General features: G+C 54.2%; 50 protein-coding genes (2 of these 50 cut by a window edge). 24 read left to right on the forward strand and 26 right to left on the reverse strand.

The genetic code is table 11. The annotated features are described in order from the left end of the window. The 9 genes from fabI to sapA all read right to left on the reverse strand — a co-directional run. Nucleotides 1-324: the beginning of an enoyl-ACP reductase FabI gene (fabI, locus tag F3J40_RS10195; protein WP_017346238.1), read on the reverse strand. 465 nt of this gene lie to the left of the window's left edge; the window shows 324 of its 789 coding nt (coding positions 1-324); its start codon is at nucleotides 322-324; the stop codon falls past the left edge of the window. A 140-nt stretch (nucleotides 325-464) separates the two neighbouring features. Then, nucleotides 465-1,268, reverse strand: a complete 804-nt coding sequence (gene sapF, locus F3J40_RS10200; protein WP_167014256.1) for a putrescine export ABC transporter ATP-binding protein SapF — start codon at nucleotides 1,266-1,268, stop codon at nucleotides 465-467. A gap of 2 nt (nucleotides 1,269-1,270) precedes the next feature. Beyond that, complete coding sequence (sapD, locus tag F3J40_RS10205) at nucleotides 1,271-2,266, reverse strand: putrescine export ABC transporter ATP-binding protein SapD (protein WP_017346236.1); 996 nt, start codon at nucleotides 2,264-2,266, stop codon at nucleotides 1,271-1,273. Beyond that, the gene (gene sapC / locus F3J40_RS10210; protein ID WP_167014258.1) at nucleotides 2,266-3,156 is read right to left on the reverse strand and encodes a putrescine export ABC transporter permease SapC; all 891 of its coding nucleotides are present in this window, start codon (nucleotides 3,154-3,156) and stop codon (nucleotides 2,266-2,268) included. Before sapC ends, sapD begins: the two co-directional genes overlap by 1 nt. A gap of 239 nt (nucleotides 3,157-3,395) precedes the next feature. Continuing rightward, the gene (gene glgX, locus F3J40_RS10215; protein ID WP_167014260.1) at nucleotides 3,396-5,471 is read right to left on the reverse strand and encodes a glycogen debranching protein GlgX; all 2,076 of its coding nucleotides are present in this window, start codon (nucleotides 5,469-5,471) and stop codon (nucleotides 3,396-3,398) included. A gap of 38 nt (nucleotides 5,472-5,509) precedes the next feature. Then, nucleotides 5,510-7,996 carry a malto-oligosyltrehalose synthase gene (gene treY / locus F3J40_RS10220; protein ID WP_167014262.1) on the reverse strand — a complete coding sequence of 829 codons (2,487 nt, stop codon included), beginning with the start codon at nucleotides 7,994-7,996 and terminating at the stop codon, nucleotides 5,510-5,512. Then, nucleotides 7,993-9,777, reverse strand: coding sequence for a malto-oligosyltrehalose trehalohydrolase (gene treZ, locus F3J40_RS10225; RefSeq protein WP_167014264.1), 1,785 nt, complete (start codon nucleotides 9,775-9,777; stop codon nucleotides 7,993-7,995). The genes treY and treZ overlap by 4 nt, the downstream gene beginning before the upstream one ends. A gap of 291 nt (nucleotides 9,778-10,068) precedes the next feature. After that, entirely contained in the window at nucleotides 10,069-11,034 is a 966-nt protein-coding gene (gene sapB / locus F3J40_RS10230; protein ID WP_017346231.1) for a putrescine export ABC transporter permease SapB, read from the reverse strand. Beyond that, on the reverse strand, nucleotides 11,031-12,653 hold the full coding sequence (gene sapA / locus F3J40_RS10235; RefSeq protein ID WP_167014266.1) for an ABC transporter substrate-binding protein SapA: 1,623 nt from the start codon (nucleotides 12,651-12,653) through the stop codon (nucleotides 11,031-11,033). The genes sapB and sapA overlap by 4 nt, the downstream gene beginning before the upstream one ends. A gap of 170 nt (nucleotides 12,654-12,823) precedes the next feature. Between sapA and F3J40_RS10240 the strand changes: the two genes are divergently transcribed. Further along, on the forward strand, nucleotides 12,824-13,015 hold the full coding sequence (locus F3J40_RS10240; protein ID WP_167013860.1) for a hypothetical protein: 192 nt from the start codon (nucleotides 12,824-12,826) through the stop codon (nucleotides 13,013-13,015). A 456-nt stretch (nucleotides 13,016-13,471) separates the two neighbouring features. Continuing rightward, entirely contained in the window at nucleotides 13,472-14,368 is an 897-nt protein-coding gene (locus F3J40_RS10245) for a LysR family transcriptional regulator (RefSeq protein ID WP_167014268.1), read from the forward strand. Nucleotides 14,369-14,384: 16 nt separating this feature from the next. Here F3J40_RS10245 and F3J40_RS10250 read toward each other — a convergent pair whose 3' ends face one another. From F3J40_RS10250 to F3J40_RS10270, 5 genes are all read right to left on the reverse strand, one after another. Next, entirely contained in the window at nucleotides 14,385-15,581 is a 1,197-nt protein-coding gene (locus F3J40_RS10250) for an MFS transporter (RefSeq protein WP_167014270.1), read from the reverse strand. A gap of 135 nt (nucleotides 15,582-15,716) precedes the next feature. Continuing rightward, on the reverse strand, nucleotides 15,717-16,682 hold the full coding sequence (locus F3J40_RS10255; protein ID WP_167014272.1) for an NAD-dependent epimerase/dehydratase family protein: 966 nt from the start codon (nucleotides 16,680-16,682) through the stop codon (nucleotides 15,717-15,719). A 389-nt stretch (nucleotides 16,683-17,071) separates the two neighbouring features. Next, entirely contained in the window at nucleotides 17,072-17,914 is an 843-nt protein-coding gene (locus F3J40_RS10260) for a nitroreductase family protein (RefSeq protein ID WP_167014274.1), read from the reverse strand. Nucleotides 17,915-17,986: 72 nt separating this feature from the next. Then, entirely contained in the window at nucleotides 17,987-18,568 is a 582-nt protein-coding gene (locus F3J40_RS10265; RefSeq protein ID WP_167014276.1) for a TetR/AcrR family transcriptional regulator, read from the reverse strand. Between the two features lie 187 nt (nucleotides 18,569-18,755). Beyond that, nucleotides 18,756-19,136: an ArsR/SmtB family transcription factor gene (locus F3J40_RS10270; RefSeq protein ID WP_167014278.1), complete on the reverse strand. Its 381-nt coding sequence runs from the start codon at nucleotides 19,134-19,136 to the stop codon at nucleotides 18,756-18,758. A gap of 130 nt (nucleotides 19,137-19,266) precedes the next feature. On the opposite strand from F3J40_RS10270, the gene F3J40_RS10275 reads away from it, so the two are divergent. Together F3J40_RS10275 and F3J40_RS10280 are read left to right on the forward strand one after the other, a co-directional pair. After that, complete coding sequence (locus F3J40_RS10275; RefSeq protein ID WP_167014280.1) at nucleotides 19,267-20,700, forward strand: MFS transporter; 1,434 nt, start codon at nucleotides 19,267-19,269, stop codon at nucleotides 20,698-20,700. 345 nt (nucleotides 20,701-21,045) lie between these two features. Next, complete coding sequence (locus F3J40_RS10280; protein WP_167014282.1) at nucleotides 21,046-21,630, forward strand: ATP-dependent Clp protease proteolytic subunit; 585 nt, start codon at nucleotides 21,046-21,048, stop codon at nucleotides 21,628-21,630. A 6-nt stretch (nucleotides 21,631-21,636) separates the two neighbouring features. On the opposite strand, the gene pspF is transcribed toward F3J40_RS10280, so the two are convergent. Further along, entirely contained in the window at nucleotides 21,637-22,626 is a 990-nt protein-coding gene (gene pspF / locus F3J40_RS10285) for a phage shock protein operon transcriptional activator (RefSeq protein ID WP_167014284.1), read from the reverse strand. A gap of 159 nt (nucleotides 22,627-22,785) precedes the next feature. On the opposite strand from pspF, the gene pspA reads away from it, so the two are divergent. The 7 genes from pspA to tyrR all read left to right on the forward strand — a co-directional run bounded on the left by pspA (nucleotide 22,786) and on the right by tyrR (nucleotide 28,441). Next, nucleotides 22,786-23,451, forward strand: a complete 666-nt coding sequence (gene pspA, locus F3J40_RS10290) for a phage shock protein PspA (protein ID WP_017346220.1) — start codon at nucleotides 22,786-22,788, stop codon at nucleotides 23,449-23,451. 34 nt (nucleotides 23,452-23,485) lie between these two features. Next, entirely contained in the window at nucleotides 23,486-23,710 is a 225-nt protein-coding gene (pspB, locus tag F3J40_RS10295) for an envelope stress response membrane protein PspB (RefSeq protein ID WP_017346219.1), read from the forward strand. Then, complete coding sequence (gene pspC, locus F3J40_RS10300) at nucleotides 23,707-24,060, forward strand: envelope stress response membrane protein PspC (protein ID WP_167014476.1); 354 nt, start codon at nucleotides 23,707-23,709, stop codon at nucleotides 24,058-24,060. The genes pspB and pspC overlap by 4 nt, the downstream gene beginning before the upstream one ends. A gap of 44 nt (nucleotides 24,061-24,104) precedes the next feature. Then, on the forward strand, nucleotides 24,105-24,374 hold the full coding sequence (gene pspD, locus F3J40_RS10305; RefSeq protein WP_017346217.1) for a phage shock protein PspD: 270 nt from the start codon (nucleotides 24,105-24,107) through the stop codon (nucleotides 24,372-24,374). Further along, nucleotides 24,325-25,722, forward strand: coding sequence for a YcjX family GTP-binding protein (locus tag F3J40_RS10310; RefSeq protein WP_167014286.1), 1,398 nt, complete (start codon nucleotides 24,325-24,327; stop codon nucleotides 25,720-25,722). Before pspD ends, F3J40_RS10310 begins: the two co-directional genes overlap by 50 nt. Beyond that, a complete protein-coding gene (locus tag F3J40_RS10315) occupies nucleotides 25,719-26,774 on the forward strand; it encodes a YcjF family protein (RefSeq protein WP_167014288.1) in 1,056 nt (351 codons plus the stop codon). The genes F3J40_RS10310 and F3J40_RS10315 overlap by 4 nt, the downstream gene beginning before the upstream one ends. A 95-nt stretch (nucleotides 26,775-26,869) precedes the next feature. Then, nucleotides 26,870-28,441 (forward strand): transcriptional regulator TyrR, encoded by a 1,572-nt coding sequence (gene tyrR / locus F3J40_RS10320; protein WP_167014290.1) that lies wholly within the window; start codon nucleotides 26,870-26,872, stop codon nucleotides 28,439-28,441. 39 nt (nucleotides 28,442-28,480) lie between these two features. Here the strand turns inward: tyrR and tpx are convergent, their stop codons facing one another. Next, nucleotides 28,481-28,984: a thiol peroxidase gene (gene tpx, locus F3J40_RS10325; protein WP_167014292.1), complete on the reverse strand. Its 504-nt coding sequence runs from the start codon at nucleotides 28,982-28,984 to the stop codon at nucleotides 28,481-28,483. A gap of 154 nt (nucleotides 28,985-29,138) precedes the next feature. Between tpx and ycjG the strand changes: the two genes are divergently transcribed. From ycjG to F3J40_RS10355, 6 genes are all read left to right on the forward strand, one after another. Continuing rightward, nucleotides 29,139-30,083: an L-Ala-D/L-Glu epimerase gene (gene ycjG, locus F3J40_RS10330; RefSeq protein WP_167014294.1), complete on the forward strand. Its 945-nt coding sequence runs from the start codon at nucleotides 29,139-29,141 to the stop codon at nucleotides 30,081-30,083. A gap of 13 nt (nucleotides 30,084-30,096) precedes the next feature. Then, nucleotides 30,097-31,701, forward strand: coding sequence for a peptide ABC transporter substrate-binding protein (locus tag F3J40_RS10335; protein ID WP_167014296.1), 1,605 nt, complete (start codon nucleotides 30,097-30,099; stop codon nucleotides 31,699-31,701). Between the two features lie 165 nt (nucleotides 31,702-31,866). Continuing rightward, nucleotides 31,867-32,850: a zinc transporter ZntB gene (zntB, locus tag F3J40_RS10340; RefSeq protein WP_167014298.1), complete on the forward strand. Its 984-nt coding sequence runs from the start codon at nucleotides 31,867-31,869 to the stop codon at nucleotides 32,848-32,850. 259 nt (nucleotides 32,851-33,109) lie between these two features. Beyond that, nucleotides 33,110-33,253 (forward strand): proline-rich small protein YnaL, encoded by a 144-nt coding sequence (gene ynaL / locus F3J40_RS10345; RefSeq protein ID WP_167014300.1) that lies wholly within the window; start codon nucleotides 33,110-33,112, stop codon nucleotides 33,251-33,253. Nucleotides 33,254-33,389: 136 nt separating this feature from the next. Then, nucleotides 33,390-34,283 (forward strand): tRNA 2-thiocytidine(32) synthetase TtcA, encoded by an 894-nt coding sequence (gene ttcA / locus F3J40_RS10350; RefSeq protein ID WP_017346208.1) that lies wholly within the window; start codon nucleotides 33,390-33,392, stop codon nucleotides 34,281-34,283. Nucleotides 34,284-34,539: 256 nt separating this feature from the next. Then, a complete protein-coding gene (locus F3J40_RS10355; RefSeq protein WP_017346205.1) occupies nucleotides 34,540-34,800 on the forward strand; it encodes a putative hemolysin in 261 nt (86 codons plus the stop codon). Nucleotides 34,801-34,835: 35 nt separating this feature from the next. Here the strand turns inward: F3J40_RS10355 and F3J40_RS10360 are convergent, their stop codons facing one another. Beyond that, nucleotides 34,836-35,828, reverse strand: coding sequence for a 2-hydroxyacid dehydrogenase (locus F3J40_RS10360; RefSeq protein WP_167014478.1), 993 nt, complete (start codon nucleotides 35,826-35,828; stop codon nucleotides 34,836-34,838). Nucleotides 35,829-35,960: 132 nt separating this feature from the next. On the opposite strand from F3J40_RS10360, the gene F3J40_RS10365 reads away from it, so the two are divergent. Continuing rightward, nucleotides 35,961-38,588: a YdbH family protein gene (locus F3J40_RS10365; protein WP_167014480.1), complete on the forward strand. Its 2,628-nt coding sequence runs from the start codon at nucleotides 35,961-35,963 to the stop codon at nucleotides 38,586-38,588. Further along, on the forward strand, nucleotides 38,585-38,776 hold the full coding sequence (locus F3J40_RS10370) for a YnbE family lipoprotein (protein ID WP_167014302.1): 192 nt from the start codon (nucleotides 38,585-38,587) through the stop codon (nucleotides 38,774-38,776). Before F3J40_RS10365 ends, F3J40_RS10370 begins: the two co-directional genes overlap by 4 nt. Before the next feature lie 49 nt (nucleotides 38,777-38,825). Here the strand turns inward: F3J40_RS10370 and F3J40_RS10375 are convergent, their stop codons facing one another. After that, the gene (locus F3J40_RS10375; protein WP_167014304.1) at nucleotides 38,826-39,425 is read right to left on the reverse strand and encodes an FMN-dependent NADH-azoreductase; all 600 of its coding nucleotides are present in this window, start codon (nucleotides 39,423-39,425) and stop codon (nucleotides 38,826-38,828) included. Nucleotides 39,426-39,656: 231 nt separating this feature from the next. On the opposite strand from F3J40_RS10375, the gene hrpA reads away from it, so the two are divergent. Continuing rightward, complete coding sequence (hrpA, locus tag F3J40_RS10380) at nucleotides 39,657-43,556, forward strand: ATP-dependent RNA helicase HrpA (protein ID WP_167014306.1); 3,900 nt, start codon at nucleotides 39,657-39,659, stop codon at nucleotides 43,554-43,556. A gap of 51 nt (nucleotides 43,557-43,607) precedes the next feature. Here hrpA and F3J40_RS10385 read toward each other — a convergent pair whose 3' ends face one another. From F3J40_RS10385 to F3J40_RS10420, 8 genes are all read right to left on the reverse strand, one after another. Further along, complete coding sequence (locus F3J40_RS10385; protein ID WP_167014308.1) at nucleotides 43,608-44,657, reverse strand: hypothetical protein; 1,050 nt, start codon at nucleotides 44,655-44,657, stop codon at nucleotides 43,608-43,610. Nucleotide 44,658: 1 nt separating this feature from the next. Next, on the reverse strand, nucleotides 44,659-46,371 hold the full coding sequence (locus tag F3J40_RS10390; RefSeq protein ID WP_167014309.1) for an ATP-binding protein: 1,713 nt from the start codon (nucleotides 46,369-46,371) through the stop codon (nucleotides 44,659-44,661). Between the two features lie 261 nt (nucleotides 46,372-46,632). Beyond that, nucleotides 46,633-47,997 (reverse strand): cytochrome c, encoded by a 1,365-nt coding sequence (locus tag F3J40_RS10395; protein WP_167014311.1) that lies wholly within the window; start codon nucleotides 47,995-47,997, stop codon nucleotides 46,633-46,635. Then, a complete protein-coding gene (locus F3J40_RS10400; RefSeq protein ID WP_167014313.1) occupies nucleotides 47,990-49,594 on the reverse strand; it encodes a GMC family oxidoreductase in 1,605 nt (534 codons plus the stop codon). The genes F3J40_RS10395 and F3J40_RS10400 overlap by 8 nt, the downstream gene beginning before the upstream one ends. Before the next feature lie 23 nt (nucleotides 49,595-49,617). Next, nucleotides 49,618-50,121 carry a sugar dehydrogenase complex small subunit gene (locus tag F3J40_RS10405; RefSeq protein WP_167014315.1) on the reverse strand — a complete coding sequence of 168 codons (504 nt, stop codon included), beginning with the start codon at nucleotides 50,119-50,121 and terminating at the stop codon, nucleotides 49,618-49,620. A gap of 55 nt (nucleotides 50,122-50,176) precedes the next feature. After that, a complete protein-coding gene (locus F3J40_RS10410; RefSeq protein WP_205297299.1) occupies nucleotides 50,177-51,556 on the reverse strand; it encodes a cytochrome c in 1,380 nt (459 codons plus the stop codon). Nucleotides 51,557-51,558: 2 nt separating this feature from the next. Then, nucleotides 51,559-53,187, reverse strand: coding sequence for a GMC family oxidoreductase (locus F3J40_RS10415; RefSeq protein ID WP_167014319.1), 1,629 nt, complete (start codon nucleotides 53,185-53,187; stop codon nucleotides 51,559-51,561). Between the two features lie 21 nt (nucleotides 53,188-53,208). After that, entirely contained in the window at nucleotides 53,209-53,748 is a 540-nt protein-coding gene (locus F3J40_RS10420; RefSeq protein ID WP_167014321.1) for a sugar dehydrogenase complex small subunit, read from the reverse strand. A 765-nt stretch (nucleotides 53,749-54,513) separates the two neighbouring features. Here F3J40_RS10420 and F3J40_RS10425 point away from each other — a divergent pair. The 4 genes in view from F3J40_RS10425 to F3J40_RS10440 are tightly spaced (at most 15 nt apart) and all read left to right on the forward strand, a layout consistent with a single transcriptional unit that may run on beyond the window. After that, on the forward strand, nucleotides 54,514-55,335 hold the full coding sequence (locus F3J40_RS10425) for an ABC transporter ATP-binding protein (RefSeq protein WP_167014322.1): 822 nt from the start codon (nucleotides 54,514-54,516) through the stop codon (nucleotides 55,333-55,335). Then, entirely contained in the window at nucleotides 55,335-56,342 is a 1,008-nt protein-coding gene (locus F3J40_RS10430) for a FecCD family ABC transporter permease (protein WP_167014324.1), read from the forward strand. Before F3J40_RS10425 ends, F3J40_RS10430 begins: the two co-directional genes overlap by 1 nt. Next, a complete protein-coding gene (locus F3J40_RS10435; RefSeq protein WP_167014326.1) occupies nucleotides 56,339-57,391 on the forward strand; it encodes a FecCD family ABC transporter permease in 1,053 nt (350 codons plus the stop codon). The genes F3J40_RS10430 and F3J40_RS10435 overlap by 4 nt, the downstream gene beginning before the upstream one ends. Nucleotides 57,392-57,406: 15 nt before the next feature. After that, nucleotides 57,407-57,671, forward strand: the beginning of a protein-coding gene (locus F3J40_RS10440) for an ABC transporter substrate-binding protein (RefSeq protein ID WP_167014328.1). Its footprint extends 680 nt past the window's final position; the window shows 265 of its 945 coding nt (coding positions 1-265); its start codon is at nucleotides 57,407-57,409; its stop codon lies beyond the right edge, outside the window.

Here is a 57,671-nt window from a genome sequence, read left to right on the forward strand (position 1 = left end):
AACGGCATTCACATAGTCGCCATCGAGCTGGTCGCCCGGTGCGAAACCGATAGAGTGAACGAAACCGTCAAACTTAGGCCAGGTTTTAGCCAGCTCAGTGAACAGGGCAGTAATGCTCTCGTCTTCTGCTACATCACATGGCAGAACAATGTCTGAACCCAGTTCTTTAGCGAACTCTTCCACGCGACCTTTTAACTTGTCGTTTTGGTAGGTGAAAGCCAGTTCTGCGCCCTGTTTGTGCATCGCCTGCGCAATACCGTAGGCAATGGAAAGTTTACTGGCAACGCCAGTAATCAGAATGCGCTTACCGGAAAGAAAACCCATAGCTGTAATCCTTATGGTCATTGTAGTTGGCGGACGCTGTGCTTCTTTTTTCAGCGCCCGACGTTAATCGACGTGCGATTCTAGCACGTCTCTCCCAAATCAGGTAAATCAGGGCGCGATTTCCCACAGCCCGCACTCTGTCAGACATCGCGCCGCCAGGCTTCGGCGGTTAAAGCATCGCCAAAGTGGCTGGAGATCAGACGTTTCGTCAGATCGTGCAGAGGAGCAGCCAGCACGTCGGCAGTGCCGCCGCGCTCGACCACTTCTCCCTGATGCATTACCAGCACCTGGTCACTGATATGTTTCATCATTCCCAGGTGCTGTGTCACGTAAATATAAGTCAGACCATGCTTTTCTTGCAGTTCCAGCATCAGGTTGACCTGCTGTGAGCGCATGGTCATATCCAGTGATGCCAGCGCTTCATCAGCGATGATCACCTTAGGTTGCAAAATCAGTGCGCGTGCCAGCGCCAGACGCTGTTTTTGGCCTGGCGCCAGCATATGCGGATAATAGCCCGCATGGTCGCGGAGTAATCCTACCTGACGTAATGTTGCAATAATGCGTTTCTCGCGCGCTTCATCGTCCAGATCCGTGTTCAACCGCAGCGGTAGATCGAGCATCTGACTGACGCGCTGGCGGGGATTCATGGAGGTTGACGGGTCCTGGAAGATCATGCGGATGACCTGGCTACGGTAGCCGTAATCGCCAAATTCCAACGGATGATTGCCAATCAAAATTTCGCCTTCGGTCGGGTCAACCACGCCACTCAGCATTTTGGCGAGCGTCGACTTGCCAGAACCGTTTTCGCCGATGATCGCCAGCGTCTGCTTTTCCCGCAGGGTAAAACTGACGTTCCTGACCGCCTCGACGTGTTGACGGCGAAACAGGCCCGTGCGGTAACGGTAGGTTTTACTCAGGTTGCGCACTTCCAGCAGCGTTTCCATGTTTAGGGGCGCTCCATGTTAAGCGGGAAATGGCAGGCAAAAAGGTGGCTTTTATTGCCGCTCAGACGCGGTGCCTCAATGCACTGACGCTGAGCGTAAGGGCAGCGCGGGCCGAGACGGCAGCCAATCGGCAGGCTTTCCAGTGAAGGTATGGCCCCTTGTAAGGTGTTCAGCCGACTTTTCGGCGGCAGTGCGCGCCCGAAGTCTGGCATAGCGCGGATCAGCGCCTGTGTATAAGGATGATGGGGCGACGTCATTAACTCTTCACTTTGTGCCGTCTCCACCGTCTGGCCGCAATACATCACGTTGATCCGGTCAGCCCAGTAGCTCATGGTACGCAGGTCATGGCTGATCAACAAAATGGTGGTGTTGTTGTTCTGATTCAAACGGCTTAGCAGGCGGAAAATCTGTGCCTGCGTGGTGGGTTCCATGGCATTGGTCGGTTCATCGGCAATCAACAGACGCGGCTGGTTTGCCAGTGCAATGGCGATCATCACTTTTTGGCATTCGCCTTCGGTGAGCTCATACGGAAAACTGCGCATGATATCTTTATGATCTTTAATGCCCACACGGTGCAGTAACTCAATAGCACGCTGTTTACGCCAGAACCACAGGCGCTGATACCAGTTGCCCTTGAAGGTCCAGGCCGGAATCGCCTGCATCAACTGACGGCCAATGCGCTCTGAAGGGTCCAGACAGGACTGCGGTTCCTGGAAAATCATCGAGACGTTATGGCCAATGATTTTACGCCGTTCCCGCGGGGTTAAACGCAGCAGGTCAATATCGTCAAAGCGCATGCGGTCCGCGCTGACGCGCCAGTTATCTTTGGTGACGCCACAGATAGCCTTCGCCACGAGGCTTTTCCCCGAGCCAGATTCCCCAAGCAGCCCGCGAATTTCCCCTTCATTCAGGGTCAGGTTGATGCGATCAACCGCTTTCACCGGGCCATCGGCGGTCATAAACTCAATGGTCAGATTACGAATGTCCAGTAACGGCATTACTCCACCCCCGCTTCAACCGCGCGGCGTAATCCTTCGCCCAGTAAGTTAATCATTAAAACACTGAACATCAGCGCAGCACCGGGCAACATAACGGTCCAGGGTGCGACATAAATCAACTCCAGCGAGTCACCCAGCATCGCGCCCCATTCTGGTGAGGGCAACTGTGCCCCAAGGTCGAGAAAACCGAGTGCTGCAATATCAAGGATAGCCAGCGACAAGGAGCGGGTCACTTCGGTGATCAGCAGCGGCAAGACGTTGGGCAGAATGGCGTGCCACAGCAGATCGAGATTGCTGGCTCCGTCCAGACGGGCAGCAACCACATACTCTTTTTCCAGCTCATCATGCACCGCGAAATAGATTTCACGCACCATACGCGGCAACAGCGCCAGCCACACCGCGAGCATCGCGTGTTCCAGCCGGGGACCGAGAAAGGCCACCACAATAATCGCCAACAGCAGTGAAGGGATCGACAGCAGGGTATCGAGAATATGGTTAAGGATGGCCGAACGTAATCCACGGGTGATCCCGGCGAGCACGCCCAACAGCAGGGCAAATAGCGTGGCCCACAGTGTGACCAGAATCGCCGAGCCTACCGTAGGCGCGGCACCGCTCAGCAGGCGGCTGAGCAGATCGCGGCCCAGATCGTCGGTGCCAAGGAAAAAGGAGACATCGCCATAGTGTGACCATGAAGGCGGCAGCAGCTGATAGCCAAGAAACTGCTGATCGATGCCGTAAGGGGCCAGCACACCGCCAAACACGCACAGCAACAGCAGCGCAGCAAAGCCGTATAATCCGACCATGGCGCTGGTATTACGGTAGAACAACCGCCAGGTGTTGCGCAGGGCGCTGGGCAACTGCTTCTCAGCATAAATTTTATCTGTCGGCATTAAGCGTTAACTTTGTTGGTGTTAGTCAGGACGGGTCGGTTTTTACTACTCATATCAACATTTTGGCGCATGTATTTGCTTTAGTGTAGGGGATTGCGGGTGACGTTGTATAGCGGCAACTGCCCGCTCAGGGTGCCATCTGCATAATTATCGTTCCATAACCCGTTGTCAGGCAAGGTGCGGTGCGGGCAAATTTTACCCGGCAGAGGCAGGCTGCAACAATCAGCCTGCCTCTGGCATCAAGGGCGGCGGAACAGCGCCAGACTGCGGCCTTCCAGGGGAAATTCGGTTTCCTGATCGAAGATCTTACCGGGGGTTACGTTGTCGGAGGTGGAGAGTTCCAGTATCCAGCCACCGCGTTCGGTAGTGGGGATAACAAAGGGAACGGCACCTTTATAGGGGTTGAACAAGATCAGGACATCCTGCCACAGCCCCGGTTCCTCGGGCAGCGCCGGCTGGCTGAGGTATAAGCCCAGCGTGGTGCCTTGATGCCACTGTTCGGGTAACTGATAGCCGCCGCCGGGGTTGTACCACTTAACGATCAGGCCATCACGCCAGCTTTCACGGCGCAGCAGAGGTTGCTGCGCGCGCAGGGCAATCACCTGGCGCGTGAACTGACGCAACGCCTCGGCGGACTCAGGCAGGTTTTCCCAGTGGAACCATGAAATATCACTGTCCTGGCAGTAGCCGTTATTGTTCCCGCCCTGGCTGCGACCAAATTCATCCCCGGCTAACAGCATTGGCGTACCGTGGGAGAACAGCAGCGTCGCCAGAAAATTACGTTTTTGCCGTTCGCGTACGCTAATGATCTCTGGCCGCTCGGTGGGGCCTTCCACACCATAATTGTAGGAGCGGTTATGGTTATGTCCGTCACGATTCTTCTCGCCGTTGGCATTGTTGTGTTTGTGGTTATAGGACACCAGGTCATTCAGGGTAAAGCCGTCGTGGGCGGTAATGAAGTTGACGCCGGCCCAGGGTCTTCTGCGGCGTTGATCGTAGAGATCGCCTGAACCGAGTAGACGTGCGGCAAAATCCGTCGAAACATGGTCGCCTTTCCAGTATTCACGCACGGTGTCGCGGTACTGATCGTTCCATTCGGCCCAGCCTGGTGGAAAACCGCCAACCTGATAGCCGCCAGGCCCAATGTCCCAGGGTTCGCCGATCAGCTTCACGCGGGACAACAGCGGGTCCTGACTGATGGCATCGAAAAAGCCGCCGCGCTGGTCAAAGCCCTCAGGTTCCCGGCCCAGAATCGTGCCGAGGTCGAAGCGGAAGCCGTCGACATGCATAAACTCCACCCAGTAGCGCAGTGAGTCCATGATCAGTTGCAGTACGCGGGGATGGGAGGTGTTAACGGTATTACCGGTGCCGGTGTCATTAATGTAATAGCGGTGGTTATCGGACAACGTACGGTAATAGGAGAAGTTGTCGATGCCCTTAAAGGAGAGCGTCGGGCCGAGTTCATTCCCTTCCGCCGTGTGGTTATAGACCACGTCAAGAATCACTTCGATACCGGCATCGTGGAAGGCGCGCACCATATCGCGGAAGCCCTGAATACCACGCGGCCCGAAATAGCGGTGTGCTGGCGCGAAAAACGCGAGCGAGTTGTAGCCCCAGTAGTTTCTTAATCCCTTATCCAGCAGGTGCTGATCGTCCGGGAACCAATGTACCGGCATCAGCTCAACGGAAGTAATGCCTAAGCTTTTGATGTAATCCACTGACGCCTTGTGTGCCATGCCCTCAAAGGTACCGCGCAGAGGGGCAGGGATCGCCGGATTTAACTGGGTAAAGCCTTTAACGTGCGTTTCATAGAGTACGGCAGAAGACCAGTTGATGCTGGGGCGATTCTCATCGTGCCAGTGAAACTCATAGGGATCGATCACGCGGCATTTCGGCATAAAGGGCGCGCTGTCTTGCGTATCAAAGCTCAGGTCTTTCTCGTCATTGTCGAGGTCATAGGCAAAATGCGCGGCATTCCACTGAATATCGCCGGCGATTTCGCGCGCATAGGGGTCCACCAGCAACTTGTTGGCATTGAAGCGATGGCCATTTTCCGGATCGAAAGGACCATGCACGCGATAGCCATACAGTGCGCCTGGCTCCAGCCCTGGAATGTAGCCGTGCCACACTTCATGAGTATTTTCCGGCAGATCCATCCGGGCGATCTCATGCTTGCCGCTGGGGTCATACAGGCATAACTCCACCCGTTCTGCGTGTGCCGAGAACAGGGCAAAGTTAACGCCGTCGCCATCATAGGTGGCACCCAGGACATGACTCATTCCTGCCGTGATCTCGAAACGTTTACCGTCTGACATCTCTTCTTCTCCCTCAGCCAATTGTGCAAATTGTTGTTTTAATTCTGCCGCACCAGCACCAGCGGCACTTTAGGGTTAAAACTGTCGAGCGGGAATCGGTCATGGGCGTGATAGCTGACGCCAGAGATCCATTCGCGGTAGTGATGAAATGCCAGCGCGGCAGGCAGATTGACGGCGGTGGCTTCCCAACGAGTCGCGTGCAGAGGCAGACGCGGCACAATCACAATCACACTGTCGTTGCCCTGACTACGAGCGTAAGCCACCAGCAGATGTTGCGCAGGGCCGGACAGAGCCAACGGTTGATAGTCACCGTCGCGAAAGAGTTCAGGTTTGCTCTGACGAAGCTGCAATAAGCGTGCCGTGAACTGTTGTTTAAATGCGCCGTTGCGCCAGCCCTCTTGTACGCGCGCATCGGGCTGCGTCAGCCAGTGTTGCAGCAGGGGGAAATCCGGTTCCCGGCGATTATCGGGATCAACCAGACTGAGATCGCTGACTTCGCTCCCCTGATAAATATCCGGCACGCCGGGGGCGGTGAGTTTGATGGCGCTCTGCGCCAGGCTATTAACCCGCCCGGCTTCAATGAAGGGTTGTAAGGTGGTGTGAAAGTCCTGCAAAAAGGCGTGATTGAGCGGTGAAAGGAGCTGGCGCGCATAGTTGAGTACGGCGGTTTCGTACTCTGCATTTTGCTCGCTCCAGTCGGTACGCAGTTTCGCTTCGCGCAGTGCCTTTTCAACGAAGGGCAGGAAGCGTGCTTCCAGCGTCTGAAGGATCTGGGGATCCTCCGGGTGCGGTGTATTAGGCCAGATACCCGCCAGCGCCTGGTAGAGCATCCACTCCACTTCGGGTTCAGGGGCTGGGCCATCAGAGAGCGGGATGACATGCAGCTGATGCTGTTGCCGCCAGCGGTTGACACTTTCTGCCCACTGTTCCGGTGCCTCGCTAAGACTATACAACCTCGCACGGGCATCTTCTCCGCGCTTGGTATCGTGCGTGGCGGTGGTAGAAATGCCCTGCGGCTGTGCTGTCAGGCGTTCCTGCATGCGTTGGTGAAAATTAGCGACGGAGAAGCGCTGCGGCAAAGGTTCGGCTCCCACTTCATTCAGCGCCAGCAGGGCGGACTGGCGGAAAAACAGCGTATCTTCAACGGATTTTGCCATTAGCGGGCCGGTCAGCTGCTGGAAACGAAGGCGAAACTGGGTGGCGATGGACTCGGCGGAAGGTGAGACTGCGCCGCTGAGCACGGTGACAATAAAGTCCAGCGCCGCGCGGTCATGGAGCTGAATACCTGCAACCACCTGACTCAGCAGTCGGGCGCTGGCAGACGGTAAGCCTTGCGCGGTACCGTAGGTGCGATAGACCGGAAAGGCAATCAACAATTCACGCAGTGCATCACGCAGCGCACCCTCACTCACGCGGGCGTGCTCATGGTGAGCCAATCCCAGCACCATCGCCACCAGCGTGGTGAATTCCCCCTCAAAATTACGCGTGACCATCAGCTGTTTCGCGGCCCGCAGATCCTCAGCCAGCGAAGTTTTTCGCTGTGAAATCTGCTGCCAACTGGCCTGCAGTTTGGCAACCTGGCTGTTATCCACCAGTGCCTGCGCCAGCGTGGCGATAAATTCATAGCCGGTAGTCCCGGCAACGGGCCAGTCCTCCGGTAACTGTTCGCCTTCAGCGGTAATTTTCTCTACGGTGATGTAGCAATCAGCACCACACGCCTGACGCAAGCGGGTAACATAGCCTTGTGGATCGGCCAATCCGTCAATGTGATCGATCCGCAGTCCGGCCACTGCGCCGCTGTGTACCAGTTCAAGAATTAACTGATGCGTCGCGTCAAACACCTTGTCGTCTTCAACCCGAACCCCAACCAATCCGGTGATTTCAAAGAAACGTCGATAGGAGAGCTCGCGCCGCGCGTCACGCCAGCTCATCAACTGCCAGGGTTGCTGCGCATGGAGAGCCGCCAGCGCCGGGATATCGGTCAGGGCTAACACTTCCTGCTCACGACCTTGCCAACTGCCTGGGGTTAGCGGGTAGTAGTTATCAAAATAGGCCATCACGGGCTTACCCGTGTTTGGATCGGGCAGAATGCGGATCTCACCCGCGGCCAGCACAGCTTCGAAGCTGTCGCCGAGAAACGGCAACGTCAGGCGGCGCGACCAGTCAATATCGAAGTAATGTGCATAGCGGCTCTGCTCCCCGTACTCGATCACATCCCGCCACCAGGGGTTTTCGAGTGAGGCGGCCATATGGTTGGGCACGATATCCAGAATCAGCGCCAGTCCAGCCTGGTGTAATGCGGCCACCAGCCGGTCAAAGCCTGCGCGGCCACCTATACTGGGATCGATTTCATTGGCATCACTGACGTCATAGCCGTGTGTGGAACCCTCGGGTGCAGTGAACACAGGGGAAAGGTAAAGGTGACTGATCCCCAGAGACTGCCAGTAGGGGATCAGCGCGGTTGCCCGGTCAAAAGTCATGCCGTTACGTAACTGCAAACGGTAAGTCGAACAAGGGATCGTCATGCAACCTCCCGAGGGGCAAAGCGCACGATCACGCCATTGGGGGCAAGCGTATCCGTCACCGCAGGTAAGGCAAACAGGGTGTCACCCCGCATTTCGCCGATGGGCTGTGAGTGAGGGCCAAGATTCAACGCCAGGCTAAGTTGGCCTTTGGCAAACTGCCAGCTGACCGCCAGAAATCCATCCTCTGCCGCGAGGATAGTGCCGCTGTTGCCGCGCACGCCTGCCAAATGCGGAATAATGTGTTGTCGCCGCAGTGCCAGCAACTGTTGAGTGAATGCCAGCCAGGCCGTGCCTTCCGCGCTGGCACGTCGCTGCCAGTCCAGTCTGGAATCGGTAAAGGTGGAGACAGCATTAGGATCGGGAACATCTTCACCTTCATGCCCGCTGTGCCCGGCAAACTCGCGTGCCCGTCCTTCCCGCACCGCCTGAGCTAATTCGCCGGTAAAGTCGGTAAAGAACAGAAACGGTCGGGTTTCTCCGTACTCTTCACCCATAAACAGCAACGGAATATGCGGCGAGAGCAGCAGGGTTGCCAGCAGTGCCTGAGTGCGCTCCACGCCTGCGAGGCTCAGGAGCCTTTCACCGTGTGCGCGGTTACCGGTCTGATCGTGATTCTGGATGAAATTAACAAAGGTGGTGGGCGGCTGGCCGCTGCTCTTCACCCCGCGTGGTTCGCCGCTGTGGGGGGAAAACTCCCCTTGCCAGGCAAAGCCCTCTGCCAGCGTGCGCGCCAGCAGTTTTTCCGGCTGCTCGGCAAAATCCTGGTAGTAGCCGTGCGTTTCTCCGGTGGCAAGCACGTGGGCGGCATTGTGGAAATCATCGTTCCATTCGCCGTTAAACAGCGGGAAGCTGCCATCGGCCGCGCGTGGGTGCAGGAAGATAACATTGCGATTATCTTCCGTGGTCAAATGGAGGGCGCGTTGCGGGATCGCGGCACGAATGCGTTCGGCGATTTCGACCAAAATATGTTTCGATGAGGCATCTTTGATCTGGTCGATGGCATCAAACCGCAGTCCATCAAAGTGATACTCCTGCAACCAGTAGAGGGGGGCATGGAGCATATAGTCGCGCACGGGCGCATGCTCATAGGCAATGCCTGCGCCCCAGGGGGTAATACGATCGACATGGAAAAAGTCGGGTGCCAGCAGCGGCAAATAATTACCCTGCGGGCCAAAGTGGTTAAGGACGATATCCAGTACCACGCTCAGCCCAAGCTGATGCGCGGCATCCACAAACGCTTTTACCTCCTCGACGCTGCCATAGGCGGCGTGGGGCGCATACAGCAGCACGCCGTCATAGCCCCAACCGCGCGATCCACCGAAGTGTGACAGCGGCAGAAGTTCGATCACGGTAATGCCCAGCGCGGCCAGTTCAGGCAGTTTTTCGCTGGCGGCGGCAAAGGTGCCTGCCGGGGTAAAGGTCCCGACATGCAGTTCGTAGGTCACGGTCTCTTCCCAGGGGCGGCCTTGCCACTGCTGATCCTGCCACTGCCAGTTACGGTGATCGATAACCAGTGACGGACCTTCCACATCATCCCGCTGCGCTCGTGAAGCGGGGTCTGCTATCGCGGTGCCGTCATCTAACACGTACTGGTATTCAGCGCCGTGGGCTATTCCCTGTAGCTGAAGGGAAAACCAGCCCTCTGGCTCGGCGTTCATCGCCCGATCCTCACCCTGAATGCGTAAGGCGATGTGCTGCTGTCCCGGTGCCCACAGGCGAAAACGCACAGCGCCATCAGGCTGATATTCAGCGCCCCAACCGGGCTGCGATCTCATCCCCATCCGATAACCTCTTTCAATGCAAAGTGGATACGCAGGGATTGCGTCATGCGCGTTGTGCTTATCCCTGTTCTGTTTTGCAGCCAGGCAAACAGCCTTGGGCTGAAGTTAAGTGCAATGATTTATTCAGTGTGATCAAAGGCAGTTCAGGGTGCTGAGGCAAAAGAAAATGGCCGTAAATGTGCGTGACTCTTGACGAAGAATAGCCTGGATTTACGCTTCTGGTGGGCGTGAGGAGATTTTGGCGGGGGAAAGAGGGGCACACCGACAAGCGATATCGGTGCGCCCGAGCGCTTAGCGCAGCGCGTACCACTCTTTGTGTTTTAGCGGGTTAAGGGCTGCGCCGAGAATATCGGTTAGCACGTTGACCACAATCACAAGGGTGCCGATCAGCATCACGCCCGCCGAAATGGCGGCATAATCCTGCTGGCGAATGGCATTAATTAACCAACGACCGACACCCGGCCAGTTAAACACGACCTCGGTGATCATCGCGAGCGTCAGCATGGTGGAGAATTGCAGCCCCAGGCGCGGAATCACCGGGGGTAAGGCATTGTGCAGCACATGGCGGCGGATCACCGTAAAGCGCGACAGGCCGCGCGTGGCGGCGGCTTTGACGTAGCTTTTCTCCATCACTTCACTGGTGCTGCCGCGCAGCAGGCGGATCACTTCTGTGGTCGGCGCAACGGCCAGCACGGTGACCGGCAGTACCATGTGAGTCAGCACGCTGACGATCATCTGATGACGCCACGGTGAGTGGCTCAGCCACGCGTCAATGAGGGCAAACCCGGTGACATGCTGTACCGGGTAGAGCAGATCAAAGCGCCCAGACACCGGTAGCCAGCCCAGGTCGAGGGAGAACAGCAGGGTAAACAACAGCGCCAGCCAGAATACCGGCATGGAGAAGCCGATTAACGCCAGGGCGCTGATGGTTTTATCCTGCCACTTTTTGCGCATCACACCCGCACAGATCCCCAACGGAATACCCGCTAACAGCGCTAACGCAAAAGCCAGGATACACAGCTCCAGCGTAGCCGGGAACACTTCCAGCAGCTGGTCGGTGATGGGCTGACCGTTGGTGCTGGAGACTCCGAAATCGAGTTGTAACAGGCCTTTAAACCAGAACCACCAGGCATCAAACAGCGAAGCGCCCTGTAATGGCGCATCCGGCGTAAAGTAGCTAAGGCTGAAGCTCACCAGAGACAGCAAGAACAGGGTAATTGTCAGCAGTACAAAGCGACGCAAAATATAGATAATCATGGTTCCTCCCGCGCATCGCGATAAACCCCGGCAAAGGAGCTGTTACCAAACGGGCTGAGTACCAGGCCGTGAATGTCGTGGCGATAGGCCTGTAGGCGTAAAGAGGAGGCCAGTGGGAGTATCGGCAGCTCCTGTGCCAGCATCTGTTGTGCGCGATCGTAATCATCAATGCGGGATGAAAGCTGCTGAGACAACAGCGCCTGTTGCAGTAGTGCATCGAAATCCGCGTTACACCAGTGGGCGTAATTGGTTTGCGAAGCAATTGCGGCACAGCTAAGCAGCGGACGGAAGAAACTGTCCGGGTCGTTGCTGTCCGTGGACCAGCCCGTCAGGGTCAGGTCATGGTTCATCGCCATCAAGCGGGCTTCCTGAAAACGCCCCTCAACGGGAACAATACTGACGGTAACGCCTACCTGGGCGAGATCGGCTTGCAGCAGTTCCGCCATTTTCAGCGGGCTGGGATTCCATGCCTGTGAAGTCACGGGCACCGCCAGGCGCAGATGCAGATTTTTAATCCCTAAGGCAGCGAGTTCAGCGCGTGAGCGAGGTGGGTCCCAGGGGGTAATTTTCGCTTCGTTATCATACGCCCAGGAGGCGCGTGGGATCACCGAGGCTGCGGTTTCCGCCGTGCCGTAGTAAATGGACTCCATCAGGCGTTCGTTGTTAATGGCCAGCGCCAGCGCATGGCGCACCTCTGGACGATCCAGCGGCGCTTTGCGTGTGTTAAATGCCAGGTAAGCGATGTTCATACCGGGACGCAGCGTCATGCGCAGCCGCGAGTCATCACGCAGGATCGGGAGCTGGCTGGCTGCGGGGTAGGCCAGGACATCGCACTCGCCGGTCAGGAGTTTCGACAGCCTGCCTGTGCCGCCAACCCCCAAATCAATCACCGCCTGTTGCAGACGTGGCACACCGCGCCAGTAAGACGGATTGCGCGCCAGGCGAATGTATTGCCCGGTGCGGTATTCACTCAGCTGGAATGGCCCGGTGCCCACGGGCATGCGATCCAGCTGCTCTTGTTTCCCGATGGCGCTCAGCTGACTGGCATATTCGGCGGAGAGAACCGGCGCATAATGGGTGGCAAGGTGCCACAGGAAGGAGGCATCCGGACTGTTCAGGCGAAATTCGACGGTGTGGCTATCCAGTTTGCGAATGCTCTGCACTGAATCGGAAAATTGCAGGCTATCGAAGTAGGGATAGTTGCCGCCGTTGACGTCATGCCAGGGGTTGTGACGATCAAACATGCGCGAGAAGCTGAAGACCACATCGTCGGCATTCATATTGCGACCTGGGGTAAACCAGGCGGTGTGTTGAAACTGCACGTCGTTGCGCAGATGGAAACGATACGTCGCGCCGCCGTCTAACACTTCCCAGCTTTGTGCCAGGTCCGGCATCAGGCGATAGGTGTAGGGATCAACATCCAGCAAGCGGTCATACAATTGGGCCGCAAGGGTATCCACCACCAGCCCGCTAGTGGCTAACTGCGGGTTAAAGGTGTTGAGCGTGCCATTAACACAGTAGACAAAGCCACTTTGGCGAATATCGCCGGTGGGTGCAGACCAGGCGCAACCACTGAAAACACTTAAGCCAAGCAGCAGTGAGAGAATGAGTTTAGACATAGAACGTTACGTTAATCCGGCAATAGCTTGAGTGTACCGCAAACTGACAAGACGCCCAAAAATCCTGATGTAGTAGGGGGATTTTTGCACAATGCGTACAGGGATTAAGCACAGTCTCTGTGTGGAGATGAGAAAAATTCTCAATTAGGGCTTTACAGATGATAATAGGAATGATTATTATTCATCTGCGCTTCGACGGTGGCTCTACCGAAGAAGAGCACGACATTGCTCACATTGCTTCCAGTATTGTTGCCCGCCTTGCGCGGGCTTTTTTTTGTTTGTTAGTGGGGCTGCTGGTCCGAGGGGTATCAACCTGGCGATTAGTGGAGTTATCCTCGATAAGCGTGATGGTTTGGGCTTAAGTGGCCCTCAGGTAGGTAAGGCGACTGAGTAACAGCCCCGAGCTTTTGCTGATGCCCTCAACGTATCTGACTTTGACTGTTCCTCAACGTCAGTCGCGGGTTTATTAGCCATGCTATTAACGAGACTGTCTTGGTGAACTGATCCAGGCTAACGATTCTCATCATGCCGAATTAAAAGATCGCGTACTAATGTGCTGCCTGTTGGTTTACGTTGGCTACTCACTATTGGTGGTTGCCAGCAGACTGATACATTTAGATGTCAGCGAGGTCCGTTCCTGGCTCAAGGTGGATGGGCTGACTAGGCTGAACATCCGCTATGAGCGAAGAGCAGACATTGAATGTCTCTGCAGGCTTTCACTCACAAAAAATTCATCCCATTTGACCGGTTAATACATTCTTCGTCAGGAGCCTTCCAGCGGCTAGAATAAGGTTTTTTTTACGTTTCATGGAACATTCATGCGCGAAGATTTCAATGATTACCTCGCGTTCCTGGCAGTCGCGCAGGAGCGGAGTTTTACCAGGGCGGCTGCCAGGCTGAGTATTTCTCAGTCAACCCTGTCTCATATCATAAGAAGGCTTGAGGAAAGGCTAGGAATGCGGCTGCTGATGCGCACCACCCGGAAGGTGGCACCAACGGAGATTGGTGAAAAGCTTATGGCCGCGCTTGAGCCGCGTCTTGACGCTATAGAAACAGACATATCGACCCTGCTTCGATTTCGTGATACCCCTGCTGGCACTGTGAGGTTGACTGTTTCAGATCATATTCTTCATGAGTGTGTCTGGCCATCTCTGGCCCCAACACTTAAAAATTATCCAGACATACAGGTCGAGTTGTCTCAGGAAAACGGCTTCATTGACATTGTTGAAGGCCGCTTTGACGCTGGCGTACGCTTAGGTGATGACGTGGTTAAAGATATGATTGCGGTCAGGATCGGAGCAGACTGGCAGCCTGCCATAATTGGCTCCGCAGACTATCTGGAGAAAGCGGGTACGCCTTCTCATCCATCTGAACTTGTACATCACAACTGTATCAATATCAGACACTCAAAGGCCGGGCAATTATATGCATGGGAGTTTGAAAAAGGGGAAGAAAAACTCAACCTGAAAGTGCACGGCCAGCTTATTTACAATAGCGTTTACCCCATGCTTGCTTCAGTTGAAGCCGGGTATGGTCTGGCATACGTTCCGGATGATCTGGCCGAATCAGGAGTAAAGCAGGGACGTTGGGTAAGAATACTGAAAGAGTGGAGCCCTGTTTTTAGGGGCTATCACCTTTATTATCCCAGCCGGCGGCAGATGTCACCGGCATTAAAGGTGATTATTGATGCCTTACGTTACCGTTCTGTTGAGTAGTCTGTGAAAACCACCTTCATTTTTCAGAGAGTGAACGCCGTCCCGGCAATACGGCGATAATCGCAGAAGCCACCAGTAGTGCAGTGGCTAGCATAAAGGTGCTGACCCAGCCTTGATGATCGAATAGTTCACCGCCCGTAAACGCCCCCATCGTTATCGCAAACTGAATGAGTGCGACCATTAATGCCCCGCCGGCTTCGAGTTCGTCAGGGATTATCCGCGTCATCCAGGTATTCCAGACCACAGGGATCGGGGTGACGAGAATACCCCAGACCAGCAACAGTGCCCCTGTGGCAGCGGGAATATGACCCAGCGCTGTAAGCAGGCCAGCGATAATTGCCAGCCCTGCCGGCAAGCCAGTAAGTGCAGGCAGTAGATTATCTCTGATGAAAAATCCTGAAATAAGCGTGCCCGTTAGCCCTGCTACGCCTACGCCCAGAAGGAAAAGGGAAATCATGTTTATATCCAGTCCGGTCACGCTCTCAAGGAATGGCCGCAGATAAGTGGACAGTGAAAACTGCCCCATAAAGGCAAGCGTCACGGCAATCATGCCCAGCGCAAATGTCCGGCTGCGCAGCAGCGAAGTTATCTGCCCGATGCCGGTATCACGCTGGGGCGGCAGTTTTGGAATAACTACCATCTGCCATATGAGGCATATAACGCCCGCAGGCACTACTGTAAAAAATGCGCCCCGCCAGCCGATCAGACTGCCCAGAAAGCTTCCCAGCGGGGGGGCCACCACAAACGCGAGTGCCGTGCCTCCCTGTAGAATAGCAATTGCTTTTGGAACGCTGGCAGGACGAACGATCCTCACCAAAATAGCCGTCGATAAAGACCAGAAACCGCCGATTGAAATGCCGATCAGCGCCCGGCCGAACATAAACATGCCGTAACCGTGAGCGGACGTGACGATTAGTCCAGACAACACCATCACCAGTGTGTAGAAAATAACTGCGGTACGCCGGTCAAACCGGGCAAGCAAGGTATTGCCAAAAAGGCTCGTAATTACTGCAAACAGGCCGGAAAAGGCAATGGCCTGACCGGCCTGGCCTTCGGTGACAGACAAGTCCTTTGCAATCGGTGTAAGCAGGCTGACTGGCATAAATTCAGACGAAACCAGGACGAAGCACAACAGTGCCATGCTGATGACCGCGCTCCAGGCGGATGTTATTTCAGGCGCGCCGAAGCCGCCCGCATTCTGAGTTTTATTCATGAGTGTTTTCTGAGGATGATGGTGAACAGTAACCACAGGCTTACAACCTGCGATCAGATAAAAAAGGGTTATGGCGGATCAGACATATGCAACTGACCCGCCGTGGCAAGGGTTAAATGAGCATCAGCACAATATTCAGTGCGACGGTGACTCTACCTGCCCCTGGGAAATCAGCGCCTGCACGGATTCATGTATGGCTTCCAGGCTGCTGTAGCGGGGCTGGTAACCCAGCCTGACGCGCGCTTTTTCAATGGAGTGCGAGGAGCTTCTCACCACATGTCCCCTGGAGTTCTCAGCAAACTCAGGCTCAAGCCCTGCAAGCCACTCATCAAAAGGCTGGAACTTCAGGGACGGCTCTTTACCAAACCAGCGGAAAACAGCTTCTGCGTAGCCTCTCAGCGTAATGGCCTGACCGGACACGGCATTGAAGATTTCGCCTACTGAAGAAGAACGGTTTTCAATGACTTTAATAATAAGCTGAGCGACATCCACTGCGTGAACGTGATGTACCGTTTCACTTCCGAGGTTAGGCAGCGAAAGCGTTTCTCCGCGCGCAATGCGCGAATAGACTTCAGGATTAGAGTTACCCTGCGGAGTAGTCGGCACCCATCCCTCACCAACGATGTGCCCCGGACGGAAGCACGTTGCCGGGAAGCCGGAAAGACGCGCTTCGCGCATCAGCCAGGCTTCACTGTCCGCTTTACCCTGCCCATAGGTGTCGATTGGGTTCACAGGATCGGTTTCTAGAGATGGCACTGAAACATAACGCCCATAAACCCAGATAGAGCTACAGAAAAGGTAATGCTCAATTTTTCCTTTCAGGGCATCGACAACCTGACGCGTACTGTTCAAATCAAAGGCGATCATGTCGATAACGATATCGGCGTTCAAATCAGCAATCTTCTGACCGAACGTGCCTTTTTCTTCTTCCTTCACTCGATCCAGAGAGACGTTTTCAATTGCGGACCAGGCATAATGCGGACGGTAAGGCTTTGCTGAGCCACGGCTGACGTTAACTACCTGATGCCCCAGCTCAACCAGCATTGGCACGAGATAGGTTCCGACGTGGCCGCTGCCACCAATCACAACAATACGAGACATGACATTCTCCTTTATGGTTCCCGGCACGGCTGTAGAAGCCGGCTCCTTCAGAACACGGCAGTATCAGAAAGGCACAGATTGAATGCTCATTTCACTGAAAGGAGAAGTCTAAAGCGTGCTGACGCTTTTGACTTTGACTGAATACCGAATGCATTTATGGCGAAATCGTAATAATCATGAACCATTAATTAGGTAATGGAAGAATAAAATCCTTAGACCCATGCTGATGCACCAGAGAAGAAATGTCCGCTTCTGGTACGAAGCGGCCAGTCCAGTGGGCTAGCATGTCCGCTGTGAGCGAAAAGCGGAAGTTTTAAAGCATGAGTCTGGAAGACGAGAAAGTTGATGAATTTGCGGCTGCGCATGAATGCCCAACTGCCTGAACTGCCCTACTTAAAACCGAAACCACGCTCTTCGAGAGTAGCCCGTAGATTCTGGCGGCCATCCATATAAGCGAGACTTGTCGCTGCGCCCTGGACTACCTGTTTCCATGTTTTATCTTTCATTCCCAGACCTTCCCGAAATGCATGGAATGCCTCTTCATAACTTCTTACGTGAGCGTCAAGGTCACAAGCGCTGTAGAGATTGTGATGAGCCACCACACTTTGCGGCAGGCGCGGACGGATGGCTGCATCGCTGTCGGCTGCAGGCCATCCGACTACCAGGCCGCATACAACATAGCTGTGGGCCGGTAGCTGAATAAGTTCAGCCAGCTCTTTAGCCTTGTTGCGTGTCGCACCAATATAAACCGTACCCAGCCCGATTGACTCTGCTGCTACCGTTGCATTCTGCGAAGCCAGTGCGGCATCAACTGTCGCCATTACAAATGAATCAAGGTAATCATGCACACCCGGAGTAAGGCCGTCTGAGACGGTCATATCATGATTCCGTGACAGGTCTGCAACCCAGAGAAGTATTGCAGGAGCCCCCTCAATGTATCCATTCGCCAGACCTTTATCTCCCGCAGAGAGCTTTTTGACCTGCGCCTTGAGTGCAGGATCGGTAACTGCCACCATGCTCCATTGCTGAAGATTTGAGGATGTTGAGGCAGACTGAGCGGCCGCAACAAGCGTCTCAAACCAGTGTTCCGGCAGGGCTTGCTGTGAAAAATTCCTTACGGAACGATGGCTGAGCAGACCTTCAATCTGCGCATTCCAGATGATATTTTCTGGTCGGTCTTTCTCACCGTAACGGGCAGCGATCAGCTGAACCTTGTTTAAATCTTCAGACATTAATTTTCTCCTGGTAATACTGTAATGTTCATTCAAGAATTAAGTAAATAAAAAGGCCGGGTGGCCTTTTAACTAAATGCTCATTATTAATGCTTCGATTGCATCACGTTGATATTCAGGCTCATGCACAACCCTGCCGAACACCCGGAAACCGAAATAGGCACACATGAATGCCTTAGCCATGACTTCAGGTTGCCGCTCGGTCTGAAACTCCCCGGCAGCGATTCCAGCGGCGAAAAGCCTGATGAACATTGCCTCAAGCTTTTTGATATAACGGCGGCTGAGCTCTTCAACGGTTTTATCTTTAGCGGCTCTTTCCAGGGGAGAAAATATTGCCATACAGCCGTTGCGCTCAATGTTGCTGAAATCCAGTTCAATACCTTTTTCTAGCAGGCTGCGTAACCTGTCCTTAACGCTACCGGCCTGGCTGAATACAACCTCGTGAAACTCAATGCTTGAGCTGTGATAACGGCGCAGGGCTTCATGGTAGAGATTTTCTTTATTACCAAAAGCCGCATACAGACTTCCACGGCCCAGCCCGGTGCTCTCAACGAGTTCCTGAGCTGATGTCGCTTCAAAGCCGTTTCGCCAGAACGCATCCATTGCCGCCTGAATCACGAGCTGATCATCAAATTCTCTCGGTCTGCCTGCCATATGGCTCTCCCATAGTAAAGACGGTAATCACATTAGCAATTATGGAATGATTGGCCAAGAATTGTGGTTGCCTCATCTATTTTTTTATGTTCCCTGGAAGATGCCTATGAACGTCCGCTGTTGGCACTAAGCCGACGGCTGAAGATCCGCTATGAACGAGACAGGGTACTTAAACGTTCAGTTCCCTTCACTTATCCTCCACGCGTCCCTTCTGTTCAGTTGAGGGCACTGGCAAATTCTTTGTAGTCGACTCCTGCGTCAGTGCATCGTTTTTCACCGCTCCCAACAAAGCATCCAGCAGCCCAGGAAAGCGAGCATCAAGTTCTTCCCGGCGCAGCGAGAGTAAATTTTCGCGACCGAAAGGGCGCTGCCAGATAACACCGCTATCGCGTAATACACGCCAGTGGTGAGTCAGCGTTGATTTAGGAATACCACTCAGCACGGCACTGCAAGGATGCTCACCGCCGCCAGCCAGAACACGCACCACAGTCAGACGCAGTGGATTTCCCAACGCTGTCAGCACATTTTCAAGACGTATTTGTTCGGCATCAGGGTGTTTAGAGAGCATAGGGTTTCTCATCAGTTTGCAAGCATCGCAACACTCTACGTTAAATTTTATCTGTTGACTAATGTACGAGTACATACATACATTTATTGTACGTATGTACTCGTACATTAGTTTATATGGAGATAATTTGATGGTTACTGCCTTACGAGAATTAGGTGCCCCTCGCTTTCAGCACCTCAGCCTTGCGTTGCTTGCTTTCGCACAGCTCATGTACTCCCTGGATATCAATATTGTGTTTGTCTCACTGCCTGAAATTGGATCAGGACTGGGTTTTTCAGAGCACACCCTTCAGTGGGTGGTCAGTGCTTATACGGTGTGCTGTGGCGGATTTTTATTGTTCGGCGGAAGGGCTGCAGACCTTTTGGGGCAACGTCGAGTGTTTATTGGGGCGTTATGGCTCTATGCACTCTCCTCACTAGCAGGTGGCTTAGCGTGGAGTCCCGTTGTCATCGTAATTGCACGAGCCATACAGGGCATTGGTGCGGCATTACTTTTTCCTGCCACGCTTTCGCTGATCAACAGACTGTTTGAGGAAGGGCCATCGCGCAACCGCGCACTGGCTGTCTGGGGCGGCGCTGGCGCAAGTGGTCTTACGCTAGGATCGCTTGCTGGCGGGGTACTCACCAGCGCATGTGGCTGGCCGTCGGTATTTTTCGTCAATGTTTTACTGGCAGCGATTGCAATTTGCGCCGCTTTTTTTGTTTTACCAAAGGACCACATCAAGAAAGAACGCCGCAACTTCGATTTGCCGGGCGCGGTGACTGTAACCACAGGCGCAATCCTGCTGGTTTATGTTTTGGTTCAGGGTCCTGAAGACGGCTGGCTGTCAGAGCATATTCTCTTATCACTGAGCCTGGCAGTGGTATTTCTGCTGGCGTTTACTGCCATAGAGTTTCGCAGCCCTGACCCCCTAATGCCGGTGCGATTATTCAGGAATCGCAGTCTGGTCACCGGCATGGTGATCACGTTCATCTATATGGGAACCTTTGGTGCTCTGCCTTATTTTCTGACGCTTATGTTTCAGAGCATGATGAAATACAGCGCTTTGGAGACCGGCCTGGCATTTATCGTTCCTTCGCTGGCCATTTTTGCCGGAACGCAATTCGGAGCCCGGCTTGCAAACAGGCTGTCGTTACGCACAGTGTTGTTGGCCGGTTTTTTAACTGGAGTTGCGGGTACGTTGGCATTAGTACCATCAGTTTATTCCGGGGCATCTTATGTGGCCGTATTACCCGGACTGGTTATTTCAGGAATAGGGCAGGGAATTGTCTGGACGGCAATGTGGGTCGCTACAGGTTCAGGCGTAAAGCCTGGCGAACAGGGGATTGCTTCGGGTATGGCTTCTACCACGCTGAATGTTGGGAATGCTATTGGTATTGCGCTGTTGGTTGCTTTATCAGGTAGTGGGACTATCAGTCTGCAGCAGGTTAACCCAGAGAAGAGTCTCGAAAATGCCTTACAGCTTGCCTTTTATCTGGCTGCAGGCGGACAGATGGCGGGGCTTTTTGTTTCCTACTTGTTACCTCACAAAGCTGCCACTGATTTGTCAGCAGAAATGACCTGACTGAAATATCGCTTCAGAGAAAACGTATTTGTGAGCAAGACCTGCTGTATGGCAGGTCTTTTATATTGTTAGTTGGGGGAATGATTGAACGCTGCTTCTACACATCAGAGCGACTCCGCAGCAAAAATCCTGAGATATATAATGTGCTTAGACAACGTAATGATGAAAACTCACCCAGAATATGTCGGTTATGGCACAAAGGGCTTTCAGGAGGCTCTATTATAGTTGGGGCCTGTAATTCTCCCTCCGGCCACCTTACAGCATCATTTTCCACCCCGTTTTTTCCTGTTTCTGCGCAACGGCTGCTACGCTTTGGTCTGACATCATTTAAGAGAGAGAGCGGTTATGGCAGAGAAAACGGAAGTCAAAGTGCCTCAGCACGAGGCTTTTCTGGAAGAGAAGGCATTCAGATCGCGTACGGTGCTGTTGTTTGGCGAGATCAACGACACGCTGGCCTACAGCATTGTAAAGCAGCTGGTGGCGCTGGCCGATGAGTCAACCGATCCCATCAATCTGCTGGTTTGCTCTCCCGGTGGCCATGTGGAATCTGGCGATGTGATTCATGACGTTATCCGCTTTATTAAAGCGCCGGTGAACATGATTGGCAGCGGCTGGGTCGGCAGTGCAGCGGTCAATGTGTTTTTATCCGTGCCAAAAGAGCGTCGTTTCTGCCTGACCAATACCCGTTTTCTGATTCACCAGCCCAGCGGTGGCGTGGGTGGTAAAGCCTCCGATATTGAAATTCAGGCGCGGGAAATCATTCGGATCAGGGAGCGCATCGCCGAGCTGATCGCCAAAGAGACCGGCCAGCCGCTGGAACGTGTGCGCAATGACATCGACCGGGATTTCTGGATGCCAGCCAAAGAGGCTATCGACTATGGCCTGGTGTCTAAATCCATCGTCCGGCAGGATGAGTTGAACCTGCAATAACGCCGGTCATTGACTTTCAACCCCATGTTTTTTCATCATCGCCCGCAACTGGTGATAGGTCACACCGAGCAGTTCAGCGGCGCGTTTTTGGTTATAGCGCGCCTGCCGCAAGCTCAGTTCAACCAGCTGCCGCTCCTGCTGATTTTGCCACTGACGTAAATCCAGCGGCAGAGCGGGCAGGGCGGCGGGCACTGACGTTGGTTCATGAACAGGTTCAGCGCTCAGACCGGCAAACGGATTGATGATGATATTATCCAGCGGGATTTCACTGCTGTGGTGGCGATACACTGAACGCTCAACCACGTTTTTCAATTCACGCACGTTGCCCGGCCAGTGATAATCCAGCAGGGTTTGTTCTGCCTGAGGCGTGAAACCGGGAAACAGCGGCAGACGCAGTTCTCGGCACATCTGAATCGCAAAGTGATCTGCCATCAGCAAAATATCACTGCGCCGCTCGCGCAACGGTGGCAGTCGCACCACATCAAAAGCCAGCCGATCTAACAAATCCGCACGAAATTTACCTGCTGCGGCTAGTGCAGGAAGATCTTCATTGGTGGCGCACACCAGGCGCACGTTAACCTGCAAAGACTGGTTGCCGCCGACACGTTCCAACTGACCATATTCAATCACGCGCAGCAGTTTCTCCTGCACCAGCATCGGGGCGGTGGCAAGCTCATCCAGAAACAGCGTCCCACCATCGGCGCGTTCAAAGCGCCCGAGGTGGCGGCGCTGTGCGCCGGTAAATGCGCCCGCTTCATGACCAAACAACTCGGAATCCAACAGGTTTTCATTCAGCGCCGCGCAGTTCAGTGAAATAAACGGCCCCTGCCAGCGTTCGGAAAGATAGTGCAAACGGCTGGCGATCAACTCCTTACCGGTACCGCGTTCGCCAATCACCAGCACGGGCTTTTCCAGCGGCGCGAGGCGCGAAACCTGCTCCAGCAGGGCTAAGAAGTTATCCGACTCGCCTAACAGATTATCAGTTGCAGAAGCCATGATGAATTTCACTAATCATTAATCAATTTCACTACCTTACGTGAAGTCCTGGACGCTGTAAAATTTTAAAGTTGTTAAATATCAGCAATATAAAAACTGGCACGGCTTTTGTATTAGCTTATGCAGCATATTGAACCCGCTTTTTTGAGGAGCACCAGAATGGGTATATTTTCTCGCTTTGCCGATATTGTGAATGCCAACATCAACTCCCTGCTGGAGCGTGCCGAGGACCCACAAAAGTTGGTCCGCCTGATGATTCAGGAGATGGAAGATACGCTGATTGAAGTGCGTTCCACCTCTGCGCGTGCGCTGGCAGAGAAAAAACATCTGCAACGTCGCATTGAACAGGCTGAAGTGCAGCAGGCTGAGTGGCAAGAAAAGGCTGAACTGGCGCTGCGTCGTGAAAAAGACGATCTGGCCCGTGCCGCACTGATTGAAAAACAGAAACTGACCGATTTGATCGGTTCGCTGCGTGATGAAGTCGTACAGGTCGAAGAGACGCTGAATCGCCTGAAAGGTGAAATTGGTGAGCTGGAGAAAAAACTGAGTGAAACTCGCGCACGCCAGCAGGCGCTGACGCTGCGTCATCAGGCTGCCAGCAACTCACGTGATGTGCGTCGCCAGCTCGACAGCGGCAAAATTGATGAAGCCATGGCGCGCTTCGAATCGTTTGAACGCCGTATTGACCATATGGAAGCAGAAGCGGAAAGCCAGCGTTTTGGCAAAAGTAAAAGCCTCGACCAGCAGTTTGCCGAGTTGCAGGCCGATGACGAGATCAGCGAGCAGCTTGCTGCGCTGAAAGCCAAAATGAACCGTAGTGAATAAGACTGACGTATCAACGCGTGATTAAGGAGAGTCCATGAGCGCCTTGTTTCTTGCTATTCCGTTAACCATTTTTGTGCTGTTTGTCGCCCCAATTTGGCTTTGGCTGCACTACAGCAACAAACGTAACGGTAACTCACTGGCGGCTGGCGATGTTCAGCAGTTGCAACAGCTCAATCAGGATGCGCAACGGATGCGTGAGCGTATTCTGGCACTGGAAGCGATTCTGGATGCAGAACACCCAAACTGGAGGCAGCCATAATGAATGGACGTAAACTGTGGCGTCTGCCGGAAAAGGGTAAAGTACGCGGCGTGTGTGCCGGACTGGCAGAGTATTTTGACATTCCGGTGCTGTTACTGCGGGTGATTGTGGTGTTGTCGTTGTTCTTTGGCCTGTTTGCCATCACCATTACGCTCTATTTCGTGCTGGGCTTTGTCCTGGATGAAAAACCGCAAGCGGTCAGCGAGCAGGAGGCCAGCAGCCCGGCACCGGGTCAACTGCTTGATGAACTGGCGCGGGATATGCAGCGTGACGAGCAACGCATCAGAGAGATGGAACGTTACGTCACGTCTGAAACCTTCGGCGTTCGTAGTCGTTTCCGGCAACTATAAGCCCGCAGGCACCAGCGGGTTCTGTCTAAAAAAGAGGTACAATGATGCAACACGCTAACCTGCGTCGTCGCGCAGCCCCGGCGCTGAAGTCGGTGGCGAAATTTATCATTATCTCAGCCGTGACTTATGGCCCAGCGGGAGTGACGGGCTGGGCAGTAAAATCGGTCGCACGCCGCCCGCTGCGTCTGCTGATCTCACTGGCACTTGAGCCAGTGCTGAGTAAAGTGATGCGCCGCCTGGCGTCACGCTTCATCAAGGAGTCCGATGATCAATCTGCAAAACCAGCTGCGGGAACTGATGGATCGCGGTACTGACCGCCATCTTCGCCTTGCAGTCACCGGCCTGAGCCGGAGCGGTAAAACCGCATTTATTACCTCGCTGGTTAACCAGCTGCTTAACGTTAACAGCGGCGCGCGTCTGCCGCTGTTTTCCGTGGTGCGCGATCAACGTTTGCTCGGCGTTAAACGGGTGCCACAGCGCGATATGGGCACCGCCCGCTTTAGCTATGATGAAGGGATCGCGCAGCTCTATTCCACCCCGCCAACCTGGCCCACGCCGACCCGAGGCATAAGCGAAATGCAGCTCGCGCTGCGCTATCGACCACAAAATTCCCTGTTGCGCCATCTGCGTGACACCGCCACGTTATATCTGGAGATCGTCGATTATCCCGGTGAGTGGCTGCTCGATTTACCCATGCTGGCACAAGACTACCTCAGTTGGTCACGGCAGATGGTTGGCCTGTTACAAGGTGAGCGGGGCGAGTTAGCCGCGACATGGCGTCGTTTATGTCAGGATTTTGACCCGTTCGCACCCGCTGATGAAAACCAACTGGCGGACGTTGCCGCCGCCTGGACCGACTACCTGCACCAGTGCAAGCAGGCCGGGCTGCATTTCATCCAACCTGGGCGGTTTATTTTGCCAGGTGATATGGCCGGTGCTCCTGCATTGCAATTCTTCCCGTTACCCGGACTGGACGACCTCCCGGCCAGCAAGCTGGCACAGGTTGAGAAGGGGTCGCATCTGCACATGTTACAGACGCGCTATGCATGGTACTGCCAGCATGTGGTGAAAGGGTTCTATCGCGATCATTTCCTGCGTTTCGATCGCCAGATTGTATTAGTCGATTGCCTACAGCCGCTGAATACCGGCCCGCAGGCGTTTAACGATATGCGACTGGCGCTGACGCAACTGATGCAGAGTTTTCACTACGGTCAGCGAACGCTGTTTCGCCGCCTCTTCTCGCCGGTGATCGATCGCTTGCTGTTCGCAGCGACCAAAGCCGATCACATCACCGCCGACCAACATGGCAACATGGTGTCGTTGCTGCAACAGCTGGTGCAGGATGCCTGGCAGAATGCGGCATTTGAAGGTATCAGCATTGACTGCCTGGGGCTCGCTTCGGTGCAGGCAACGGAAAGTGGCACCGTGAGCCATAACGGAGAAACGATTCCTGCTCTGCGCGGTGCAAGGCTGAGTGATGGTACGCCGCTTACCGTCTATCCTGGCGAAGTCCCGCCGCGTTTGCCGGGGCCGCAGTTCTGGCAGGAGCAGGGTTTCCAGTTCGAGCAGTTCCGCCCACGCGCACACACTACCGATCAACCGTTGCCGCATATTCGCCTTGATGCCGCACTGGAATTTTTACTGGGAGATAAACTGCGATGACACAGACGCCGATTAAACCCCGCCTCGACTTCACCGAGACGCTGGAGCAAAAACAGGACGTTGAGATCAAGCCAAATCAGGTGTTTGACGAGCGCAGTGATAGCTTTATCAGCGAGCCGGAAACGGACCTGGAGGCGGTTACTCCGGATGCAGCAGAGCAGGCGGTGGATGCTGCACTCCGGCCAAAACGCAGCTTGTGGCGTCGGATGGTCGCGCTGGGATGCGGTTTGCTGGCGGTGAGTGTGGTCGCACAAGGCGTACAGTGGATGCACGATGCCTGGCAAACCCATGACTGGTTTGCGCTCGGGTTGGGCAGTGCCGGTGGGCTGATTGTACTGGCCGGTGCAGGTGCATTGGGCAGTGAGTGGCAACGTATGCGGCGTCTGCGCCAGCGCGGAGAGGCCCGTGACAGAGGTCGTGAACTCTTGCACAGCCAGGGCATCGGCCAGGGTCGCGTATTCTGTGAGGCGCTAGCCCAGCAGGCGGGGCTGGATCAAGGCCATCAGGCGCTGCAACGCTGGCGTGCGGCGCTGCATGAGACTCACAACGACAGCGAAGAAGTGCGGCTCTACGCGCAAATCGTCCAGCCGGTGTTGGACCGCCAGGCGCGAAGTGAAATCAGCCGACATGCGGCAGAGTCCGCGTTGATGATTGCCGTGAGCCCGTTGGCACTGGTGGATATGGCCTTTATTGCCTGGCGTAATATTCGGCTGGTCAACCGCATTGCCGCGCTGTATGGCATTGAGCTGGGCTACTTTAGCCGTATCCGTCTGTTCCGTCTGGTCTTGCTTAATATTGCTTTTGCGGGTGCTTCAGAGCTGGTGCGCGAAGTGGGTATGGACTGGATGTCCCAGGATTTGGCCGCCAGGCTCTCCGCGCGCGCTGCGCAGGGCATTGGGGCGGGGCTGTTAACTGCCCGTCTTGGGGTTAAAGCGATGGAGCTGTGCCGCCCACTGCCATGGCTGGAGAATGACAAACCGCGTTTAGGCGATTTCCGCCGCGAGCTGATCACTCAGCTCCGCGCCCGAGGTGCAGATAAAAACAGCGGATAATGTCTGGGCTGTCAACTTTTCCTGACAGCCCCCTTCCTGATCCGACCTGTATTGACGTATGATTTCATTATCAATATCAGTACAAGGCCTCCGCTATGCGTCTTGAAGTTTTTTGCCAGGACCGAATCGGTCTGGCGCGTGAACTGCTCGATCTCCTCGTCGCGCGCAATATCGATCTGCGTGGCATTGAAATTGCCTCTCTCGGACGAATTTACCTCAACTTTAGTGCGCTGGAATTTACCGCTTTCAGTAATTTAATGGCGGAAATTCGGCGTACGCCTGGCGTGACAGATGTGCGCACGGTGGCTTACATGCCTTCTGAACGTGAACATCGCTCGTTGAGCGCGCTGTTAATTGCGATGCCAGAGCCGGTCTTCTCTATCGATTTGAAGGGCAAGGTTGAGCTGAGCAACCCGGCGGCACAAAACCTGTTTAATCTGGATGAGCAGAAAATCCGCAATCACAACGCCATTAACCTGATCGCCGGATTTAACTTCCTGCGCTGGCTGGAGAGTGAGCGTGTTGAAGCCCAGGCACAACATGTGGTGATTGAAGGACGCGATTTCCTGATGGAAGCTCGCCCCGTCTACCTCAGTGCCGATCAGGCCGAAGAGGGGCAACTGGTGGGCGCAATGGTGATGCTCAAATCCACCGCGCGTATGGGGCAGCAACTGCAAAAACTGATGGTCACGGACGAGTCCGAATTCGAGCATATCGTGGCGGTGGCACCGAAGATGCGTCAGGTGGTGGATCAGGCGCGCAAACTGGCGATGCACGACGCGCCCTTGCTGATCATTGGTGATACCGGCACCGGCAAAGATATGCTTGCCCGTGCCTGTCACCTGCGCAGCGCGCGCGGCAAAAAGCCGTTCCTCGCGCTTAATTGTGCGTCACTGCCGGATGATGTGGCGGAAAGCGAGCTGTTCGGTCACGCTGCGGGCGCGTATCCCAATGCGCTGGAAGGCAAAAAAGGCTTCTTCGAACAGGCCAACGGCGGTTCAGTCTTGCTGGATGAGATCGGCGAGATGTCACCGCGTATGCAGACTAAGCTATTGCGTTTCCTCAACGACGGCACTTTCCGCCGTGTGGGTGAAGAGCATGAGGTACACGTTGATGTGCGCGTGATTTGTGCCACGCAGAAAAACCTGATTGAGCTGGTGAAAAACGGGGAGTTCCGTGAAGACCTGTTTTACCGCCTCAATGTTCTGACGTTGAACCTGCCACCGTTACGTGAGCGTCCGCAGGACATCCTGCCGTTAACCGAACTGTTTGTGGCACGCTTCGCCGATGAACAGGGCATTCCACGTCCGCGTCTGTCGACCCAGCTGACACCGTTCCTGACGCGCTATAACTGGCCGGGTAACGTGCGGCAGTTGAAAAACGCGCTCTATCGGGCGCTGACCCAGTTGGAAGGGTATGAGCTGCGACCACAGGATATCGTGCTGCCGGAACAGTCGCTGGATATGCGCATGGATGACGGGGCGATTGAAGGCTCACTGGATGAAATCACCAGTCGTTTTGAACGGTCGGTGCTGACACGTCTTTATCTCTCTTATCCCAGCACGCGAAAGCTGGCGAAACGTCTTGGTGTATCGCACACCGCGATTGCCAATAAATTGCGTGAGTATGGATTGAGCCAGAAACGCGGCGAAGGAGAGGGGGAGTAAACAAAGTGTGGATGGCCGAGGGGCCATCCACAACGGCACTTATTTCAGTGCTGCCAGTGCTGCTGCGTAGTTTGGCTCATCGGTGATTTCGTTCACCAGTTCGCGGTGAATCACTTTATCCTGCTCATCCAGAACCACGACTGCACGTGCAGTCAGGCCTTTCAGTGCGCCTTCGCTGATCGCGACGCCGTAATCCTGTTTGAACTCTGCGCCACGCAGGGTAGACAGGGTCACAACATTCTCCAGGCCTTCTGCGCCACAGAAACGCGCCTGAGCAAACGGCAGGTCAGCAGAAATGCACAGCACTACGGTGTTTTCCAGGTTTGCTGCTTCAGTGTTGAACTTACGCACAGAAGCGGCGCAAACGCCGGTATCAATGCTTGGGAAAATGTTCAGTACTTTACGCTTACCGGCAAACTGCGCAAGGCCAACGTCAGCGAGGTCTTTGGCAACCAGAGAGAAAGGTTTAGCCTGGTCACCCTGCTGTGGAAACTCACCGGCTACTGGGACAGGGTTACCCTGAAAATGTACGTTCTGAGACATGTTCTTTCCTTTTAATTGATGGAATAACTCTGCGTGCGAGTCATCAATGCAAATTCAGGTTCAGTTTATGACATATTTTTTAGGGGTTTACGAGCGCTATTCTTGCCTTTCTGCCATGCTAGAACCAATGCAACCGGACTGAGGGAGAGGGACGATGTATCAGGTAAAATGTTATCCCGAAGTATGGCCACTGCATGTGCCGCTCAGGCTGGCCGGGGAACGCCGCAGCGATATCACGGTGATCGTGGTGGAACTGGAGAAGAACGGCATCAAAGCCACGGGAGAAGCCGCGCCGCAGGCACGTTTCGCGGAGAGTGAAGAGAGCGTGCTGGCCCAAATTGGCAGCTTGTTACCCCAGCTACAGCAGGGTATTTCCCGCCAGGAGCTGCAAACGCGACTTCCTGCAGGCGCTGCACGCAATGCGATTGATAGTGCGCTATGGCAGTGGGAAAGGGCGCAAAGCAGCACTCCGGCGATGCCTGCGATAATGAACACCGCCCGGTGTATTCACATTGATACCCCAGAGGCGATGGCCAGCAGTGCCAGCGCGCTGTGGCAGCATGGTTTTGATCGCCTGCGTATCCGGCTGGATGAACATCTGATCAGCGAACGTCTGATTGCCATTCGGGCAGCGGTGCCCGAAGCGACACTATTCGTCGATGCGATGGAAAGCTGGAGTGCTGATGGGCTAGCGGCGCGTTGCCAGTTGCTGGCCGATCTCCAGGTGCAGGTTCTGATTCAGCCGTTGCCGGTGGGAAAAGACGCCGCACTCAGCCATTTCATTCATCCCCTGCCGATTGCCGCCGATGCCAGCTGTCGCAGCCGGGAGCAACTTCCTGCACTGCAATCCTGTTATGACATGGTGGTGATCACGCTCGACAAGGCGGGGGGGTTGACGGAAGCCCTGGCACTGGCCGAGGCGGCACATCAACAGGGGCTAAAAGTGCTGGCGGGTTGCAGTCTGGGCACTTCACGTGCCATGCGCGCAGCATTGCCTTTGGCACAGGTCGCGGATGAAATTGATTTGGATGGGGCCAGCTGGCTGGCGGCTGACTGTGAACCCTCGGTCACCGTGCGTGACGGGAAAGTGTACTTTTAACAAGGAATAGATCATGAAGAAAGGCTGGTGGGGCGTAGTGTTAAGCCTTCCTTTTACGGCTGTCGCGGCGGATGTACCAGCAGGTGCACAGCTGGCTGCCAGTCAGGATATTGTGCGACATCTTAAGGATGAGCCGGTTTCTCTCGACCCCATGAAGGCGCAGGGGTTACCGGAAATTCAGGTGATTCGCGATCTGTTTGAAGGGCTGACCAATCAGGCCGCGGATGGCACGATTGTACCGGGCGTAGCGCAGAGCTGGCAGACACAGGACAACAAAATTTGGCGCTTCACCCTGCGCAGCGATGCGCGCTGGTCTGACGGCACGCCACTGCGAGCGCGTGATTTTGTCTACAGTTGGCAGCGGCTGGTTGACCCCGCAAATGCCTCACCACTGGCCTGGTTTGCCGCACTGAGCGGAATTGAAAATGCAGCCGCGATCAGCAAAGGGCAACGTGCTCCTGATACCCTGGGGATCAAAGCGCTGGATGACACCCATTTACAAGTGACGCTCGAACGCGCCGTGCCCTGGTTCCCGAGCCTGGTGGCTAACGCAGCCCTGTTTCCGGTGCCCGCCAGCGAGATAACCCGGCTGGGTGAACACTGGACCGATCCGGCGAAATTAGTGGGAAATGGTACCTATACGCTGCAACAGCGGGTGATCAACGAAAAGCTGGTGTTACAGCGTAATCCGCAATACTGGGATAACAAGCAGACGGTGATTAACCAGGTGACATTCTTACCGATTAACGAAGAGTCGGCGGCGACACAACGTTATCGTGCTGGCGATATCGACATCACCGAATCGTTCCCGAAAAACATGTATGCCCTGTTGAGCAAAAGCCTGCCGGGGCAGGTCTATACACCCGCACAGCTCGGTACCTATTACTACGCGTTTAATACGCAAAAAGGCCCCACTCAGGATGTGCGCGTGCGCAAGGCGCTGTCATGGAGTATTGATCGTCGGGTGATTGCCGAGAAAGTCCTGGGCACCGGGGAAAAGCCTGCCTGGCATTTTACGCCAGATGTGACAGCCGGGTTTAAGCCACAGCCTTCATGGCTAGAGCAACACAGTCAGCAGGAGTTGAATGTGCAGGCGAAAGCCCTGTTGGCCGCCGCGGGATACGGGCCAGATCACCCCTTGCAGCTTACCTTGTTGTACAACACGGCTGAAAACCATCAACGCATCGCCATTGCTGTGGCTTCAATGTGGAAGAAAAATCTCGGCGTGCAGGTAAAACTGCAAAACCAGGAGTGGAAAACCTACCTTGATAGCCGTAACAGCGGCAACTTTGATGTGATCCGCGCCTCCTGGATTGGTGACTACAATGAACCTTCTACGTTCCTGAACCTGCTTACCAGCGGTAACAGCAGCAATATCCCGCGTTTCAATAATGCCGCCTATGATGCCGTGATTAAGCAGGCCAGCCTGGCGACCAGCGCCAGCGCCCGTGAACGGGACTATAACCAGGCCGAGCAAATCCTGGGTGATGAAGTGCCGATTGCACCGTTGTATCAATACACCAACGCGCGGCTCATCAAACCCTGGGTAAAAGGCTACCCGATCGATAACCCCGAAGATGTGGCCTACAGCCGTGAGCTGTGGATCGAGAAACACTGATTTGCCGTTCGCTAACAACCTGTTTAAGGCCTTGAAGACGTCGTTGCACAGGCCTGGAGTGTTTCCATATTTCGCGTTTGTCACTTTTCCTCACAGGGCAAAGATTGCAAGTCGGAAGGGGATAGCTAAACTGTATCCTGTTGATTTAGATAGAGAGGCGATGTTGTGAACGTGATTGAAGGTAAAGCGCTACAGGTTTCTGATGCCATTATTTCCTGCCAGTTAGATGGCCAGGGTGGTCTGATTGCCATTGATGATAAAGACGTTATTCATTGTGAGCGCCCCTGCTGGCTGCACCTTAATTACACGCATCGGGGCAGTGCGGAATGGCTGCAATCGACCCCGCTGATCCCGGATGCGGTGCGTGATGCTCTGGCGGGTGACAGCGTGCGCCCGCGTGTCACCCGCCTTGGCGATGGGTTCATGATTGTGCTGCGCAGTATCAATCACAACAGTGACTCTCGTCCCGATCAACTGGTGGCGATGCGGGTGTTCATTAACGACAAACTGATCGTGTCTACGCGTCGGCGCAAGGTTTATGCCGTCGATGAAGTGCTGACCGATCTGCAAAATGGCAATGGCCCGGTGGATGGTGGAGACTGGCTGGTCGATATCTGCGACAGCCTGACCGACCAGGCCAGCGAGTTTATTGAAGAGCTACACGATAAAATTATCGAACTGGAAGATGCACTGGTGGATCAGCGCCTTCCGGCACGCGGTGAGCTGGCGCTATTGCGCAAGCAGCTGATTGTGATGCGGCGCTACATGGCACCCCAGCGCGATGTGTTCTCGCGCCTCGCCAGTGAAAAACTGCCGTGGATGGATGATATTAATCGTCGACGTATGCAAGACATTGCTGATCGTCTTGGTCGTGGCTTAGATGACATCGATGCCTGTGTGGCGCGCACCGCCGTATTAGCGGATGAACTCTCTTCACAGCTACAAGAGGCGATGAACCGCCGAACGTATACCATGTCGCTGCTCGCCATGATCTTCCTGCCCACCACTTTCCTCACCGGCCTGTTCGGCGTCAACCTCGGCGGTATTCCTGGGGGATCGTGGCCTTTGGGTTTCACCGTGTTTTGCTTCCTGCTGGTTATCCTGGTGGTGGGGATGTCAGCCTGGTTAAAACGACGTAAGTGGCTATAAATGCAGAAGAGGCAACAAAACCTGATCTATATCAATATTCGTTAACGCTAACCGGGGCAAACTCTCTCTCGCAGGTGAATACAACGTCAGGCGATGGACGTTGTACTCCATATTGTCTCACTTAGTGTTCGAGTCTTTGCATAGCAGACGTCACTCATCACAGGCCAGCTCGTATCCGCTGGCCCTTTTTTTTGCCGCTTCGCCACTCCGGTTAATTGTGCTCTACGCTTAAATATCATCCCTTATTAAGGAGAACGGTATGCAAGCTTTCATCATGAGCGAACCGATTCCTACTGACCCACCGCCGATTCCCGAGCCGCTGCCGCATCCCCAGCCGACCCCTCAGCCCGATGGGCCCGAGCCGGAACTGCCGCCGATTCTTGTTCCACCGCCGTATCGTTAAATCGCGCTGACTCACATGGCTTTTTAGGCCTTTCGGCGGCGCTCTGGTTTCACTGCGCATAAACTTACGTATAATGTGCGTTTATTCCGTTACCTGCGCCCGCCGTCAGGCAAGTCATCAGAGTTCCAGAGCGACCATGAATCACACCGATACCCGTAAAGAAACCCTTGAGTTCAACAAGCTAGCCAAGCGCCTGCGCCGCAACGTTGGCAATGCGATTACCGACTACAACATGATTGAAGAGGGTGATGTGGTCATGGCCTGCATGAGTGGCGGTAAAGACTCATTCGCCATGCTGGATATTTTACTCAGCTTGCAGAAAGTGGCTCCGATCCACTTTGAAGTGATTGCGGTTAACCTCGATCAGAAACAGCCGGGCTTCCCGGAGCATATCCTGCCGGACTATTTTGAAACCCTGAATATTCCTTACTACATCGTGGATAAAGACACCTATTCAGTGGTGAAAGAGAAGGTGCCAGAGGGGAAAACCACCTGTGGCCTATGCTCGCGCCTGCGCCGTGGCACGCTTTACTCATTTGCGGAGAAAATTGGTGCCACCAAAATCGCGCTGGGCCACCACATGGATGACATGGTCGAAACGCTGTTTCTGAACATGTTCCACGGCGCACGCCTGAAGGGGATGCCACCTAAGTTGCGTTCAGATGATGGTCGTAACGTGGTCATTCGTCCGCTGACCTACTGCCGCGAAAAAGATTTGATCCGCTTTGCTGAAGAGAAAAACTTCCCGATCATCCCTTGCAACCTCTGCGGCTCGCAGGAAAACCTGCAACGCCAGGCGATTAAAGCGATGCTCACCGAGTGGGATAAAAAAGACGCTGGTCGCGTAGAAAGCGTGTTTAAGTCGCTGCAAAACGTCAGCCCGAGTCAGCTGGCGGATAAGAACCTGTTTGATTTTGAATCCCTGCCGCTGGATCGCAGCGGTGAAAGGGCAGAGTACGCGTTCAGCGAAGCCACTGTCTCTTCAACCAACATCGATAAAGCCCTGTATATCGACGTCGCGAATATCTAACTCCTTGGCCCGTATCGTTTTCCTGAACAAACGATGCGGGTTTCCCCTGTTGGCTTAACACGATGATATCTCGCTGAATGACCCCGTTATCAGCGATTCCCTCTGCACTTTTGCTCAGTAAAGCCGCAAAACAGGACAAATCCGCTTGTAAATCCGTAAAGAAAATTTTGTAAAAAGCTGTGTCACCCCTCGACCCGTTAATCCTGCTGACATATTCTGATCCGGCCCTTAACCCTTTATCCCCGGAGTTTGACGCATGAAAGCAGCCCACCTCTTGTTGGCCGCAGGCACTTTGCTGCTGGCCGCCTGTAGCAGTGAACCACAGCAACAGGCTACCGCAGCCCACGTTCAGCCTCATGTCGTTATGGCCTCGATGGCGGAATCGACCTGTGCCTCCGCAGGTGGCGTGTTGGCTTTCTCCCGCCAACTGGATGGCAGCCGGGTAGGGATGTGTCAGCTGGCTAATGGCCGTCGTTGTGACGAACAAGCGTTATTGGGCGGTAGCTGCGCACGCTGAGTTTCAGGCAGGCCGTCACTCGGCCCGCCAGACATTCAGGCGTTAACCTGGTTGGCGCAGGCTTTACCCTGTGCCACCTGCTGTAAGTTATCCAGCGTGGTATGAGAAATCGCGCTCAGCGCCTCTTCGGTCAGAAATGCCTGATGACCGGTAAACAGCACATTGTGGCAGGCAGATAAGCGGCGGAAAATATCGTCCTGAATCACGTCATTGGATTTGTCCTCAAAGAACAGATCGCGCTCGTTCTCATACACATCCAGCCCCAGTGAGCCAATTTTTTGCTGTTTGAGTGCGTCAATAGCGGCCTGTGAATCAATCAGCCCACCACGGCTGGTATTAATGATCATCACGCCGTCGCGCATTTTGGCGAAGGCTGCCGCATTTAACAGATGGTAATTTTCTGGCGTGAGCGGGCAGTGCAGGCTGATCACCTGAGATTCAGCAAACAGCGTATCCAGACTCACGTACTCAACGCCGAGTGCCAGCGCATCCGGGTTTTGCCACGGATCTACCGCCAGCAGGCGCATGCCAAACCCTTTCAGAATACGCAGCGTGGCGACACCGATCTTTCCGGTGCCTATCACGCCCGCCGTTTTCCCATGCATATTGAAGCCGGTCAGGCCTTCGAGCGAAAAGTTTGCATCACGGGTGCGTAGCCAGGCGCGATGAATACGGCGATTCAGCGCCATCATCATGGCAATGGCATGTTCGGCGACGGCTTCCGGTGAGTAGGCAGGCACACGTACCACCTGCATTCCCGCTTGTTGTGCCGCGGCCAAATCCACATTGTTAAAGCCCGCGCAGCGCAATGCGATGGTTTTGACGCCCAGGGCGGCCAGTTCGTGAATCACGCTGGCGCTGCAATCATCGTTAACAAAGATGCAGACGGCATCACACCCGGCGGCATTTTTAGCGGTGGTGCTGGTGAGCAAAAAATCAAAAAAGTGCAGTTCAAAACCGAAGTGGCGGTTCTCTTGCTCGAGGAATTTCTGGTCATAATGACGGGTACTGTAGACGGCAACTTTCATCATCTGGCTCCAAAAAAGGGAATGCTTACCACAGGATACGCTTTTATTCCCCTTTTTGCCGCCTGACAAGCTAACCTTCAATCAGCGGACAAACCGTGTCATCATTATCGTCAGAAATTTGTTAAGAACAGGATTATCGTGCTGATTTCTCGCCGTTTACGTCGCCCACTTGCTGTGGTGATGGCTTTAATAGTGCTCGTACTTGGGCTGCTCTTGACCGTAAGCCAGTGGCTGCCTCGGCTGGCTGGCTTTTGGCTGCCTGCGGATACGCGCATTGAACTGGAGAAAGGCATTGGTTTTCATCAGCATCAACTGGTGCTGCAACAGATTCGATACCTTGCAGATGACTGTGCCATCGCGACCGTATCCAACGCCCGGCTGGGCTGGAAGCAGGGGCGCTGGCAGTTACAGGCAGATAAGCTGACGCTAAATAGCCTGTGCTGGCAAAACCTCTCCTCATCGCCTGACGACCAGGCCCCCCGCACGCTGCAACAGTGGCAGGCGTTGCTGCCGGGAGCTGATATTCATCTGGCAACCATTGAAGTGCTGCCCTGGCAACAGTACGCAGGACAACTGGATATGCAGCTAGATGCACAACAGCAGGTGGTGCATTTTCGGGGTGAGAACCTCCAGCTTGAAGCCAGTCTCACCGGGCAACAGCTGCACATTTCCCATCTGCAGGTGCAGGACAGCCATCTGCCACAACCCGTGACGCTGGAAGGGAACGTAGAGTTACCGCCACTGGCTGACGGTGCTCCCATCAGCGGTGCGGTGAACGCTTCACTGTCATTAAGTGACTGGCCGCAGCCATTGAACCTCGCTTTGCAGTGGCAGCAACAGCAGGGGACTTTACAGGTCACCACGCCCAGCCAAACCGCACCTTTGCTGCATCTGCCATGGCACCTCGACCAGCAACAGATCGTGATTGAGAACGGACAGTATCAGTGGCCACTCAGTAGCCAGCCGCTCTCCGGTTTCCTGACGTTGCGGCTCGACAACTGGCGTGCCGGACTGGATGCAACCACTATTACCGGACGCCTGAATGTGTTAACCCAGGGGCGGGGTGGGAAAGGTAATGCGGTGTTAAATATCGGGCCGGGTAAACTCAGTCTGACCGATAGCCAACTGCCGCTGCAACTCACGGGTGAAAGCAAGCTGTCTGAGTTGCAGCTCTATGCCACGCTGCATGGCGTACTGAGCGGCGCCGTAATGGACCCGCAGCTAGCCTTTCAACCTGGCAGTTTGCTGCGGTTACGTGGGCGTGTATTAGACAGTTTTGACGTCCAGGAGGCGCGCTGGCCGCTGGCTGGTGTTCGTCTTTCGTCACAAGGCATCAACGGACGCCTCCAGGCGATTGTGCGGGCGAATAATCCGTTGGCCGGCCCGCTAGCGCTTCATCTGGACGGTGGTGCCAGCAATTTCTGGCCGGACAGCGGTGAATGGCGCTGGCGTTACTGGGGAAGCGGTGAACTGCGCCCGGTCAATGCGCGCTGGCAGGTGCAGGGTAACGGTGGCTGGCAGCAGACGCTGATCCATTTTGACCAGATGGAAGCGCGTTTTAACCAATTCAAATACGGCATTGCCCAGGTCGATCGGCCCTTGCTGAAGCTCACCGCGCCCGTCAACTGGCAGCGTGACCCAGGGCAACCGGCATTTAGCGGTTCCTTCAGCCTGAGTGCCAGCGGCACGACCTTTGATTTTGGTGGTCGATTACCGGCAGGGGCGATGATTTTTGATGCCAAAGGGCGCGATCCTGGCGCTTTTGTCTGGCGCGGGGCGATGCAGGCCGGGGAAATTGGCCCACTGCGCGTACATGGCCGTTGGGATGGTTCACGGCTACGCGGTGAAGCCTGGTGGCCAACCCAGTCGTTAAAGGTGTTCCAGCCGCTGCTGAATCCCGATCTCAAACTTCAAATTACCGGCGGCGATCTTCAGGCGCAGGTGGCCTTTTCTGCGGCCAGCGATCAGGGGTTCCGCGCCGGGGGGCACTGGCTGGTGAAGAAGGGGAGCTTGCTGCTACCGGACAGCGAAATCAGTGGACTGGATTTCTCACTGCCATTCCGGCTGGAAAACCAGCGCTGGCAGTTGGGGATCAAAAAACCGGTGGCGCTGCGTATTGGCGAATACCGGAACCAGTTTACTGCCCATGACATTCGCGCCGATTTGATAGGCTTCTGGCCGTGGAGTGAATCCCATCCTCTTTCTCTCCAGGATGTCAGCATGCGCATGTTGGATGGCGAGATCACCTTGGCACAATTGCGTCTGCCGCAGCATCAGGCTGGCACAGTGAAACTCAACCAGATCAGCATGAGCCACCTGGTGACCGCCTTGAAACCGAAACAGCTAGCGATGTCGGGGCGGATTGACGGTGAGCTGCCGCTGTGGCTGGAAAATAGCCAGTGGCTGGTACAGCAAGGCTGGATTGCCAACAGCGGCCCGCTAACGCTGCGTCTGGATAAAGACATGGCAGATGCGCTGACGCGCAGCAACTTTGCGGCGGGTGCGGCGCTGGACTGGCTGCGTTATATGGAGATCCATCAGGCGCGCACGCGTCTCGATCTGACGCGTAACGGCGATATGACACTACAGGCCCAGGTCCAGGGCACCAGCCGTTTCAGTAACCGTAATCAACTGGTTAATCTTAACTATCGCCAACAGGAAAATCTGTTCCAGCTATGGCAGAGCCTGCGTTTTGGCGATAATGTGCAATCCCGCGTGGCGCAACAAGCTACGCTGCCTGAGCAAAAGGACACAAAATGAGCCCAAGGGCACTCTGGCTACTGGCCGCCTTACTACCACTTTCCGGCTGTACGCCGCGTATCGAAGTGGCAGCCCCGAAAGATCCCATCACCATCAATATGAATGTGAAAATCGAGCACGATATAAATATCAAAGCGGATAAAGAAGTGGAGTCGTTACTGAAAGATCAGAGCGGGCAAAACAAATAAAAAAAAGCCGGGCGCAAGGCCCGGCAAAAACGGATAACAAACTTTTCGCTTAAGCGGTAACGATCTGTGCAATCACTTCTTTAGCATCGGTCGCGGCTTTGGTCGCGACGTCTGGGCCATACGCCATGCCTTCTGCGAACACGAAGTTCACATCAGTGATACCGATAAAGCCGAGGAACAGCTTCAGGTAAGGGGTCAGCAGGTCAGATGGGGTGTCTTTGTGGATGCCGCCACGGCTGCTCAGAACCACAGCGCGCTTACCGGTGATCAGACCCACTGGGCCGTTTTCGGTGTAGCTGAAGGTGACGCCAGCACGTGCAATCAGGTCGAAGTAAGTTTTCAACTGAGTAGGGATGTTGAAGTTGTACATCGGTGCAGTCATCACGATCACGTCATGCGCTTTCAGCTCAGCAATCAGTTCGTCAGACAGTGCCAGCGCTTCCTGCTGACGTGGGCTCAGAGGGGCTTCGGAAGGACGCAGTGCGCCAACCAGTTCACCATCCAGCACCGGAATTGGGTTAGTGGCCAGGTCACGTACGGTAACGTCGTCACCATTGGCTTTCGCCTGCTCAACATAAAAATCAGCCAGTTGGCCAGACTGTGAATAACCGGCGAGGATGCTGGATTTCAGAACTAATACTTTGCTCATTGTCGTTTCCTGTACGTTACGCGGAAGGCTTTCCGCTCAATGCTTTACACTGTACGGACATCTTTCGTCAGCATAAAGCGCAATATTTCGAGACCTATGTTCGAATTTATTGAATAACCGCAGCGAGCACTTAACCGGGAGTGCGAAGAAATATGCTAGGATAGCGACAGTTTCCTGTAGATTCAGCGCTGTGCATGGCGCAGCGCCGCTCCGAGAAGGTATTCCACCATTATGTCATCGCCGGTATCAACCCCATTTTCCCCGCTCTGGACCCGACTTGACGCGCTGATGTTGCGTGACCGTCAACAGCTGGTTCGCCGTCTGAAAGGGGCGGAAAAAACCAAAGGCGCTGCGGCGCAGCAGAAGATCGCTGAAGAACTGACGGCGCACATCGTTCAGGCAGAGCAGCGTGTTGCGCTACGCCAGGCGGCAACACCGACGATTCGCTTCCCGGAAAACCTGCCGGTCAGCCAGAAACAGCAAGCCATTGCCGACGCGATCCGCGACCATCAGGTGGTGATTGTGGCCGGTGAAACCGGCTCGGGGAAAACCACGCAGCTACCGAAAATCTGTCTGGCGTTAGGACGCGGGGTGAAAGGCTTGATTGGCCACACTCAGCCGCGTCGTCTGGCCGCACGTACCGTCGCAAACCGTATTGCAGAGGAGCTGGAAACCTCCCTCGGCGGCTGTATCGGTTACAAGGTCCGTTTTAACGATCAGGTCAGTGAAACCACGCAGGTGAAGCTGATGACGGACGGGATTCTGCTGGCGGAGATCCAGCAAGACCGGTTGCTGCTGCAATATGACACCATCATCATCGATGAAGCGCACGAACGCAGCCTGAACATTGATTTCTTGCTGGGCTATCTGCGTGAACTGCTGCCGCGTCGTCCAGACTTAAAAGTGATCATCACCTCGGCCACCATCGATCCGCAACGTTTTTCCCGTCACTTCCACAATGCGCCCGTGATTGAAGTGTCCGGCCGCACCTACCCGGTAGAAGTGCGTTATCGTCCGGTCGTGGAAGACGCAGAAGATACCGATCGCGATCAGCTTCAGGCCATTTTCGATGCGGTGGATGAACTGGGGCAGGAGAGTCGTGGCGACATTCTGATCTTTATGAGCGGCGAGCGTGAAATCCGCGATACCGCCGATGCGCTAATGAAGCGCGATCTGCCGCACACCGAAGTACTGCCGCTGTATGCGCGTTTGTCCAATGCCGAGCAAAACCGCGTGTTCCAAAGCCACAGCGGTCGTCGCATTGTGCTGGCGACGAACGTGGCGGAAACCTCATTGACGGTGCCAGGCATCAAATATGTTATCGATCCCGGTACCGCGCGTATCAGCCGCTACAGCTACCGCACCAAGGTGCAGCGCTTGCCGATTGAGCCGGTATCACAGGCCTCGGCGAATCAGCGTAAAGGGCGTTGTGGACGTGTTTCTGAGGGGATCTGTATTCGTCTGTACAGCGAAGACGATTTCCTGAGTCGCCCGGAGTTCACCGATCCCGAAATTCTGCGCACCAACCTCGCCTCGGTTATTTTGCAAATGACGGCGTTAGGGCTGGGGGATATCGCGGCATTCCCGTTTGTTGAAGCGCCGGATAAACGCAACATTCAGGATGGCGTGCGGTTGCTGGAGGAGCTGGGTGCGATCACCCTCAACGAGGTCGGGCATTACAAATTGACCGCTTCGGGCCGCCAGTTGGCGCAGCTTCCGGTCGATCCGCGTCTGGCCAAAATGGTACTGGAAGCGCAGAAGTTTGGCTGCGTGCGCGAAATGATGATCATCACCGCAGCCCTCTCCATTCAGGATCCGCGTGAAAGGCCGGTGGAGAAACAACAGGCCGCAGATGAAAAGCACCGTCGTTTTGCGGATAAAGAGTCGGACTTCCTGGCTTACGTCAACCTGTGGAATTATCTGCAAGAGCAGCAGAAAGCCCTGTCGGGCAACCTGTTCCGCCGCCAGTGTAAAACCGAGTTTTTGAACTATCTGCGCGTGCGCGAATGGCAGGATATCTATACCCAACTGCGCCAGGTGGTGCGTGAACTGGGCATGCCAGTGAACAACGAGCCGGCACCGTTCCGTGAACTGCACTGCGCACTTCTCACCGGCTTGCTGTCGCACATCGGTATGAAGGATGCGGAAAAGCAGGAGTTTAGCGGTGCGCGTAACGCTCGCTTCTCTATCTTCCCTGGCTCCTCGTTATTTAAAAAGCCACCAAAATGGACGATGGTCGCGGAGCTGGTTGAAACCAGTCGCCTGTGGGGGCGCACTGCGGCACGTATCGATCCCGAGTGGATTGAACCGCTGGCGCAACATCTCCTGAAACGCAGCTACAGCGAACCTCACTGGGAAAAGGCGCAGGGCGCCGTGATGGCGATGGAAAAAGTCACCCTGTATGGCTTGCCGATTGTGGCGGCCCGTAAGGTCAACTACAGCCAGATCGATCCGGCCCTCAGCCGTGAGTTGTTTATTCGCCATGCGTTGGTGGAAGGTGACTGGCAGACGCGCCATGCCTTTTTCCGGGCTAACCTCAAGTTGCGCAGCGAGATTGAAGACCTCGAACATAAATCACGTCGCCGCGATATTCTGGTGGATGATGAAACCCTGTTTGCCTTCTATGACCAGCGCGTGGGTACTGAGGTGGTGTCTGCCCGTCACTTCGACAGTTGGTGGAAACAGGCCAGTCGTGACAATGCCGATCTGCTGAACTTTGATAAACAGATGCTGATCAAAGAGGGGGCGGCAGGCGTTAGTCAACTCGACTACCCGAACTTCTGGCATCAGGGCAATTTAAAACTCAAGTTAAGCTACCAGTTTGAGCCGGGCGCGGATGCCGATGGGGTGACGGTGCATATTCCCCTGCCGTTGCTGAATCAGGTGGAAGAGGCGGGTTTTGAGTGGCAGATCCCCGGCGTGCGGCGTGAGTTAATCATCGCATTAATCAAGTCACTGCCAAAACCGCTGCGCCGCAACCTGGTGCCAGCACCTAACTATGCTGAGGCTTTCCTTGGTCGGGTAACGGTGGGTGAATTACCGCTGCTGGATGCGCTGGCGCGGGAGTTTCGTCGCATGACTGGCGTCACGCTGGAACGCGAGAACTGGCAGTGGGATCAGGTGCCCGATCACCTGAAAATGACCTTCCGCGTAGTGGATGAACACCAGCGTAAACTGCGTGAAGGTAAAGACCTTACTGAGCTGAAAGCGGCGCTGAAACAGAAGGTGCAAGAGACGTTGTCGCAGGTGGCGGACGACGGCCTTGAACAGAGTGGGCTGCATATCTGGAGTTTTGGCGATTTACCGCAAAGCTACGAGCAGAAACGCGGTGGCTACAAGGTGAAAGCCTGGCCTGCACTGGTCGATGACAATGACAGCGTGGCGATTCGCCTGTTCGACAGCGAGTTGGAGCAGCAAAAGATGATGTGGCGCGGTCAGCGCCGTCTGCTGCTGTTGAATATTCCTTCTCCGGTGAAATACCTGCATGAGAAGCTGCCGAACAAGGCGAAGCTTGGCCTCTACTTCAACCCCTACGGCAAGGTATTGGATCTGATTGATGACTGTATCGCCTGCGGGATTGATAAGCTGATGGCGGAAGCCGGTGGCCCGGCGTGGCAGCAGGAGAACTTCGAGCAGTTGCGCGATAAAGTGCGCGCCGAGCTGAATGATACCGTGGTGGAGATCGCCAAACAGGTCGAGCAGATCCTGACGGCGGTGTTTAACATCAATAAGCGCCTGAAAGGGCGTGTAGATATGACGCTGGCGCTGGCGTTGTCTGATATTAAAAACCAGATGAGCGGCCTGGTGTATCGCGGTTTCGTCACCGGTAACGGCTGGTCGCACCTGGCGGATGTCTTGCGTTACCTGAACGGTATTGAACGCCGTTTGGAGAAACTGCCGATCGATCCACACAGCGATCGTGCGCGTATGTTAAAAGTGCAGGCGGTAGAGCAGGCGTGGCAAACCTGGCGTAATAAGCTGCCTCCGCAGCGGCTGGATGACGCCGAAGTGCAGGCGATCCGCTGGATGTTGGAAGAGTTGCGCATTAGCTACTTTGCCCAGCAGTTGGGTACGCCATATCCGATTTCAGATAAGCGTATTGTGCAGGCGATGGAGCAGATCGGGATTTAATTAATAATACAGGCCTGATTTTTCAGGCCTGTATCAACGATTGATAATGTGCTATTTGACATAGACTTTATGGATATCAAATTGTTTCGTTATGTCACGTTTCAGTTTCTCATATGGCGTATAGAGGATTTTATTTTTGTCCCCTGTTAAAGATATTTTCAATGATGCCAGGAAATCAGCCTGCTGAGGATGGTTATTCATAAATTTATGTCTGTTCTTATAAATGTACTCAACAAGATCATTAGCTTTAGCAAAGTGTAAAAAACCCTTAGTCCCATAGCGGCTCTGAATTTTCAATGTATCTATTATATTATCATTTACACTCGTCTCATTCTTTAAAACAACAGATTCAACGGTGATGTTCTGGCCATAACCAAGGATAGGTATAAAAGTGTAATGATTGTCAAAACAATCAAGAAATGGATGTAAATGAGTCCCCACTGCCACTTGCTGATCATTTTTAAGCTTGCCATTGCAGGTTTCACATGAAGGGATATGATTAAAAAATGAGAGCGAGAAATAAGGATGTCTTACTGAGGGGTAAAAATGATCTATTTCAAACAGATAATGCTCTACAGGTTTTTTCCCTTTAATCAACTTTTCAATTGACATCATGTGGCCGGTGTTACAGTAAGCACAAGTACAAGGGATAATATCCAACTGATTATATATTACTTCGAATAAATCATTGCTGCGATACCAGCTATAATTAAATAGTTTTGTCTTTAAAAGTTTGCCAAAATCGGTGCTTTTTGCTTTGGTTTTTTGTGGGGTGAAAAAGTCTTGAGGGTCTATTATTTTATAAATGTCGTCCAGTATTGTGTTAAATTCCAATGGTTTTGCGACGATGATTTTATGTAGGTTGTCATTCTTATTGAGATGATCTAAAAAATCTGATTGTCTCTGCTGAGCACCTCCAGCTGAGTTAGCTGCAATGTAGGAAGGTGTATTAATGTGGGTAATCAAATCGACCAGTTTTTGAGATATGTTATAATTATATGTCGGGTTGTTAAGGTGGGTCCACAGTAACTCTGCGGTATCATTAATATTATTAACCGCATTAGGGTTTTTACTTTTTAGATGCGTAATGATATTTATCATATTAATCCCTTCCTTTGGTAATTGAATTCCCTCTAACTACACGACCTTCAAAGGCAGTTAATTTCTCTTTAACATGAAACAGGATTATTTCATCACCAATAATGTCCATTGCTTGCAGTAAATGCTTGAGGTCACTTTCAGTAAGCGTATCCTTTTCAAGGATTTTTAATGTTTTGTTTGTGTAATGCTCCGCAATACTTCCCATGCTTTGATAGCCAATGCCAAAAACTTTAGCATAAAGATCATAAAGATTAGCACCAAAGGTATTAGGCACTTGTGGAGTATTTTCAGTATCCTGGCCCATAATGCTTATGCATTGCTTTGGAACATCTGACAACAAAAGTGGAGAGTGGGTAGTAAATATAATCTGGATTTTACCACCCGTAATTTTGGGGAGTGTTTTAACGAGTTTGGACAGGAACTGGACCTGCCACTGAGGATGTAAATAAACATCGGGTTCATCGATACAGATTATCGTTGTACTGTTATCGGTGTTTAATGTACATTTATAAATGCTATGCCAAATCAAACTAAAAATATCGAAATAGGCTCTTTCACCAGAACTTTGTCCAATCCATCTAACGTTACCGCCGTATGCTTTTTCAAAAACTGCAGCAATAACACTTAGTAACTTATGGTTTTTATTGTTTAGACATAACTTAAAAACAGTCTTGCTACTTATTATTGAGTTGTCAATTTCCAGGTTGGCATCTGTCAGTTGTTCTTCGTCAAGTAAAAGCATTGCTTGAGCAACAAATTCCAAAGTGAATACGTGACTAAAATACCATTTAAAGTCTAGCATCACTTCATGATTTTTTATCATTTCATCAATTAAATTATTGATTGTTCTTGTTTTTTTGAAATTATCCTCGCAGAGATCTTTAATTAAATTTACAAACGATACGCTTAAAGATGGAAATTCTGAAAACACTTCATGTATGAACATTTGACGAATCTTTACTGCGATCGAATCTCTAGGGTTATTTTTTCTTTCCGCAATCATTACTGAGTTAACTATTTTATATAACTCTCTAATCTGGAGTTTTTCAATTTCCGTGAAATGATCTTGTTTTCTGAGTGTCATTTCTAAATTGGATATTCTCTGTGAGTATTCAGGAGCCTTGAATTCAATCCACTTCGGGAGTGTTAAATCTAGATTGCTAATTTCTTTGGATTGGATGAATTCAATCTGTTGCGTGATATCACCTTCGGCTGATATTGATAAAGAGTCCTTTATCGGCTTGGGTGAATTTTTTTTGTTCTTGGATAAATCCATAACATTTTCAGGGAGGCTCAGTGTGTTCCCATCATAAATGTTAGAGTAATAGATGGTGTTTGAGGTTGTAAAAACATCAGGATCACGGTTAGGTGTTATGAATTGTGGGGATAATAAAAATGTATCTTTTTCGCTGTGATAGAAATACTCATTGTCTTTTTTAAATATGATGAGAAAGTCATTTTTGAGATCTTGGGGCCTTGAGCTACAATAACAAATAAGCTCAAGTGCTGTGGTTTTACCCGCACCATTGATGCCTATGATTGCACTAATATCACTGATCTGACTACCATATAATTTTTCTACTGGAGTGTCTTTTTTTTCCGCAGTTATACTCACACCATCAAATGAGAAATCATATTCACTACTCAAATTCAGGCCAAAATTTTGGAGACCTTTAAAACCTTCCGTCCATATATAACAAATCTGCATATCCATGCCCTGTGTGTCAGCACCCCGGGGACTCTCCATCGCCCGATCTTCAGGCAGCGATGAGAAAACCACGGGTATGTAAAGAATGAGTAAGACTGATGATAGTAAGCAATTTCCTGGCGTAACGCTACGTCGGGCTGGGAAGGAAAAATAAAGGCGAGAACACGTTCACAGAGAGGGAGCAGAGCAGGGAAGTCAGGCAAGTGGATAACGTAGAACATGCGCCACTAAAAAGAGGTTGCCGCAGACGCGACAACCTCATCGTGGTTAGCGACGGCGGCGACGCCACCACCAGAACAGCGCGATCAACACCACCACTGCGCCCGCAGCCATACCGCCACGAGCCAACAGCAGCAGCGGGGAAGCTTCCCCACCGTTGCGCAAGGTTTTGACCCGATCGGCGGTGATCTGCACCTGACTGTGGCCAATATCTTTCATCACGTAGTTAGTGATGTCCGCGATTTGGTTATCGTCCAGTGACCCAGCAAAGCCGATCATGCCCTGGCCTTTCTCCGGCCATACGCCCTGCAAAATCGCCATCGCGACGTTGTCGGCGGTGGGTTTCTCCAGTACCGGATGACCTTTAAGCGGCGGTAAACCGTTCAGCCCGCTGCCTTGCAGGTTATGGCAGGCGGCACAGTTGCTGTTATACAACTTCTCACCGCTGCTCATCCCATTAAAGGCCGCTGGGGTATCATCCCCGCTGACGGGCGTTAGCTTGTTTGCCGAAGCCGAAGCCGAAGCCGAAGCCGAAGCCGAAGCCGAAGCCACTTGTGCTTCCGGCAGCAGATAGCTGGCGATGGCTGCACGATCTTCCGCCGTCATGCGCGAAAAGCTCTTATCAATCGCTTCCAGCATCGGACCGCCTGCGGTCGCACCATTATCCGCGTGGCCGGTGGCAAGGTATTCAGCCAGCGACTGCTGCGTCCAGCGTTGGTTCTGTTGCAGCGTTGCAGCGGTGATATCCGGCGCAAACCAGGTACCGAGTGAGGCACCCTGTAGGTTTTTGTCGGCCTGCTCCGCCATCAGGAAGTTACGCGGCGTGTGGCAGGTACTACAGTGGGTCAGACCTTCAACCAGATACGCCCCACGATTCCACTCAGCAGACTTGCTGGCATCTGGGGTGAACGGCTGATTATCTAAGAACAGCAGGTTCCAGGCCGCCATGCTAAAACGCAGGTTGAACGGGAACGGCAGCTCCGTTGCTTGCGGCCTGGTATCCACTGCTTTTACGCCGTGCATAAAGTATGCGTAGAGATCCGCCACATCGGCATCGCTTAACTTCGCGTAAGCAGTGTAGGGCATAGCAGGATAAAGCTGCGCACCATCGCCACGTTTACCTTCTCGCAGGGCGGCAGCGAATTGCGCCTCGCTGTAATTACCGATACCGGCCACTTTTGACGGTGTGATATTGGTACTGTAGATGGTGCCGATCGGGCTCGTGATGGCATGTCCGCCGCTAAAGGCCGCTTTGCCCTCGCCGCTGTGACAGGCTCCGCAGTCTCCGGCAATCGCCAGATACTCACCACGCTTGATCTGCGCCGCCTGGTCGTCTGCATGGGCAGGCAGGGCAGCGGCCAACATCAGCGCCAATGTGGTGCAGGTCAACAGAGGTTTCAAACGATTAACCATGTTGCGTCTCCTGCAAAATCTTATCAGCGGTGCGCAGTGCCAGCGCCATGGCGGTCAGGGTCACGTTACAGGTTCCTACGGTTGGCATCACGCCAGTGCCGACCATAAACAGGTTTTCATGGTCATGGGCGCGCCCCCAGGCATCGGTTACGCTGGTGGCCGGGTCGAGTCCCATGGAGAGGGTGCCGGTAATGTGCTGACGGTTGGAGAACGCACCGGTTTTACTGTGCTTGATATTGGTGCCGCCCAGTTTTGCCGCAATCGCATCATAGGCTTCCCGCGTCTTCTCGGTGCCTTTCAACACGTAGTCATCCACGTTCCAGTACAGCGACGGGGTTGGCAGGCCAAGTTCGTCTTTCTTCGCGCTTAACGTCACGCGATTATTCGGATCGGGCAGCTGCTCCAGCGCATTTTTAATGCTCAAACGACGTGCGGCACGGAAACGGATCTGATCTTCCAGCTTCTGACCAAAATAGCCTTCAGCCAGCAGCTCTTTTGTCACGGCGGCAACCTGTGAAGCATTTGAGATATCGATACGGAACGGCGCATGTTCGCTACGGAATTCACCGTCGCGGAACTGACCGATGGAGCAAGGGCTGACCGGGCCACGACCAGGCCAAATCTCTTCATCGACGTCAAAAGTAATGCCGATCGCCGGGTGGTCGCACAGGTGACGTCCCACGTTATCGTGTGAATTGGCGATACCCTGCGGGAATTTATCGCTGGTGGACATCAACAGCAGTTTTGGCGTTTCAATGGCGTTGGCTGCCAGTACAAACGTCTCTGCCGTCACCCGGTGCGAGGTTTTGTTCCAGTCATAGTAGTTTGCCGCCACGATGCGCCCCTGGCTGTCATGCTCCAGCTGGTACACCACCGCTTCGGTGATCACTTTTACGCCACTGTCTTCAGCCTGCTGTGCCGCCAAACCGCCGTGGTACTGCGCGTCAATTGGGCACAGGGGCATACAGTTGTTGTTGCCGCAGCAGGCCGGGCGGCCATCATAGCTGTGGCTGTTACGTCCGGTGCTGTCATCCAGCACGTTAAAATCCGGTGCCAGACGCGCGGTGACACGCTGTTGCAGCCAGGAAGCCGGAACGCGTTCCATTGGGTAGGGCTTGCTGCGCGGTGAACCGTTGTTGGGTGAGCCACCTACGCCTGCAATCACTTCCGCTTCATAGTAGTAGGGTTCGAGATCGTCATAGCCAATCGGCCAGTCTTTACCGACGCCATACTGGCTGTGTTGACGGAAATCATTCGGCACGAAGCGCCATAGCTGCGCTGCCCAGTGCCAACTGGTGCCGCCAAAAATACGAATATACTGCGCCGCAAACGCGTGCGGGCCGGTCTGTTCCAGATAGCCGTTCGGCTCTGGGGTATAGCGCGGCTGCGGGGCTTTTGGCGAATAGGGATAGGGGGACATAAAGTCGGATTTAAACGCCGACGAACGAAAGCGTTCTACCAGCTCGTCGCGGCCAATCTTCGGGCCAGATTCGAGCAGCAGTACTGATTTGCCTGCTTTCGCCAGTCGGGTGGCCAGCAGCGAGCCGTTAACGCCCGCGCCAATGACTACCACATCGGCAGAGAGTGTATTGTTCATAAATGACATTGCTCAATAAAAAATCAGGGCTGTTGCGCCCAACTGCCACAAGGGCCATAAGAGAAACCGGGCGGAACGACTTTGTCCTTCACCGCCTGATTCGCCAGCGTATTGATATAGGTGACGTAAAGGGCATTGTTGCCTTTGCCGACGACGCCGTTGTACCAACCCCCGAGAATGCTTTTAGCCAGTTTTTCACTGGCGGCATTTTGTTCGGGGAAGACCAGCTTATCCTGCTGTAAGAGGGCGGGCTGGCTGGATAGCAGTGCATCCAGCTGTGCCAACCCTGCCGGGAAATCCTTTTGCGTCAGGTTCAGTGCCTGTACCAGCGCCTGAGCCACCGTCGGGTTAAGCTGACTCTGCTGCGTCAGCTGTTGTGACACGCGCAAAAACACCGCCAGCGATGGAGCTGCTGGAGTAAGCTGCGCGGCAAAAACGCTCGGTACAGATAACAGTTGGCCTGCGGCATTGCTCAGTGCCACCAGCCCAGCCACCTGTAAAACGCGTCGGCGTGAATAGTGCTTCATGGTTTTCTCTTTTTACGCAACCTGTCGCCCACCGGCGGGCGACAGAGGGGAATACTTACCGGGTACGACGGCGATACAGCACCACACCCAGCACGACCAGTAGCAGCACGACGCCGCCAGCAACACCCACTTGAGCCAGCATCACCAGCGGGGATACCGGGCCACCACGGCGCACTTCAGCCACCTGTTCCGGTGTTACTGCTGCTGTGTTGTTGCCGTAGTGCTGTAATAACCAGTTGGACAGGGTGGCTACCTGGTGGTCATTGAGTGAGTTAATCGCGTTGGGTTGATTGCCAAATGGCGGCATAAAGACCTTACCTGCCGCTGTGTTGCGCTCCACACCAAACAGTATAGTCGCGATGGTATTTTGTGGATGTGCCAGTGCCGTGGCGCTGTTATTAAACAGGCTCGGATAGTAGCCGTCTTTGCTACCCTGGCCGCTGCTGCCGTGGCATGAAGCACAGTTAGCGGAGTAGAGGCGTGCACCTTCATCCGCGACAGGTGTCGTAAACGCCTCGCCACGGAAAGCCGACAAGTTCTGGTATGGCTGGCCCTGACCGAAGCGTGATGCACCGGTTGCTGGCGTGTGACGATCCGGCACGCTGAGGATGTACTCCGCCATGGCGTTAATATCGTCATCCGTCAAATGCTGGAAACTGTGGCTGATGGCTTCGGCCATACTGCCTGCCGCCTGGGCTTTACCGGCCAGATGACCAGTACGCAAATAGGTGGCTAAATCCTGCTGTGACCAACTGCCGATCCCACTGACGGGATTGCCCGTGACGTTTGGCGCATACCATGAACCGACAACGGCACCGGTAAACGCATCCGCCTGCTGCTCCTGCATCAGGAAACCGCGTGGCGTATGGCAGGTGCTACAGTGGGCTGCGCCTTCGACCAGATAGCGCCCACGGTTCCAACTGGCGGATCGGCTGCTGTCTGGCTGATAGCCTGGTGGGTTCAGGAACAGCATATTCCAGAAGCGCATCGAGAAGCGGATGCTCAGCGGGAACGGCAAATGGGTCTCCGGGCTGGCGTGATCCACTGGCTGCACGCCCTGCATGAAGTAGGCGTAGAGCGCATGGATATCGCTGTCGGTAAAGGTGGCGTAGGCAGTGTAGGGCATCGCCGGGTAGAGCTGCGCGCCATCGGCTCGTACCCCTTTACGCAGGGCATCCGCGAACTGCTGCTCACTGTAGTTGCCAATCCCGTCGCGCTTCGAAGGGGTAATATTGGTAGCAATGATCTCACCCACCGGTGAGGCAATGGCTTTGCCTCCGGCAAACGGCTGCTGTTCTGATGTTGTATGGCAAGCCGTACAGTCCGCCGCCACGGCCAGATACTCACCCTGTTTAATCAGGGATGGGCCATCAGGGGCGGCACTCGCGGCAGCACTAAACAGCAGGGCGGCAAACAGGCTCAGACGGAAATTCATCTTCATACCCCCTTCGCTTGTTGCACGATGGCGTCAGCGGCCTTGAACGCCAGCGCGGTCATGGTCAGGGTGCTGTTACCGCAGGCGGTGCTGGCCATGTTGCCGCCACCGGGCAGGAACAGGTTAGGGTGATCGTGAGAACGACACTCAACGTCAACCACCGAATTCCCGGCATCATGCCCCATCACCAAACCGCCCATGATGTGTTTGCTCTGGTTAAACTGGGTGGAGAACTTCTTCTCAGTGGCCCCCATGGCATCGGCAATTTTATGCGCCAGCGGCAGCGAGTATTCGCGCGCGGAACGGCGCACATACTCACCCACATCGTAATGGATGGCGGGTTTTGGCAGGCCGAGCCAGTCTTTTTTGTCTGACAAGGTCAGGCGGTTGTTGGCATCTGGCAGGATCTCATGTGCCAACACGATATCCGCCGTGCAGGCGGTCATGCGGCGGATCTCTTCATCCAGTGCTTTCCCCACCAGCCCCTTTTTCAACGCCGCGAAGGTGACAAAGCGATTGCGGGCAAAATTGTTAAAGCGGAAATAGGCACCCGCATGCCGGGAACGGAAATCCCCTTGCGAGGTTTCCATGATACCGCTGTTCACCACCGGACCGACGCCCGCCCAGTAAGGGTCTTCCAGCGTCACCGTCATGGTGATCTGCGGATGGTCCATCATGTTGCGACCCACCTGATCGGAGCTATTGGCAATACCCTGTGGGTTACGGCTATCTGCTGACATTAACAGCAGCTTCGGCGTTTCCAGTCCGTTACAGGCAATGATAAACAGCTTGCCACTGACGCGATGGGTTTCACGCTTCTGGTCGTAATAGTGCACCGCTTCAATGTGATTCTGCGCATTGGTTTCAATGCGCCAGACCACCGCATTACAGAGAATGGTGGCCCCTTTGGCCTCCAGTCGTGCCAGCGCGGTTGAAGCATCATATTTTGCTGCGACCGGGCAAACGGGTACGCAGTTATTGTTGGCGCAGCAGGCTGGGCGGTCGTCATAAGGCATACCGCTGTTACGGGCCTGCGCGGTGGGGATATTGTTCAGCCCCAGGTGCTGTTTCACCACTTCGGTGAAACGAGCCTCACCGGGACCGAAGGGCAGTGCTGGCATGGGATAGGCGGTGGAGCGGCGTGCAGGCCACTGCAACGCGGGATCGCTCGGGCCGCAGATACCCAGATGCTGCTCGGCGCGAGCATAAAAAGGTTCCAGTGTGTCGTAGTCAAAGGCCCAGTCGCGGCCCACACCATACAGCGACTTCAAACGCATATCGTCTGGTGTTAAGCGCCAGCAGGTGCCCGCCCAGTGCCAGGTTGATCCTCCGGCGTAGCGCACATAGCTTTGTGCGTAGGAGTCTGGGCCGCTGAGTTGCAAATAGCCTTTACCGGGACCGGCGGGTTCAGGATGCGGTGCCCACTCCCGCGAGGGGTAACACTCAATCGGGTTCCCTTTGGCTGCCAGCGGCAGATTACGGTAGTTTTCAACGATTTCAGCGCGCGGCACGCGCGGGCCTGCTTCCAGCATCAGGACCGGAATACCGGCATCCAGCAGTTGTTCTGCAATGACCACACCGACCACGCCGGTGCCAACAATCACCACAGGAGATTGTGAAGAGGTTGCCATAATTATCTTCTTTAGCGAGAGTTAGAATTGCGGTACGGGAAGAACCGGTGTGTTGCTGCGCTGCCAGTTATTTGGGCCACTGAAACCGTAAGACGGGATGGTGATCGCGTCTAAGGTGGTGTGCCACGTCATCGCTTGTTCAAACGCAAAGGTCTTGGCAGTGCGCGTGGGTTGCAGACTGCCGGTGTACCAGCCAAAGATAATTTTGTAGGCCAACGCCTGCAGTGCGCCTTCAGGAATTGCCGGGAAGAAGTCTTCCACCACGTTTGCCTGATGGGTCTGCGCTATGGCAATCAACTGCTGAATCTGTTCGGTGAGTTGAGGTTCTTCCGCCGCCAGTACCGGCAACATACGTTGCCCCATGGACTCATCTAACTGATGGTTCACCAGTAAGCGTGAGATCTGCATAAAGGCGCTAAACGCAGGTTGCGTACCTGGCAGTGCGAAAGCGGGCAGTGAGGAGGTTACTAAACCACTGGCAAGGATAATCGCACCGCTGAGTAAAACTTTGCGGCGTGAAAGAAGAACCTGCCCGGCGGGAGGATCGTCATGGTGAAGCATGTTTTCGTATCCTGATGTCTTAAAACGCTCACAAAAAAAAGTGCCCCGGTTGAGAAACAAGGCACTTGAGAGTGGTTACTTTGGTTAATTAATTATGTTTTTTGGGTTTTGTTTGTAACCTGGGTGATAGTTTTATATCACAAGGTTAAACAACTGTTAAACAAAACGCTAATGTCATAAAAAATATGGGGGATTACAGGTCAGGTCTGGTGGTGTTTTTCAGGATAACGTATTGAAGATTCAGGGAAGTGTGGGTGAGGGGAGGCAAAAGACAAGGCCCGTAGGGGAGAGATTAAAATTCTACGCTGGTGCTTAACACCCGATTACGTCTCCATCATCTTCCCCTGTATTGCCCGTGAGGATGTGTCATCCCGGTTTCTCCTGACACAGGCAACCAGTCGCCTGGCTGGCGAACGTCGAACGCGGAAAGTCGCGCAACCTTTGCAATTGAGACTTATTCAGGTATGAAAAATGTAGTAGTAAAATCTAAAGATTAGCTGCTCACTACAGGCTCTTTACCCTCTCATCATCGACTAACAGCAAGATGAAAATCCCGGTTAATCTTTTATTTATTAATGCGTTGATGAGTTTTCTTTGCGATTGGAATGCGCCAGGTAAATGCAGCTTTGTCGCGGGTTACAGCAACCCAGATTCACTTGACTACTACAGCCATCCCCCGCAAGATCACGAACAACGAATGATACGTATTTTTATTTACTGTGCATCATGCACAGCGGTAGCGGGTCTGCCGTGGAGGAGTAAATCGTGCAGCCTGTTAACAGTGCGGATAAACATCCGCAGCTGGCGCTGAATAACCTGAGTGCCGGCTACGAAAAGCAGCTGATTGTGGATGGCGTCAGCCTGAACATCACCCCCCATAAAATGACCGTGTTGATTGGTGCCAACGGCTGTGGCAAATCGACGCTGCTCAATACCATTGCCCGGATGCAGCCACCGATGGCGGGATGCGCCACGCTGGATGGCAAAGTTATCCATCAACATCCAACCAAAGCGATTGCCCGGCAGTTAGGTATTCTGCCGCAGTCTCCGCTTTTGCCGGAAGGGGTAACCGTGACTGAGCTGGTGGCTCGCGGACGTTTTCCCTGGCAGGGCTGGCTGCGACAGTGGTCGGAACAGGATGAACAGATCGTCGCGGAAGCGCTGGAACTCACGGGATTAACGGCGCTGGCAACCCAACCGGTCGCGACACTCTCCGGCGGCCAGCGACAACGCTGTTGGATCGCCATGGCGCTGGCGCAGTGCACGCCGATTATCCTGCTGGATGAACCCACCACTTTTCTGGATATCCGCTACCAGGTCGAGATAATGGAGCTGCTACAGCGCCTGACACGTGAGCATCAGCGAACGGTGGTTGTGGTGCTGCACGATCTTAATTTCGCCCTGCACTACGGTGATGTGCTGGTGTTTCTTAAGCAGGGTAAACTCCAGGGCGTGGTGAATGAGGGTGAGGAGTGCAGCGCGGAACTGATCACCCATGTGTTTGATACACCCGTGCAAAAGCTGGTGAATCCGGTGAGTGGCAAAGCGGTATTTTTGCCTTTTCGCACGACGGAAGGGCAGCACTGATGTCGCTGATGTCAATCGGGACCCGTCATCCGGGATCGCGCTTTCTGATGTGGCAAGCCGTGCTGACGATGAGCTTACTGGCGGCGGCGTGGTTGCATGTGTCACTGGGGGCCAGAGCGGTGCCGTTGCATCAGGTGCTACAGATGGTGCTGCATTACGATGCCGGAAACTTTAGCCAGCGTATATTTGTCGATATTCGCCTACCTCGCCTGTGTGCTGCCCTGTTGACCGGTGCTGCACTGGGTGTGGCGGGTTTGCTGTTGCAGAACATCATTCGTAATCCCATCGGCGAACCGCACATATTGGGCCTGAATGCAGGCGCTGCGTTGGCGGTAGTGCTGACCAGTACAACTGGCGTATTCCTTCCACGCCCGCTGGTTGCCTGCCTTGGTGGGGCGCTGCTGTTTGGTCTGGTGGTCGCCGTGTCTTCTGCTGGACGCGGCGGGTTGACCCCGTTGAAAGTGACTTTATGTGGCGTCGCACTCTCAGCCTTTGCTTCTGCGCTCACCGCCGCCACGTTGCTGTTGGATGAACAGACGCTGCTAGCCGTGCGAACCTGGCTAGTGGGTGATTTAGCCGGTGTTAACTGGACGATGATCAAAGCGGCGCTTTGGCCAGTGGGTGGTGGGTTGTTAATCGCGCTGGGATTAACGCCTTCACTTAACGTTCTGGCCCTGGGAGACCGCCTGGCTCTGGGGCTGGGGTTGAACCTGATGCGGGTCAGATTATCAGGCGTGATTGCCGTGGCCTTGCTGTGCGGTGCTGCGGTCTCCATTGCTGGGCCGATAGGGTTTATTGGTCTGGTGGTGCCAAACCTGGTGCGTCTGGTGGTACAGGATATGCGTTATGCCATGCCGCTGTGCGCCTCGCTGGGGGCGTTGATCTTGCTGTTGGCGGATTGTGTTGCCCGTACCTTGCTGGCACCGCAGGAACTGGCAACGGGCTTGATGACCGCGTTTATCGGCGCACCGGTGTTTATCTTCCTTGCCAGCCGGGGGCGCTCATGAGCTCAATTTTACCTGCTGTCGGTTTGCGTGTGTGGCGCGTGGGTCCTGTGGCGTTGTTAGTCCGCCTGAGTGCGGTGTTGATCCTCACTGGCATGGTATTACTGGCGTGCGCGATCGGGGTGGGATCGTTGGTGCAGGGCACACTCGCGATGCCAGAAGCCACGTTAATTACCGCACTTTTTCAGCCGGAACATCTCTCGACTTCCCAGCATTACGTGCTGTGGGATATTCGCCTGCCCCGGATTGCGCTGGCGCTGCTGTGCGGTGCATTGCTGGGCATGGCGGGTGCTGCAATGCAGGCTAACACCCGTAACGGGCTGGCCGATCCGGGCCTGATCGGGGTCAAAGAGGGTGCCACGGTGGTGGTGCTGATCGTGATGCTGATGTATCCGGCAATGAATCTGCTCTGGCGTCCGGTGGTAGGGACGCTGGGGGGATTGCTGGTGGCTTTCAGCGTGTTGCTGATTGCACGAGACCCTGCGCGTCCGCGTTTTCTGCTCACCGGCATTGGGTTTAGCTGGCTGTTGGCCGCCGGGCTGGGTGTCTTTATCTCTACGGCCAATATCCGCACCGTGCAGACCGCGTTGCTGTGGATGGCAGGCAGCCTGAGCGGGAGCAGTTGGCCGCTGGCAGCCGTTGCCTTGGGGTGGAGTTTACCGGCGGTGGCCATTCTACTGTGGACGCACCGGGCCGGTGAGGTGGTGGCGCTGGGAGAAACCGCAGCGCGTGGACTTGGTGTGCGAGTGGGGCAGCTTTCTCTGCTGCGTTTTGTGGCCTCGGTGATGCTGAGCGCGACCGCCGTCTCCTGTGTGGGGAGCCTCGGGTTTGTCGGGCTGATGGCACCGCATATGACACGTCTGGTCTTACGTTCTGGGCTATTAGGGCAGTGGCTTGGCAGTGCCTGCACTGGCGCTATCCTGGTCCTGATGGCAGACAGTATTGGGCGACTGGCTTTTGCCCCGTTACAGTTACCTGCCGGGATCGTGATTGCCCTGGTGGGCGCACCTTTCTTTTTGCTGCTGCTGTGGCAGCGGCGTGACCATTTTTGAGGCTTTGAGGGTGGTATGCGTATTTTCCTGTTAGTCATTTCGTTGTTAAGCAGTGCAGCTCATGCTGAGGCGATGCAGACGTTTACCGATGATTTAGGGCGTACGGTGAGCGTACCTGTACATCCGCAACGTATTGTTTCTCTGCACGATTTAGATATCACCATCCCCTTGATTGAGCTGGGCGTGTTACCGGTTGCCAGCCATGGCCGAACGCGGGCTGATGGTACACACACGCTTCGTTCCAGCAAGCTGTTAACCGGGGTAGATTTTGATAATTCCT

Origin of the sequence: Candidatus Pantoea multigeneris (assembly GCF_011752615.1) — a bacterium.
In the GTDB taxonomy this organism is placed as follows: domain Bacteria; phylum Pseudomonadota; class Gammaproteobacteria; order Enterobacterales; family Enterobacteriaceae; genus Pantoea; species Pantoea multigeneris.

What these genes read in the sequence shown, in the direction of transcription:
- F3J40_RS10335 (WP_167014296.1), top strand. Translation starts at nt 30,097, where the DNA reads ATGAAGAAAGGCTGGTGGGGCGTAGTGTTAAGCCTTCCTTTTACGGCT.
- F3J40_RS10275 (WP_167014280.1), top strand. Translation starts at nt 19,267, where the DNA reads ATGGTTACTGCCTTACGAGAATTAGGTGCCCCTCGCTTTCAGCACCTC.
- F3J40_RS10415 (WP_167014319.1), bottom strand. Translation starts at nt 53,187, where the DNA reads ATGGCAACCTCTTCACAATCTCCTGTGGTGATTGTTGGCACCGGCGTG.
- pspB (WP_017346219.1), top strand. Translation starts at nt 23,486, where the DNA reads ATGAGCGCCTTGTTTCTTGCTATTCCGTTAACCATTTTTGTGCTGTTT.
- F3J40_RS10390 (WP_167014309.1), bottom strand. Translation starts at nt 46,371, where the DNA reads ATGGATATGCAGATTTGTTATATATGGACGGAAGGTTTTAAAGGTCTC.
- F3J40_RS10260 (WP_167014274.1), bottom strand. Translation starts at nt 17,914, where the DNA reads ATGTCTGAAGATTTAAACAAGGTTCAGCTGATCGCTGCCCGTTACGGT.
- sapF (WP_167014256.1), bottom strand. Translation starts at nt 1,268, where the DNA reads ATGGAAACGCTGCTGGAAGTGCGCAACCTGAGTAAAACCTACCGTTAC.
- F3J40_RS10360 (WP_167014478.1), bottom strand. Translation starts at nt 35,828, where the DNA reads ATGAAAGTTGCCGTCTACAGTACCCGTCATTATGACCAGAAATTCCTC.
- F3J40_RS10370 (WP_167014302.1), top strand. Translation starts at nt 38,585, where the DNA reads ATGAGCCCAAGGGCACTCTGGCTACTGGCCGCCTTACTACCACTTTCC.
- F3J40_RS10255 (WP_167014272.1), bottom strand. Translation starts at nt 16,682, where the DNA reads ATGTCTCGTATTGTTGTGATTGGTGGCAGCGGCCACGTCGGAACCTAT.
- F3J40_RS10245 (WP_167014268.1), top strand. Translation starts at nt 13,472, where the DNA reads ATGCGCGAAGATTTCAATGATTACCTCGCGTTCCTGGCAGTCGCGCAG.
- treZ (WP_167014264.1), bottom strand. Translation starts at nt 9,777, where the DNA reads ATGGGGATGAGATCGCAGCCCGGTTGGGGCGCTGAATATCAGCCTGAT.
- pspA (WP_017346220.1), top strand. Translation starts at nt 22,786, where the DNA reads ATGGGTATATTTTCTCGCTTTGCCGATATTGTGAATGCCAACATCAAC.
- F3J40_RS10395 (WP_167014311.1), bottom strand. Translation starts at nt 47,997, where the DNA reads ATGGTTAATCGTTTGAAACCTCTGTTGACCTGCACCACATTGGCGCTG.
- sapB (WP_017346231.1), bottom strand. Translation starts at nt 11,034, where the DNA reads ATGATTATCTATATTTTGCGTCGCTTTGTACTGCTGACAATTACCCTG.
- F3J40_RS10400 (WP_167014313.1), bottom strand. Translation starts at nt 49,594, where the DNA reads ATGAACAATACACTCTCTGCCGATGTGGTAGTCATTGGCGCGGGCGTT.
- F3J40_RS10430 (WP_167014324.1), top strand. Translation starts at nt 55,335, where the DNA reads ATGTCGCTGATGTCAATCGGGACCCGTCATCCGGGATCGCGCTTTCTG.
- ynaL (WP_167014300.1), top strand. Translation starts at nt 33,110, where the DNA reads ATGCAAGCTTTCATCATGAGCGAACCGATTCCTACTGACCCACCGCCG.
- F3J40_RS10385 (WP_167014308.1), bottom strand. Translation starts at nt 44,657, where the DNA reads ATGATAAATATCATTACGCATCTAAAAAGTAAAAACCCTAATGCGGTT.
- tpx (WP_167014292.1), bottom strand. Translation starts at nt 28,984, where the DNA reads ATGTCTCAGAACGTACATTTTCAGGGTAACCCTGTCCCAGTAGCCGGT.
- sapA (WP_167014266.1), bottom strand. Translation starts at nt 12,653, where the DNA reads ATGTCTAAACTCATTCTCTCACTGCTGCTTGGCTTAAGTGTTTTCAGT.
- F3J40_RS10265 (WP_167014276.1), bottom strand. Translation starts at nt 18,568, where the DNA reads ATGGCAGGCAGACCGAGAGAATTTGATGATCAGCTCGTGATTCAGGCG.
- F3J40_RS10240 (WP_167013860.1), top strand. Translation starts at nt 12,824, where the DNA reads ATGATTATTATTCATCTGCGCTTCGACGGTGGCTCTACCGAAGAAGAG.
- sapD (WP_017346236.1), bottom strand. Translation starts at nt 2,266, where the DNA reads ATGCCGTTACTGGACATTCGTAATCTGACCATTGAGTTTATGACCGCC.
- F3J40_RS10435 (WP_167014326.1), top strand. Translation starts at nt 56,339, where the DNA reads ATGAGCTCAATTTTACCTGCTGTCGGTTTGCGTGTGTGGCGCGTGGGT.
- ttcA (WP_017346208.1), top strand. Translation starts at nt 33,390, where the DNA reads ATGAATCACACCGATACCCGTAAAGAAACCCTTGAGTTCAACAAGCTA.
- F3J40_RS10270 (WP_167014278.1), bottom strand. Translation starts at nt 19,136, where the DNA reads ATGCTCTCTAAACACCCTGATGCCGAACAAATACGTCTTGAAAATGTG.
- sapC (WP_167014258.1), bottom strand. Translation starts at nt 3,156, where the DNA reads ATGCCGACAGATAAAATTTATGCTGAGAAGCAGTTGCCCAGCGCCCTG.
- hrpA (WP_167014306.1), top strand. Translation starts at nt 39,657, where the DNA reads ATGTCATCGCCGGTATCAACCCCATTTTCCCCGCTCTGGACCCGACTT.
- F3J40_RS10410 (WP_205297299.1), bottom strand. Translation starts at nt 51,556, where the DNA reads ATGAATTTCCGTCTGAGCCTGTTTGCCGCCCTGCTGTTTAGTGCTGCC.
- pspD (WP_017346217.1), top strand. Translation starts at nt 24,105, where the DNA reads ATGCAACACGCTAACCTGCGTCGTCGCGCAGCCCCGGCGCTGAAGTCG.
- F3J40_RS10315 (WP_167014288.1), top strand. Translation starts at nt 25,719, where the DNA reads ATGACACAGACGCCGATTAAACCCCGCCTCGACTTCACCGAGACGCTG.
- F3J40_RS10375 (WP_167014304.1), bottom strand. Translation starts at nt 39,425, where the DNA reads ATGAGCAAAGTATTAGTTCTGAAATCCAGCATCCTCGCCGGTTATTCA.
- F3J40_RS10310 (WP_167014286.1), top strand. Translation starts at nt 24,325, where the DNA reads ATGATCAATCTGCAAAACCAGCTGCGGGAACTGATGGATCGCGGTACT.
- pspF (WP_167014284.1), bottom strand. Translation starts at nt 22,626, where the DNA reads ATGGCTTCTGCAACTGATAATCTGTTAGGCGAGTCGGATAACTTCTTA.
- treY (WP_167014262.1), bottom strand. Translation starts at nt 7,996, where the DNA reads ATGACGATCCCTTGTTCGACTTACCGTTTGCAGTTACGTAACGGCATG.
- tyrR (WP_167014290.1), top strand. Translation starts at nt 26,870, where the DNA reads ATGCGTCTTGAAGTTTTTTGCCAGGACCGAATCGGTCTGGCGCGTGAA.
- F3J40_RS10420 (WP_167014321.1), bottom strand. Translation starts at nt 53,748, where the DNA reads ATGCTTCACCATGACGATCCTCCCGCCGGGCAGGTTCTTCTTTCACGC.
- F3J40_RS10250 (WP_167014270.1), bottom strand. Translation starts at nt 15,581, where the DNA reads ATGAATAAAACTCAGAATGCGGGCGGCTTCGGCGCGCCTGAAATAACA.
- glgX (WP_167014260.1), bottom strand. Translation starts at nt 5,471, where the DNA reads ATGTCAGACGGTAAACGTTTCGAGATCACGGCAGGAATGAGTCATGTC.
- F3J40_RS10405 (WP_167014315.1), bottom strand. Translation starts at nt 50,121, where the DNA reads ATGAAGCACTATTCACGCCGACGCGTTTTACAGGTGGCTGGGCTGGTG.
- F3J40_RS10280 (WP_167014282.1), top strand. Translation starts at nt 21,046, where the DNA reads ATGGCAGAGAAAACGGAAGTCAAAGTGCCTCAGCACGAGGCTTTTCTG.
- ycjG (WP_167014294.1), top strand. Translation starts at nt 29,139, where the DNA reads ATGTATCAGGTAAAATGTTATCCCGAAGTATGGCCACTGCATGTGCCG.
- F3J40_RS10355 (WP_017346205.1), top strand. Translation starts at nt 34,540, where the DNA reads ATGAAAGCAGCCCACCTCTTGTTGGCCGCAGGCACTTTGCTGCTGGCC.